This is a genomic window from Aeromonas sp. EERV15 (assembly GCF_900079845.1).
GTDB lineage: Bacteria > Pseudomonadota > Gammaproteobacteria > Enterobacterales > Aeromonadaceae > Aeromonas > Aeromonas sobria.
Window position 1 is genome coordinate 1 of record NZ_FKKY02000023.1, and the last position, 57,671, is coordinate 57,671.

At 58.8% G+C, this 57,671-nt stretch carries 44 protein-coding genes and 2 pseudogenes (1 of these 46 running past the window's edge); 22 read left to right on the forward strand and 24 right to left on the reverse strand.

Annotation, left to right across the window (positions count from 1 at the left end; all coding sequences use genetic code 11):
• A pseudogene (locus BN4575_RS17820) lies at positions 1-614 on the reverse strand (IS630-like element ISAhy2 family transposase); the annotation flags it as partial.
• A 392-nt stretch (positions 615-1,006) separates the two neighbouring features.
• Between BN4575_RS17820 and BN4575_RS17825 the strand changes: the two are divergent.
• Entirely contained in the window at positions 1,007-2,941 is a 1,935-nt protein-coding gene (locus BN4575_RS17825) for an AAA family ATPase (RefSeq protein ID WP_083221074.1), read from the forward strand.
• A gap of 57 nt (positions 2,942-2,998) precedes the next feature.
• On the opposite strand, the gene BN4575_RS17830 is transcribed toward BN4575_RS17825, so the two are convergent.
• On the reverse strand, positions 2,999-3,499 hold the full coding sequence (locus tag BN4575_RS17830) for a methylated-DNA--[protein]-cysteine S-methyltransferase (RefSeq protein WP_068979197.1): 501 nt from the start codon (positions 3,497-3,499) through the stop codon (positions 2,999-3,001).
• Positions 3,496-5,040, reverse strand: coding sequence for an AlkA N-terminal domain-containing protein (locus BN4575_RS17835; protein WP_068979198.1), 1,545 nt, complete (start codon positions 5,038-5,040; stop codon positions 3,496-3,498). The genes BN4575_RS17830 and BN4575_RS17835 overlap by 4 nt, the downstream gene beginning before the upstream one ends.
• A 313-nt stretch (positions 5,041-5,353) precedes the next feature.
• Between BN4575_RS17835 and BN4575_RS17840 the strand changes: the two genes are divergently transcribed.
• From BN4575_RS17840 to BN4575_RS17860, 5 genes are all read left to right on the forward strand, one after another.
• The gene (locus tag BN4575_RS17840; protein ID WP_068979199.1) at positions 5,354-7,546 is read left to right on the forward strand and encodes an AsmA family protein; all 2,193 of its coding nucleotides are present in this window, start codon (positions 5,354-5,356) and stop codon (positions 7,544-7,546) included.
• Positions 7,547-7,714: 168 nt separating this feature from the next.
• A complete protein-coding gene (locus tag BN4575_RS17845; protein WP_068979200.1) occupies positions 7,715-9,097 on the forward strand; it encodes an ATP-binding protein in 1,383 nt (460 codons plus the stop codon).
• Positions 9,094-9,741 (forward strand): response regulator transcription factor, encoded by a 648-nt coding sequence (locus tag BN4575_RS17850; RefSeq protein WP_068979201.1) that lies wholly within the window; start codon positions 9,094-9,096, stop codon positions 9,739-9,741. Before BN4575_RS17845 ends, BN4575_RS17850 begins: the two co-directional genes overlap by 4 nt.
• Positions 9,738-10,556 (forward strand): DUF2861 family protein, encoded by an 819-nt coding sequence (locus tag BN4575_RS17855; RefSeq protein WP_068979202.1) that lies wholly within the window; start codon positions 9,738-9,740, stop codon positions 10,554-10,556. Before BN4575_RS17850 ends, BN4575_RS17855 begins: the two co-directional genes overlap by 4 nt.
• A 107-nt stretch (positions 10,557-10,663) precedes the next feature.
• A complete protein-coding gene (locus tag BN4575_RS17860) occupies positions 10,664-12,865 on the forward strand; it encodes a glycoside hydrolase (protein ID WP_068979203.1) in 2,202 nt (733 codons plus the stop codon).
• A 90-nt stretch (positions 12,866-12,955) separates the two neighbouring features.
• On the opposite strand, the gene glnE is transcribed toward BN4575_RS17860, so the two are convergent.
• The 5 genes from glnE to ettA all read right to left on the reverse strand — a co-directional run bounded on the left by glnE (position 12,956) and on the right by ettA (position 20,352).
• Positions 12,956-15,853 carry a bifunctional [glutamate--ammonia ligase]-adenylyl-L-tyrosine phosphorylase/[glutamate--ammonia-ligase] adenylyltransferase gene (gene glnE, locus BN4575_RS17865; protein WP_068979204.1) on the reverse strand — a complete coding sequence of 966 codons (2,898 nt, stop codon included), beginning with the start codon at positions 15,851-15,853 and terminating at the stop codon, positions 12,956-12,958.
• 159 nt (positions 15,854-16,012) lie between these two features.
• Complete coding sequence (locus BN4575_RS17870; protein ID WP_068979205.1) at positions 16,013-16,459, reverse strand: GNAT family N-acetyltransferase; 447 nt, start codon at positions 16,457-16,459, stop codon at positions 16,013-16,015.
• Positions 16,460-16,620: 161 nt separating this feature from the next.
• Positions 16,621-17,964 (reverse strand): NCS2 family permease, encoded by a 1,344-nt coding sequence (locus BN4575_RS17875; RefSeq protein ID WP_068979206.1) that lies wholly within the window; start codon positions 17,962-17,964, stop codon positions 16,621-16,623.
• Between the two features lie 297 nt (positions 17,965-18,261).
• Positions 18,262-18,591, reverse strand: coding sequence for a hypothetical protein (locus BN4575_RS17880; protein WP_068979207.1), 330 nt, complete (start codon positions 18,589-18,591; stop codon positions 18,262-18,264).
• Between the two features lie 93 nt (positions 18,592-18,684).
• Positions 18,685-20,352: an energy-dependent translational throttle protein EttA gene (gene ettA, locus BN4575_RS17885; RefSeq protein ID WP_068979208.1), complete on the reverse strand. Its 1,668-nt coding sequence runs from the start codon at positions 20,350-20,352 to the stop codon at positions 18,685-18,687.
• A gap of 243 nt (positions 20,353-20,595) precedes the next feature.
• Between ettA and BN4575_RS17890 the strand changes: the two genes are divergently transcribed.
• Positions 20,596-21,171, forward strand: coding sequence for a Crp/Fnr family transcriptional regulator (locus BN4575_RS17890; protein WP_068979209.1), 576 nt, complete (start codon positions 20,596-20,598; stop codon positions 21,169-21,171).
• A 57-nt stretch (positions 21,172-21,228) separates the two neighbouring features.
• Entirely contained in the window at positions 21,229-21,735 is a 507-nt protein-coding gene (locus BN4575_RS17895; protein ID WP_042018105.1) for a YgjV family protein, read from the forward strand.
• 107 nt (positions 21,736-21,842) lie between these two features.
• Here BN4575_RS17895 and mtnN read toward each other — a convergent pair whose 3' ends face one another.
• The 5 genes from mtnN to BN4575_RS17920 form a co-directional block, all read right to left on the reverse strand.
• Positions 21,843-22,679 (reverse strand): 5'-methylthioadenosine/S-adenosylhomocysteine nucleosidase, encoded by an 837-nt coding sequence (mtnN, locus tag BN4575_RS17900; RefSeq protein ID WP_068979210.1) that lies wholly within the window; start codon positions 22,677-22,679, stop codon positions 21,843-21,845.
• 129 nt (positions 22,680-22,808) lie between these two features.
• Positions 22,809-23,660 carry a lytic transglycosylase domain-containing protein gene (locus tag BN4575_RS17905; protein WP_068979211.1) on the reverse strand — a complete coding sequence of 284 codons (852 nt, stop codon included), beginning with the start codon at positions 23,658-23,660 and terminating at the stop codon, positions 22,809-22,811.
• A gap of 155 nt (positions 23,661-23,815) precedes the next feature.
• Positions 23,816-24,016: a hypothetical protein gene (locus tag BN4575_RS17910; RefSeq protein ID WP_042018101.1), complete on the reverse strand. Its 201-nt coding sequence runs from the start codon at positions 24,014-24,016 to the stop codon at positions 23,816-23,818.
• A 167-nt stretch (positions 24,017-24,183) separates the two neighbouring features.
• Entirely contained in the window at positions 24,184-25,197 is a 1,014-nt protein-coding gene (locus tag BN4575_RS17915) for an NAD-dependent epimerase (RefSeq protein ID WP_068979212.1), read from the reverse strand.
• Positions 25,194-26,573, reverse strand: a complete 1,380-nt coding sequence (locus BN4575_RS17920) for a UDP-glucose dehydrogenase family protein (protein WP_068979250.1) — start codon at positions 26,571-26,573, stop codon at positions 25,194-25,196. The genes BN4575_RS17915 and BN4575_RS17920 overlap by 4 nt, the downstream gene beginning before the upstream one ends.
• Before the next feature lie 242 nt (positions 26,574-26,815).
• Here BN4575_RS17920 and BN4575_RS17925 point away from each other — a divergent pair, with 242 nt between their 5' ends.
• Complete coding sequence (locus BN4575_RS17925) at positions 26,816-27,427, forward strand: YitT family protein (protein ID WP_005349421.1); 612 nt, start codon at positions 26,816-26,818, stop codon at positions 27,425-27,427.
• A gap of 101 nt (positions 27,428-27,528) precedes the next feature.
• On the opposite strand, the gene BN4575_RS17930 is transcribed toward BN4575_RS17925, so the two are convergent.
• From BN4575_RS17930 to BN4575_RS17950, 5 genes are all read right to left on the reverse strand, one after another.
• On the reverse strand, positions 27,529-28,575 hold the full coding sequence (locus tag BN4575_RS17930; RefSeq protein ID WP_068979213.1) for an ABC transporter ATP-binding protein: 1,047 nt from the start codon (positions 28,573-28,575) through the stop codon (positions 27,529-27,531).
• Positions 28,572-29,567: an ABC transporter ATP-binding protein gene (locus BN4575_RS17935; RefSeq protein WP_141689861.1), complete on the reverse strand. Its 996-nt coding sequence runs from the start codon at positions 29,565-29,567 to the stop codon at positions 28,572-28,574. The genes BN4575_RS17930 and BN4575_RS17935 overlap by 4 nt, the downstream gene beginning before the upstream one ends.
• 31 nt (positions 29,568-29,598) lie before the next feature.
• Positions 29,599-31,416: an extracellular solute-binding protein gene (locus BN4575_RS17940; protein ID WP_068979215.1), complete on the reverse strand. Its 1,818-nt coding sequence runs from the start codon at positions 31,414-31,416 to the stop codon at positions 29,599-29,601.
• Positions 31,417-31,565: 149 nt separating this feature from the next.
• Positions 31,566-32,609 carry an ABC transporter permease gene (locus tag BN4575_RS17945; RefSeq protein WP_013724081.1) on the reverse strand — a complete coding sequence of 348 codons (1,044 nt, stop codon included), beginning with the start codon at positions 32,607-32,609 and terminating at the stop codon, positions 31,566-31,568.
• A gap of 320 nt (positions 32,610-32,929) precedes the next feature.
• Positions 32,930-33,955: an ABC transporter permease subunit gene (locus tag BN4575_RS17950; protein ID WP_068979216.1), complete on the reverse strand. Its 1,026-nt coding sequence runs from the start codon at positions 33,953-33,955 to the stop codon at positions 32,930-32,932.
• A gap of 739 nt (positions 33,956-34,694) precedes the next feature.
• Between BN4575_RS17950 and BN4575_RS17955 the strand changes: the two genes are divergently transcribed.
• The 8 genes from BN4575_RS17955 to BN4575_RS17990 all read left to right on the forward strand — a co-directional run bounded on the left by BN4575_RS17955 (position 34,695) and on the right by BN4575_RS17990 (position 43,845).
• Positions 34,695-37,250 carry a TonB-dependent receptor gene (locus tag BN4575_RS17955; RefSeq protein WP_068979217.1) on the forward strand — a complete coding sequence of 852 codons (2,556 nt, stop codon included), beginning with the start codon at positions 34,695-34,697 and terminating at the stop codon, positions 37,248-37,250.
• Positions 37,251-37,358: 108 nt separating this feature from the next.
• Positions 37,359-38,123, forward strand: a complete 765-nt coding sequence (locus tag BN4575_RS17960) for a DUF3450 domain-containing protein (RefSeq protein ID WP_068979218.1) — start codon at positions 37,359-37,361, stop codon at positions 38,121-38,123.
• Positions 38,120-39,493: a MotA/TolQ/ExbB proton channel family protein gene (locus BN4575_RS17965; RefSeq protein WP_068979219.1), complete on the forward strand. Its 1,374-nt coding sequence runs from the start codon at positions 38,120-38,122 to the stop codon at positions 39,491-39,493. Before BN4575_RS17960 ends, BN4575_RS17965 begins: the two co-directional genes overlap by 4 nt.
• Positions 39,494-39,503: 10 nt before the next feature.
• On the forward strand, positions 39,504-40,031 hold the full coding sequence (locus tag BN4575_RS17970; RefSeq protein WP_068979220.1) for a MotA/TolQ/ExbB proton channel family protein: 528 nt from the start codon (positions 39,504-39,506) through the stop codon (positions 40,029-40,031).
• Positions 40,032-40,098: 67 nt separating this feature from the next.
• Positions 40,099-40,506 carry an ExbD/TolR family protein gene (locus tag BN4575_RS17975; protein WP_005338933.1) on the forward strand — a complete coding sequence of 136 codons (408 nt, stop codon included), beginning with the start codon at positions 40,099-40,101 and terminating at the stop codon, positions 40,504-40,506.
• A gap of 16 nt (positions 40,507-40,522) precedes the next feature.
• Positions 40,523-41,158, forward strand: a complete 636-nt coding sequence (locus BN4575_RS17980) for an energy transducer TonB (RefSeq protein WP_068979221.1) — start codon at positions 40,523-40,525, stop codon at positions 41,156-41,158.
• A gap of 11 nt (positions 41,159-41,169) precedes the next feature.
• Complete coding sequence (locus BN4575_RS17985) at positions 41,170-42,411, forward strand: tetratricopeptide repeat protein (RefSeq protein ID WP_068979222.1); 1,242 nt, start codon at positions 41,170-41,172, stop codon at positions 42,409-42,411.
• A 513-nt stretch (positions 42,412-42,924) separates the two neighbouring features.
• Positions 42,925-43,845, forward strand: coding sequence for a L,D-transpeptidase family protein (locus BN4575_RS17990; RefSeq protein ID WP_068979223.1), 921 nt, complete (start codon positions 42,925-42,927; stop codon positions 43,843-43,845).
• Positions 43,846-43,951: 106 nt separating this feature from the next.
• Here BN4575_RS17990 and sppA read toward each other — a convergent pair whose 3' ends face one another.
• Positions 43,952-45,796: a signal peptide peptidase SppA gene (gene sppA, locus BN4575_RS17995; RefSeq protein ID WP_068979224.1), complete on the reverse strand. Its 1,845-nt coding sequence runs from the start codon at positions 45,794-45,796 to the stop codon at positions 43,952-43,954.
• Positions 45,797-46,004: 208 nt separating this feature from the next.
• Here sppA and BN4575_RS18000 point away from each other — a divergent pair, with 208 nt between their 5' ends.
• The 3 genes from BN4575_RS18000 (at position 46,005) to BN4575_RS22595 (ending at position 50,346) form a co-directional block, all read left to right on the forward strand.
• Positions 46,005-48,032: an NADPH-dependent 2,4-dienoyl-CoA reductase gene (locus BN4575_RS18000; protein WP_068979225.1), complete on the forward strand. Its 2,028-nt coding sequence runs from the start codon at positions 46,005-46,007 to the stop codon at positions 48,030-48,032.
• A gap of 114 nt (positions 48,033-48,146) precedes the next feature.
• On the forward strand, positions 48,147-48,695 hold the full coding sequence (locus BN4575_RS18005) for an NAD(P)H nitroreductase (RefSeq protein WP_068979226.1): 549 nt from the start codon (positions 48,147-48,149) through the stop codon (positions 48,693-48,695).
• Positions 48,696-49,230: 535 nt separating this feature from the next.
• Entirely contained in the window at positions 49,231-50,346 is a 1,116-nt protein-coding gene (locus BN4575_RS22595; protein ID WP_068979227.1) for a methyl-accepting chemotaxis protein, read from the forward strand.
• A gap of 135 nt (positions 50,347-50,481) precedes the next feature.
• Here the strand turns inward: BN4575_RS22595 and BN4575_RS18015 are convergent, their stop codons facing one another.
• Positions 50,482-50,889: a hypothetical protein gene (locus BN4575_RS18015; protein ID WP_141689862.1), complete on the reverse strand. Its 408-nt coding sequence runs from the start codon at positions 50,887-50,889 to the stop codon at positions 50,482-50,484.
• A gap of 412 nt (positions 50,890-51,301) precedes the next feature.
• Here BN4575_RS18015 and BN4575_RS18025 point away from each other — a divergent pair.
• Positions 51,302-52,506, forward strand: a protein-coding gene (locus BN4575_RS18025) for an IS3 family transposase (protein ID WP_141689863.1) whose coding sequence is annotated in 2 segments (ribosomal slippage) — positions 51,302-51,620 and positions 51,620-52,506 — 1,206 coding nt in all. Because the reading frame shifts where the segments join, the coding sequence is not laid out codon by codon here.
• 451 nt (positions 52,507-52,957) lie between these two features.
• Here BN4575_RS18025 and BN4575_RS18030 read toward each other — a convergent pair.
• The 4 genes and pseudogenes from BN4575_RS18030 to BN4575_RS18045 form a co-directional block, all read right to left on the reverse strand.
• Positions 52,958-53,134, reverse strand: a pseudogene (locus BN4575_RS18030) (sugar O-acetyltransferase); the annotation flags it as partial.
• Between the two features lie 66 nt (positions 53,135-53,200).
• On the reverse strand, positions 53,201-54,178 hold the full coding sequence (locus BN4575_RS18035; protein WP_068979231.1) for a D-2-hydroxyacid dehydrogenase family protein: 978 nt from the start codon (positions 54,176-54,178) through the stop codon (positions 53,201-53,203).
• 201 nt (positions 54,179-54,379) lie between these two features.
• Positions 54,380-55,258 (reverse strand): 50S ribosomal protein L11 methyltransferase, encoded by an 879-nt coding sequence (gene prmA, locus BN4575_RS18040; protein WP_068979232.1) that lies wholly within the window; start codon positions 55,256-55,258, stop codon positions 54,380-54,382.
• Positions 55,259-55,795: 537 nt separating this feature from the next.
• Entirely contained in the window at positions 55,796-56,812 is a 1,017-nt protein-coding gene (locus tag BN4575_RS18045) for a zinc-binding alcohol dehydrogenase family protein (protein ID WP_068979233.1), read from the reverse strand.
• Positions 56,813-56,912: 100 nt separating this feature from the next.
• On the opposite strand from BN4575_RS18045, the gene BN4575_RS18050 reads away from it, so the two are divergent.
• Positions 56,913-57,671 carry the 5' portion of a LysR family transcriptional regulator gene (locus tag BN4575_RS18050; protein WP_068979234.1) on the forward strand. It continues 114 nt past the right edge of the window, so the window shows 759 of its 873 coding nt (coding positions 1-759); its start codon is at positions 56,913-56,915; the stop codon falls past the right edge of the window.

The following is a 57,671-nucleotide window of genomic DNA, read 5'->3' on the forward strand; positions in this document are numbered from 1 at the left end:
ACAACCCGCTTTTGCTGCGCTCTGAACATCCAGTCGGCCCCTAATTTGGGATTGAGGTCTATATCGACTTCATCCTCATAAAACACCGGATTATCGGCATCACAGCGGGCCAGCGCAGCGTCGATATTCGCCATTTTCTCCTGATAAGCCGGGTCTTTTATCCGCAAGGTCGGCACGGGCCTGCGCCAGACAATACCCATACGAGGTAACCATCGACGAAGTGTGGAGGCGGCCACATTGAGCCCTGTTAACCGATTGATTTTGATAGCCAATAGTTCGGTACACCAGCGGCTGCGCTGATAACCAAAATCTTGCGGAGAAAACTGCATGAGCAGCACCAGTAAGGTGACCATCTTGGCGATAGGTAAAACTGGGGCACGGCCTGCCGGTAAGGCTTCTAGCGCATCGATGCCTTCATCTCGATACCACCGAAGCCAACGACCGATGGTCGAGCGCGCAGCGCCGGTAAGGTGATGAACATCGGTGATCGTGCGTCCTTCATGTAGCAGCAAGATGGCCATCAAGCGACGAGCATGTCCTTTATCACGTGTGGCATGGATGATTTTGTGAATACGGCGCCGTTGTGACCGTGGCAGGGGTGGTAGGATAGGCATCAACTCAGTCCTTTGGGTGTGGCTTGTTTTGTTTGGCGACTAATGAGATCGCACAAACTGGACTGAGTTCCCTTCCTCCAGTGATCTACTATTCGGAACAGCTATTTAGTAAATAAGTCCCCATACACTATGCGAGGCGCATAGTGTATGGGGGTGTTCTAAAAAGTTGTCTATTTTTGTCTCTTAATGAAGAAAATCAAGCTAGGTTAGTTTTTCAAGTTTTTTAGTCCAAGGGGTTGTCTGGCTGAGTTTTTGACTTGGCAGAATTGTGACAATAAAGACAGTTATGTAATTATTTCTATGTAAAAACTTGGTTTTATTTCCACGCAAATACATTCATGATACTCTAATTTAATTGTGTAGTAAGCATGTAATGGTTTGTGGAGTATTCAATGGGTGTTTTTAAAGTAAAAAGAATAGAATTGCAAAATGTAAAGTCTTTTGATGGTAAAGTATCGTGTGAGCTCAATGATAGTGCCACAGTAATATCATTTTCTGGGCGAAATGGCTCAGGTAAATCTACTCTATTGAAAGCAGCTTATTTGGTTCAGAAAGGTTTCTTTTCGGTAAGTCTTGGCGAGAATCATAAGCGGATGTTTAATCAAGACGCAGAGCGTTTTTTGAACGCCGATGATTCATTTGTTAAAGTCACTATTGATGTGGCGGGTGAAGATGTTTCCGTTGAAGTAATAAAGAAAGGCGATGAGATATTAGTAGAATGTAGTGATCGAGATGTATTGACTACGCATTGGAATATTTTTGAGCCAAAAAACATATTTTTGTATGTTGATGCAAGTAAGGGTTTTTCAGAAGAAACTTTACTTTTTGACGAGATCGATATTTCAAAAAACAGTAAGCTAGAGTTAACGCTTCTTGCCATATTTAATCCAGAGAGATTATTTTCTGGAATATATCAGCAATTAGTAAAAGATTATGTTAATGATCGACTAATACCAAGTAAACCAGATCGATTACTATATTTTAAAGTTGCCTCTAAAATGTTCACATCACTTATACCTAATGTGGAGATTAAAAATTTTAGTGGAAATCATAAACCTGGAGAATTTGTTCTCTTGGGAAAAGCAAATACGGATAAGAGAAAGCCATTATATGATGTTAGAGAATTCAGCTCTGGCGAGAAAGCGCTTTTAAGCACGTTATCTTTCCTGTGTATTTCAAACTCTGTTAGTTCCATCTTTATAGATGAACCAGAGAACCACTTTCATGAAGGGCTATTGCTTGAGTTTATAGCACTTCTTTATAAACTCTGTGATGAAAATGGAATAATTTCTTGGTTCGATAGTCAATTAGATTCTTCTATAAAACGAGAGTGGCTTGAAAAAGACTATAAGAACTACAAAATCAATCAAGTCGTTTTGTCAACTCATTCAAAGACACTAATATATAAAATCTTTTCTATGGGCGTTAATTACACTGTATCCGATGGTGTAAACGAATTAATATATGAAAGTGCCGAGGATAACTTACGAGGTCTCGGGTTGAGTTCTATTCATAGAAAGGTCATTTTTGTTGAAGGAAAAGACGATCATGAGGCACTTGAATATATATTTAAAGGTGAGAACTTAATTATAAAGCCATTAGGTGGTAGTCAACATGTCATCGAAATGTTTTCAAAGCTTGCTGATATAAATAGTCATATTTATGATATGAAATTTGTGTTTCTTGTTGATTCAGATAATAAGCCAGAGGATTTCTTTGATAATATAAGGTCAAAAAATACAAAGTTTTATGATGCATCATTTATAAAAATGAACTGCCATGAACTTGAAAATTATTTTTTAGATCCAAGATTGTTTCTTGAAAAAATAAATGAATATCTATCTGTATCAGATGTCAATAGGCCAGACATTACGTTTGAAAATATTGATAATAAGATTGTTGAAATTGCTAGAGATACGCAGCATGCAACATATAAAAAAGAAATCTCTCTCCATTTACAGCATGTTGTAGAAAGATACTTTTCTGACCGTATTTGGGGAAGTAGCTCATTTGACTTTTCATCTAAAGAGACTGCATCTGAAGAAATTTCATCGTCAGTTATTTCTGTATCTGGGATGTTAACTCTAAAAGCACAATTGCATGAGGCGATAAGCACATCATTTGGGCAGTATTCTGACATTTCAAACTCTGAGTTAATTCGTCGCTGTGATGGAAAGAAAGTATTTAATATGGCATCAAGCTACTTTGCAAAAGATATTGGGATAGAGCATAAAACATTTAAAAAAGCATTAATTAAAAAAGCGTTATCTAGCAATGTAGGCGATTTGGCATCACTTATAGATGAAATAAAAGAAAAGTTAAAATAGAATTGAAAATAATAAGCCGATGGATGATTTCTTATAGTCACTCGCTTGTTGTGGTTATTATGTGATATTTGCTGGTTCCAATTGGGGTTCTAGTCTTTCGATTAATAATAGCGTTTTTTTAATCTCCAATCCCCCCGCATAGCCTGTCAGGCTGCCGTTTCGGCCGATCACCCGATGGCAGGGGACTATGATCGAGAGCGGATTGCGGCCATTCGCCGCGCCCACTGCCCGTACCGCATCGGGTTTGCCGATGGCGCGGGCAATATCGCTGTAGCTGCGGGTCTCGCCGTATGGGATGTCGCACAATGCTTGCCATACCGCTTGCTGAAAGGCGGTGCCGTGGGCGGCAAGGGGCAGGGAGAAGCGCTGCAAGCGACCGGCAAAATAGGCGTCAAACTCGGCGAGGAAGGGGGCCAACGCCCCATGGTCTTGTTGCCAGCAACTCATATCGGGCAGTGCCCGCAGGCCCGCCACAAAGTCCACGTGTACCAGACCAGATTCATTGATGGCGACCAGCAGATCGCCGCAGCGGGTCGGCAGGATATCGTAGCGGATCATGGGGTTATCTCCTGTGGTTGGTTATCTGGCTGGTTTTCGTTGCCGGTGGCATGGCGCAGCAAATTGGGCGCTTCGCTCATGGCGTGCCACAGCCAGCTGGCCGCATAGCTGCGCCACGGCTGCCACGCTGCACTCTGCGCCAACACCTCCTTCACCGGCAGCTTGATGCCGCCCCCCAGCGCCTTTTGCAGCACCAGATCGGAGGCGGGGAAAGCATCGGGATCCAGAGCGCAGCGCAGCCGCCAGTACGAGACCGTCCAGGGGCCTATGCCCGGTAGCGCCAGCAACTGCTCGTCACTGGCCGTAGTGAGGGTCAGCTCACCGCTGGCCAGTGCTTGTGCCACTCCCCGCAGAGTGCGAATGCGGCTGCCGGGCATGCCGATACCGTCGAGATCGAGTTCGCACAGCTGGGCGGGGGTCGGCAATTGCGTTACCCCGAATTGTGCCTCGGTGCGTGCCACCAGTCGCCCGAGTATGGTGATGGCCCCCTTGACCGAGACCTGCTGGCCGACGATGGCGCGTAGCATCACCTCGTACTCGTCCCAGCCACCCGGTAACCGCACGCCGGGCCAGCGCGCTTGCAAACGGGCGAGCAGCGGATCCTGACCGAGCAGATCACCGATCCGCTCCATGTCGGCATCGAGATCCCACATCCGGCGCACCCGATAGAGCAGATCGGGCAGCGCTGCGAGCGGCAGATCATGGACGGTGAGCAGCAGGCTGTGTCCTTTGCCCAGGGTGATGCGCACCAGCGCGACCTGATCGCCAATCCGGTAGCGCCGCTCATACACCTCACCATCCACCCGCTCCAGCCCGGGGATCGCCCGCAGCCGATAGAACGCCAGCATGGCCGCTACGTCATACGGGGGTCGGTAGGGTAGTTGCAGGGTCAGGGTTGCGCCGCGGGGCTCCGCGCCCATGTGCTCTGGCGCATCATCGTGTGCCTCTTGTTGGCGCAGGGTGCGCGGGGCCAGCCGGTAGGCGTTGAGCCAGGCGTCGTTGAAGCGGCGGATGCTGGCAAAGCCTGCGGCAAACGCTATATCCGTGATGGGCAGTGCGGTTTCGGTCAGCAGCCGTTTCGCCAGCAGCAGCCGGCGCGTCTGCTCCACCTGTTTTGGCGAGGCGCCAAGGTGCTGCTCGAACTGGCGGCGCAGGGTGCGTTCGCTGATCCCGGCCTCAGCGGCCAGTTCGGCGAGGGTGCCGTCGGCCAGTTCGCCGCGATCGATGCGGGCCAGCAGGCGTGCCAGTTCAGCAGGCAGATCGCCACGGGCGGCGGGGGCCAGCTCAGGGCGGCAGCGCAGGCAGGGGCGCAGCCCATACTGCTCGGCGGCAGCGGCGCTTTGGAAGTAGCGAACATTGTGCTCGTGCGGTGGCCGTGCCGGGCAGACCGGTCGGCAGTAGATGCCGGTCGAGAGCACGCCGGTAAAAAAGCGGCCATCGAAGCGCGCATCGCGGGCGAGCCGCGCGGCATGGCACTGTTCGCGGCTGAGGGTGTTGATCACCTCATCCGGTGATGACTCTGGGCTTGGCTTTGCATTCATTGCATGGCGGCTTTGCTTGGGAAGATGGCAAAGAGAGTAAGGGTGCGCGGGGGCTGTGACTAGCCAGAAACGGACAGGGATAGCAAAAATCGGTCGCACCCTTTCCTTTCACCTTGTGTGGCTCGGCAGGGCAATTTAGCAGGGCAGCTCGGTAGGTCATGTGCAACGCATCTATCGAGTTGGTCGGCTACAGCCACTGCGACAGCATTGCCACCGCGCATCCCCACTGAGGAGTACCGCCTTCATCGCCGCGCTCATCAGTGTGCTCCGGATGATATAGTCACTGTCAGGATCCGCATTCAAGGAGCTTGTTGTGAAGAAGATCATCTACATAGTGTTGGGAGTGGCAGTCGCCGCCGTGGTTGCTATTGCTGCCCTGGTCAGCCTGATCGACCCGAATCAATTCAAACCCCAGCTGGCAGAGCAGGTGCGCAACAGCACGGGCCGCGAGCTGGTGATCAAGGGAGAGATTGACTGGCGTTTCTGGCCGAGCCTCGGCCTCTCGCTGGAGCAGGTCGCCCTGCGCAATCCGGACGGTTTTGCCGAGCCGGATCTCGTCCGCTTCGAGCAGGGTGAGGCATCGGTGGCCCTGTTACCACTGCTCTCCCATCGGTTGGAGATCGGCAAGGTGACCTTGAGTGGCGCCCATCTCTTTATCCAGACCAAAGCTGATGGCAGCTCCAATCTGAGCGGCCTGATCAAAGACGCTGCTGCCTCAACAGCGACAGCAACGAGCGAGCCAGCTCAGCCTGCTGCCGCACCGGCTGCGGCTAGCGAGAGTCAGCCCTGGCAGATCAGCTTGCAGGGTGTCGCGCTCTCCCAGGCCAGTGCATTGGTGCAGGACGATCGCCGTGGTACTTCACTGCGGCTAGCGCGTCTCGATCTCGATATCGGGCAGCTGATTACGGGGCAGTGGGTTCCCGTGAACCTGGCCGCCAAGGGGAGTGCCGACAAGCTCGCTTTTGACGTGAAAGGGCAGACCCAAATCAAGCTGGCGCATGAGGTGATGGCCAGTGAACTGAAAGATCTGGATCTCGGCGGTAGCCTCAGTGCACCAGCCTTGCGGCTCGATAACTTCTCCATCAAGGGAGATCGGCTGGCTTTGGGTGAGTGGAGCAACCTCACTCTGGCGTTCAAAGGGGCCAAAGGCGAGGGCACACAGTCTGCGCTGGCTGGCTCGCTTGAGGGTACCCTCAAGGGGCGGCTCGACAAGGAGCTGAAGCTGGCAGAACTCTCCGATGTGCTGCTGACCGCCGCGCTGGAGGGGGATGCGCTGCCGCGCCCGCAGATGAAGTTGAAACTGGCCGGTTTTGCCCGCGCAGAACTCGACAAGCAGCTGATCACCCTGAGCAAGCTGGTGATGAGTGCCGATGAGGCGCTGCTGAGCGGCGATGGCGCCGTGCAGCTTGGTGCCACTCCGGCAATCACCTTCGATCTCAAGGGGGAGAAGCTGGTTCTCGACAGCTGGCTCGCCAAGCCGACACCGACAACTGCCGCACAGGCGAAAGAGGTCAAACCGGCGGCCAGTGCCTCCAACGCCGCGGCAAGTGGCACTAAAGCGGTAACCGGTAATGTGGTAACCGGAAATAGTGAAGCCCTGTCCGCAGTCGAACCTGATCTGAGTGCGCTCAAAGGTGTGGATCTGGATGGTCGCTTGCAGCTCGGTAGCCTGCGTTTGAAGGGGCTGGATCTGGGAGCCGTTGACCTGCAGGTGGCGCTGGCGAAAGGGTTGCTTACGCTCAAGCAGTTCAACGCGACCGTGGCGGGTGGTCAGGTGACGGCGAACGGGGTACTCGATGCACGGCAGCAGCCAGTCAGTTACAAGGTGCATAAGCAGGTGGCCGGGGTGAACATTCGTCCCTTGCTGCAGACCCTGGCTCACAGCGATCTGCTGGAGGGCAAGGGCGATCTCGATGTGCAGGTGCAGGGGCGTGGTCTCTCCGCGCTGGCGCTGCGCAACCGGATGCAGGGCAAAGTCACATTGAAGCTGAGCGATGGTGCCCTGCACGGCATCAACCTACCGGAGATGATCCGCGAGGCGCGGGCTACCCTCACCGGCAAGGGGGCCGAGCGGGTGAAGGAGGCGCGCAAGACCGACTTCAGCGCCCTGACCACCAGCTTCCAGATTGCCGATGGCATCGCGCGCAGCAAGGATATCCAGCTTTTTGCACCCGCCTTGCGGGTCAAGGGCGAAGGGCAGACGGCGCTGGTGCCACAGACCCTCGACTTCCTGTTCCTCACCTCCATCGTCGAGAGCAGCAAGGGGCAGGGGGGCAAGGATCTGGATGAACTGCAAGAGATCACCATTCCGGTGCGGATTGGTGGCCATTGGCAGGCGCCTAGCTATCAGCTCGATGTGAAGGCACTGCTCAGCAACAACAAGCTGCTGGAGGAGAAGGCGCGCAAGGAGGCCGAGCGCGGTCTCAAGAAGTTGCTCGGCGACAAGGCCGATAATGATGCCGTCAAAGGGGTGGCCGATCAGCTGCTCAAGGGACTGTTCAAATAGGTGACGGTTCACATGGGCCGGCGGGAGCGGCGCCAATGCCGTTAGCGGTTGACCGGATGTCAGTGCCATTGAAGAATGGCGCTGACATTTTTTCTTGGGGCGAGTCGTTTTTTGTGTTGCCGCCTTCTATTGCACCTCTCCTATCCGGAGCCATGCCGAGTTGAACCCATGCGCCTGATCCTGCTGCTCTGCTCCCTGATCTGCTATGGCATGGCCTATCCCGTGCTGGCCGGGCCGCTGGCGGATCGCCTGGCAGGTGAGTTGGCCAGACAGACTCCCGAACAGGCGCTGCCTCTTGACGAGGTGCAGCGGCTCGACCGTCGCCTGATTGCTCCCGACTCCCTTCAGCCCGGCTGGCAACACTACCCGCTGCGCCAGTTGCAGGCCATCTATCGCTATCAGCAGGAGTGCGGGACAGATAATGCGTTGCCCGCCGAGTGGCTGCCGCTGCTGCGGGCGCTTTGCCAAGAGGGGCCTATGCCCTCCGCCAGCTGGTTTGCAGCTCATCCCATCTATCCGCTGGGGGGAAGCAGCGCCGCCCGCTGGCTGGCTCGCCATCCGGCGGCCGGTCTCGACGCTCTGCTCCATGTGCGGGAGCGGCGCGACCGGTTGGGGCAGCTTGGCGAGCTTGATGATGACAACCTCGACGCCCTGCTGCGGGGGGAGCGCTGGCTGCTGCAATCCGGCCAGATCTGGCTGCTTGTCGATGGGCAGTGGCGTCGCTATGACGCCGAGCAGTGGCAACCGCTGGCCGAGCGGCTTGGGGTGACGCTGGATAGCCGGGTCGATGGCTCCTGTCAGGAGCGGGTCGGGGGGCTCTGCATCAATGAGCGCCCCACGCTGCATTGGCAGTGGCTGGCACTGGCCAGCTCCCTTGGTTTCATCCTGCTGCTGGGGTGGGCCAGCTGGCAGCGCTGGTGTCTGCTGCGGGAGCGGCGCGTCGCGTTGCAGATGCTGACTCACGAGCTGCGCACCCCCATCATGGCGCTCTCCGGCATCAGCGAGGAGCTGCGCCACGATTTCGACCGGCTGCCCCCTTCCGCCCAGCAGAGCGTGGGTCAGCTGCTGGGCAGTGTCGCCCGCCTGCATCAGCTGGCGCAGGCCAGCCGCCACTATCTGGCGGCAGAGACCTTCGAGGATGAGCGGGTGGCGGTCAGTCTGGCCGAGTGGCTCACGCTGGCCTGCGAGCGGTATGGCGCCACCTTCTGCCTTGAGCGGGAGATGACTCTGGCGCTCCCCTTCTACTGGCTGGATCTTGCCCTCGACAATCTGCTGCGCAACGCCAGCCAGCATGGCCGTGCGCCGGTTCGGATCTGTGCCAGCTGGCAGGCGGGGCGCTTGATTCTCGCCGTTAGTGATGGCGGCGAGTTGCCGAGTTACCGGCTCGCCACCCTGCTGCGCCGTGGTGCCCGTGCCGATGGTCTGGGGTTGGGGCTTGCCATCGTGCGCCATCTGCTGCGCCGTCTTGGCGGGCGCCTCGCCCTTTCCGGCCCGCCCACAACCTTCACCCTGACGCTGCCCTGCCAACTCTGGAGCGACCCCGAATCATGAAGACCATCCTGCTTGTCGAAGACGAGGCGCTGCTGGCGGAGAACCTGCAACGCTATCTGACCCGCGAGGGGTATCGCTGCCTCTGGTGTGACACTCTGGCTGCGGCGGAGTTGCAGTGGCTGGCGGCGGATCTGGTGCTGCTGGATCGCACCATGCCGGAGGGGGATGCCCTCGACTGGCTGCCCCAGTGGCTGGCCCGCAAGGCGCTGCCGGTGATCGTACTCACCGCCCGGGTGGAGGTGAGCGATCGGGTGGCCGGACTCGATGCGGGGGCGCGCGACTACCTGACCAAGCCTTTCTCCCACGACGAGCTGCTGGCGCGGATCCGTGCTCAACTGCGCCAGCTGGGGGATGGCACTCAGGTGGTGGGAGGTTTGCAGCTTCATCCTGCCCGGATGCAGGCGAGCTGGCAGGATGCGGAGGTGAGCTTCACCCCCACCGAGTTTGCCCTGCTCACACTGCTGGTACGGATGGCGGGGCGGGTGCTGAGCCGGGAGGAGATCCTCAATCGGGTGTGGGGCTATCAGGCGTTCCCCTCCACCCGCACGGTTGATACCCATATTCTGCAACTGCGCCAGAAGCTGCCCGGGCTGGCCATCGAGACGGTGCGTGGCATCGGCTACCGGCTGGAGGTGACAACGTGAAGCGCGCAACGCTGGTTGGGCTGCTGTTGGTTCTAAGCGCTGGCAGCGTGATGGCAACGGAGAATAGTGCGATAACAGCGCACGTCGATCCGCTGCAACCGGCCACCCTGGCGCTGTTGCAGGGGGATAACCGGCACGCCTGGCAATCTTTGCAGCAGGCGTGGCTCGCACTCAACAGCGATGCCGAACGCCGTAGCTGGCAGGGGATGCTGGCTGCGCTGAGTGCCCAACACTGCGGCAAGGATTCCCCGCTGACTTTGCCTGATGGGGTGAGCGAATTGACGCTTGAGCTGATCCAGCGCGATGCGCCGCTGCTGCGGGACTATCGGGTGCAGCTGACCGGGGAGGGGGCCATCAGCGCTGCTGAACTCATCGATCCCGCTGGCCACAACCGGCTGGCAGGTGCCCAGTGGGAGGCGGAAGAGAACACTGGAGTCAGGGTTGTCGGGGCCGATCTACCGACGCCTTTGCCAGCCGGGCTCTATCAGCTGCGGCTGGCGGTGGCGGGCAAGGAGTGGCAGGTGGCGTTGCCACTGCCTGCGGTGCAGGATCTGGACTGGCTCTCCCGCTCGCCGCAGGCGGTGGCCAATTTCCCCGTCAATCCCGCTGCCTGTACGCCGCTCTGGCTCGATCAGGCGGTGCTGGCTCGTCCGCAATACTCCCTGCTCTGGTGGCACCGCATTGCGCCCGATGAGCCGGTGAACTGGCCTGCCGCCACGCCCAACAGCTGGCGCACCTTTTCGCTGGTGCAGACCAGCCAGCGTGGCCAGCTGGTGTTGCAGTTGAGCCACAGTCAGGCAGGGCCAGTGGACTAATGGACGTCGTGATGGTCAGGTCACCGCAATCCTGACATTGGCCTGACAATCGCAGGCTGCCGATCTGCTGAAATGCGATTCCCGTGTGTTATCAGGAATCACCGACCATGACTTTTCCCCCTGAATTAGCGAGCCGGATCCGCCCGCTGCTGCTGTTGGCGCCGCTGTTCTCCCTGCTCTCACTGCCTGCGGAGGCGCTGACTCTGGCCAACGATCAGTGGCGCATCGAGCTGGATCCCGCCACCCTGGCGGCCGAGGCTGTGCTGCCATCGGGCAAGCACTTGGCCATCTCTTCCCCCGGCCCGCGCCAGCCGGTCACTGCCCTGCAGCAGGAGGGTGAACGTGCCAGCTGGCTGACCCATGCCGATGGCGAGGTACGGGCTTTGGCCCGCCTTGAGGGCAACCGTCTGATCCTTACCCTGAGCCGCGCAACTGCCGGCGAGCTGGTGTGGCCGCGGGTGCCAGCAGGGGCGCAGGCGCTGATGCTGCCGATCCACGAGGGCTTTCGCATTCCGGCTACTCACATTGCGTGGCGCAAGGCGCTGGTTGAGGAGTATCAAGGGAGCAACACCACGGATAATCTGACCCTGCCGGTGGTTGGGCTGGATCATGGGGATCAACAGTTGGCGATCCTCTTTGCCAACCCTTTCAACAACCGGCTCACCTTCACGCCAAGGCAAGATGGCATTGCCTTCACGGCGACCCACAGCGTCAACCGCCTCAATCTGGCTGACCCCTATGAGGTGGCGGTGTCGCTGCAACCGGGCAATGACTGGCTGGCGGCGGCCAAGGCCTATCGCAGCTGGTTGCAGGCACGGGGCGAGCTGGTCTCGCTCGAGAGCAAGCTGGCGGCGGTACCGGATGGCAAGCGGCTGATCGGCGCCTCTCACCTCTATCTCTGGGGCGAGCGACTGCTGGTGCCACAGGATGTGAAAAGCTGGCCCGCGCTGCGCCGCCTGATCCCTGCCGACTGGCTCAAGGGGGAGAGCAAAACGGCGCTGCAAGCGCCCGATCTGGCCCGCAACCGCTACCTGCAAAATCTGGTGCTGTCCGGCGTGGAACAGGCGCTTGCGCTGCGCCATCCGGGTCAGCAACCGGCTGATTTCGCTGCCCGGCGCGCACTGGCGGCCAGGCAACTGGGGGCTGCGCTCAACGAGCCGCAAAGCTGGGGCGATGGCAGCTCGGCCAAGATGATCGATGCCCTCAAACAGGCAGATCTTCCCAGACTTTGGCTGGGGCTGCCCCAGTGGACCGCCGGTTTTGCTGCGCCAGAGGGGATTGAACTTGCCAAACAGGCGGGCTATCTCATCGCCCCTTACGACTCCTACGATACTGCGCTGCCGGAGGGAAATCGCCAGCAGAGCTGGCTCACTGCCCAGATGGGGCAAGATAGCTATCTGCGTTGCGGCATCATGCAGGAGAACGGGCGGCGCAAGAGCGGCTTTCAAAACAGCGGCGTCTACACCAATCAGGCCTGCGTGCGCCTGGTAATGGAGCAGCGAGTGCCCAAATTGCAGCAGGCGAGCCACTACAACAGCTGGTTCCTCGATGTGGCGGCGACCGGTATGGTGTTTGACGATTTCGACCCGGCCAAGCCGACCACTCAGGCGCAGGATGCGCAAAACCGCATGGCGGGGATGGCGTGGATTGCCAAGAGTCAGGGTGTGCTGGTGGGCTCCGAGGAGGGCGGGGCGGTAGCCAACCGCACCGCGGCCTTTGCCCACGGCCCCCAGACCAGCGGCTTTGGCTGGCAGGATCCCGATATGCGCCGCAACAAGCGCTCTCCCTATTATCTGGGTGCCTGGTATCCGGAGCATCAGCCCGATTACTTCTTTCGCCAGAGCCAACTCAAGCCTGAGTATCAGGGGCTCTACTTCGATCCGGCGCTGCGGCTGCCGCTGTTCCAGAGCGTCTTTCACGACAGCATAGTGACCACCCACCACTGGACAATGGACAGCCTCAAATTCAAGGAGAGCCGTCAGGTCACCGAACTGTTGCAGCAGCTCTACAATGTGCCGCCCCTGCTCAACCTCAGTCTGGATAGTGCCAGTGCGCGCATTCCCTACCTCAAGGGACTCGATGCCTTCTTCCGCCCGCTACACCAACGGCTCTACAACCAGCCCCTCACCGGTTTTCGCTGGCTCGACAAGCGAGGAGAGGTGCAGCAGAGCGAGTTTGCCGATGGCACCCGACTGATAGCCAACTTCGGCCCGGCCACCGAGTTGGCAGGGATAAAGCTGGCAGCTCAAAGCGTACTGGCGCTGCTACCCGATGGCAGCCAGCAGCAGTTTGTTTCGCAAGCTGATTAAGTAGCCGTGCTCTAATCAGAGGTATCAGAGACGACAGGGGCCCACCTGAAGTGATTCAGGCGGGCCCATTTTCATTGCCGTGGACGGGAATTATTCCCCCAGCAGCTTTTGCCAGACCGCCAGCACGTGGCTGCGCTCGTTTTGCAGCTGATCGTCGCTCACCTTGCGGGAGATCTCCGAGAGGTTGAGGCGATGACCGAGGTTACGGATCTCCAGATAGGCGTGCTTGAGCCCCTCAGCCTGCTCCAGCGTCAGTACCCCCGCCATCACGCACTCATCGAAGATGCGCACGTTATCGGACCAGCGGGTAAGGGCATCCGGTTCGCTAGCTGCGTAGGCCAGCACCAGATACTGGGCGATAAACTCGATATCCACCATGCCACCGGCGGATTGCTTGAGGTCGAACTCCCCTGCGCCCGCTTTGAGCAGGTGATCCCGCATCTTGTGGCGCATCTCGCGCACCTCGCGAGCCAAAGTCGGCAGCTCCCGCTCCTTGGCCAGCACATCGCGGCGGATGCGGGCAAACTCGGCAACGATTGCATCGTCGCCATAGATGGGGCGGGCCCGTACCAGCGCCTGATGCTCCCAGGTCCACGCCTCGTTTTGCTGATACTGCTCATAGGCCGAGAGGGAGGAGACCAGCAGGCCGGAGTCGCCGGAGGGGCGCAGTCGCATATCGATCTCGTAGAGGATCCCGGAAGGAGTGCGGGTGCTGAACAGGTGCAGGATCCGTTGGGCGAGACGCAGGTAAAACTGGCGGCTGTCGATGGGTTTGCGCCCGTCGGTGTAGCTGTTGGGGTCACCGCCGTGCAGGAACACCAGATCGAGATCCGAGCCGTAGCCGAGCTCGATGCCGCCCAGCTTGCCGTAGGCCACCACCGCAAAGCCGCGCTGGCCGCTCACTGCCACTTCGGGTGGCACCCCGTAGCGCTCGCTCATCTGGGCCCACGCCTGATTGACCACCTCTTCGGTGATCGCCTCTGCCAGCCAGGTGAGGTGGTCACTCACCTTCATCAGCGGCAGGGCGCCGGCGATGTCGGCCGCCACGATGCGCAGCAGTTGCACCTGCTTGAACTGGCGCAACGCCTCCATCTGCTGTTCCACGTCCTCCTCCGGGATGCGCAGCAGGAACTGGCGCAGCTGGGGCTTGTACTGATCAAGCGGGGTGGGGTGGTAGAGGTGCTGGGGATCGAGCAGCTCGTCCAGCAGGATGGGGTAGCGGGCCAGCTGCTCGCTCACCAGATGGCTGGCATCGCACAGCCGCACCAGCTGGCGCAATGCAGCCGGGTTTTCCGCCAGCAGCTGCAGATAGGCGCTGCGGGTGAAGATGCGGGTTAGCAGTTCGCACACCCGCTCGAACAGGCGGGCGGGTTGCTCACTGGCCACCACCAGCCGCAGCAGCTCCGGCATCAACCAGTCCAGCGCGATGCGCCCCTGCGGCCCCACCTGACGGCGCTTGTACTCCTCCTTGAAGCGCAGCAGTGCAGCGCAGAGCGGGGCGGGCTCGGCCACCCCCTGCGCGGTCAGCAGTTTTTCCAGCTCGGCGGCGTCGAGCTCGGTGCGCCAGAGATCGAGCCAGAGCTGCTCCAGATGGGCGGGAGCCTCTTTCTCTTCCCCTACCACGGCGGCGAACTCCTGATGGACGGCGGCCATCTCTTCATCCAGATGAGCCATAAAGGCGCCCCAGTCAGCAAAACCCAGAGCAGCGATCAGCCGCTGGCGATCCCGCTCTTCGGTAGGCAGGGTCTGGGTCTGCTGATCGCCAATCTCCTGCAGGATGTTTTCGACCCGGCGCAGGAAGCGATAGGCCGTCAGCAAGCGGTCGCAATGGGCGGATTCGAGGGCGCCACATTGGGCGATGGCGGCCAGCGCCTCCGGCAGGTGACGCACCCGCAGCGCCGGTTCGCGTCCACCGCGGATCAGTTGCAGCGCCTGGGCGATAAACTCCACCTCGCGAATGCCGCCAGCCCCCAGCTTGATGTTGCCCTCCAGCCCCTTGCGGCGCACCTCGGCGGCGATCATCGCCTTCATCTGGCGCAGGCCGTCGATAACGCCAAAGTCGATATAGCGGCGAAACACGAAGGGGCGCAGCATCTCGGCCAACTCAACTGCGTGCTCGCACTGGGGCCCCAGCACCCGTGCCTTGACCATGGCGTAGCGCTCCCAGTTGCGGCCGTGGTGCTGGTAGTAATCCTCCATGGCGGCAAAGGAGATGGCCAGCGGCCCCGCATCGCCAAAGGGGCGTAAGCGCATGTCGACCCGGAACACCTGACCATCCTGGGTAGGCTGGTGGAGGGCGTTGATGATGCGCTGCCCCAGCTTGATAAAGAAGGGCTGGTTGGCGAGCTCACGCCGTCCGCCGACCGTGTAGCCGTTCTCGGGGAAGGTGAAGATAAGGTCGATATCCGAGGAGAAGTTCAGCTCGCCCCCCCCCAGTTTGCCCATACCGAGGATGAGCAGCGGCTGCGGATTGCCGTCGCCGTCCATCGGGGTGCCCAGCTCGCTGCACTGTTTGGCGTAGAGCCAGTCGCGGGCAGAGCAGATGAGGGCATCCGCCAGCTTGGTGAGGTGGATAAAGCTCTCTTCCACCGCGGAATGGCCCAGCAGCTCGCGCCAGGCGATCACCAGCATGCGGCTGCGGCGGAACTGGCGCAGGATGCGCTTGAGCGCCTCTTCATCACTCACCTCGGCGAGCAGGGCGGTCAGATCGCGCTGGTAGGCGGGCCAGCGTTCGGCCCGATCCAGATCCCCGGAGGCGAGCAGTTGTGTCAGCAACTCCGGCTGTTTGAAGAGGGAATCGGCGACAAAATCGGAGAGGCCAAGCAGGGTCAGCAGGGTGTGGCGAACCGGCTCGGGCAGGTCGCCATAGTCGGGGGCCAGCTCGACCAGCCGCTGCCACTGGCGCTCGGCCTGTTCTTGCAGCAAGGGCGGGAAAGCGGTGATAGATGGGGAGATTGATGCTGGGAGAGAAGCAAAATGCTGGGCCACGGTTGCCGTCCTTGTGGTTCACGACAGGTGGTTAACGACACGGGGTTAACGAAACTGCCGGTTCAAAATGGTGGCTGCCAATCTAGCACTGTCAGGCCCCCGCGTCACAGCGCAGGGGCGAGAAGCATGATCCGGCGGGAATTATTGGCTGCCAGCCATTCAGGTGCGCTGGTAGATGGCGGGGTGGTAGATCTCCATCAGGCTGCCCGGGTTGGCGAGCGGCGCAAAGCCAAAACCGGCATAGAGGCCGTGGGCATCGGAGGTGGCGAGGGCGAGACGCCGCAATCCCTGCAGCTCGGGATGGTCGACGATGACCGCCATCAGCGCCTTGCTGTAGCCGCGGCCGCGATACTCTGGCAACACAAACACATCGGCCAGATAGCCGAAGGTGGCTTTGTCGGTGATGACCCGGGCGAAGGCGACCTGCTGACCGTCGACATAGCCGCCAACGCAGAGGGAGTGGTTGATGGCCCGCACCACAGTGCTGTGGGGAATGCCCCGGCACCAGTAGGCCTCTTCCGATAAAAAGCGGTGGATTAGTGGCACATCGAGCCGCCCCTTGTCGTCACTGATCTCGAATTGAAACTGCTCTTCTCTGTTCTGCATCCTGGCTCCTTGCTGGATGGTGATGGACATTTTCTGGCTATCGACAGCCATGTTAACAGTTTTGCCTGACGGGGTGAGCGTTGCGCTGCCACCCTTTTTAACCCCGGTTATAAAAATGGGCCCCCGATATCGGAGGCCCATTTTATTGGTGGAACAGCAGCTTAGTGGCTGTCGACCCAGACGAACTTGAGCACGAACAGCAGGGCGACCACCAGCACGCAGGGGTTGATCTCGCGCCAGCGGCCGGTGCCAGCCTTCATCACGCAGTAGGAGATAAAGCCGATGGCGATCCCCTCGGTGATGGAGAAGCTGAACGGCATCATCACGGCGGTCATGAAGGCCGGTACCGCTTCGGTCAGATCTTCCCACTTGACCCGGGTCAGCTCGGAGCACATCAGCACGCCCACGTAGATGAGGGCGCCAGCGGCGGCATAGGCCGGCACCATGGCGGCAACCGGGGAGAAGAAGATCGCCAGCAGGAACAGGACGCCAGCCACGATAGCAGTGAGGCCGGTGCGACCGCCGACGGCAACGCCGGAGCTGCTCTCGATAAAGGCGGTGACCGAGGAGGTGCCCATGAAAGCGCCGCCGACGGAGCTGACGCTATCCACCATCAATGCCTGTTTCATGCGCGGGAAGTGGCCGCGATCATCGGCCAGCTTGGCGCGGTTGGTGACGCCAATCAGAGTGCCGGAGGAGTCGAACAGGTTGACCAGCATAAAGGAGAAGATGATCCCGGCGAGGCTGATATCCAGCGATCCCATCAGATCCAGCTGGCCGAACACCGGCTCTATGCTGGGGGGCATGGAGACGAAGCCCTTGAAGGTAACATCGCCAAACAGCCAGCCCAGACCCGTGGTGACCACAATGGCGATCAACACGGCGGAGTGGACGCCACGGGCGGAGAAGATACAGATGATAAAGAAGCCAAGCAGCCCCAGCAGGCAGGGCAGGGAGGTAAGGTTGCCCACGGTCACCATAGTTGCGGGGCTGGCGACCACGATCCCGGCGTTGTGCAGGCCCAGCAGGGCGATGAGCAGACCGATACCGGCGGTGATGCCAACCCGCAGGGTGAGCGGGATGTTGCCGATCAGCCAGTAGCGCACCCGCAGCAGGGTGAGGATCAACAGACCGATGGCGCCCCAGAAGATGGTGCCCATGCCCACTTGCCAGGAGTAACCCATACCTGCGACCACCACGAAGGCGAAGAAGGCGTTGAGTCCCATGGCGGGGGCCAGGGCGATGGGCAGGTTGGCCAACAGGCCCATCAGGATGCTGCCGATACCGGCGATCAGGCAGGTGGTGACGAACACCGCCTGGGTGTCCATGCCCGCAGCAGAGAGGATCTGCGGGTTGACGAACACTATGTAGACCATGGTCAGAAAGGTGGTGATGCCGGCGATCACTTCGGTGCGGGCATTGGTGCCATGGCCTTGCAGGGCAAACAGGCGCTCAAGCAATCCTTGCCCGGCGGCCTGGTTGGCAGCTTGGTGTTGTTGGTTCATGTTGGATTCCAATAGGTGACGTGAAATAAGCAGCAGGGGACCGGGCTATTCCATCCATGCGGGGTAAATTGCCCTGATCTTGGTGGTTAAGTAACCAAACTCGTCCTGATACCGTGACAGTGCGCACATTTTTACACAGGCGGTGCCGTTTACAAACCCTGGATCTGCGAGGTAGATCAATGAATAGGGTAAAAATTAAAACGTTTGCTTTTTGAACAGCAAAAAAGGTTCTCACCAGAGAACCTTTTATCGACAACTTGCTATCGAGAATGTTTTATCGGAAGCCAAGGCCGGGAATTAGAGGGTTTTGAAGTAACGCTCCACCAGTTGGGCCAGCACCGAGTCGAGTCGGTCTTGTACCTCACCGAGTTCGCGGCCGAAGCGGCGCAGAAACAGGCTAGCCTGCTCTTCGGTCAGCTTGCGTCCCTCGATGAAGAACTCCTGTTCCGGCAACTGCTTGTCGTAGCGGGGGATCAGCACCCAGCTCACCAGCTCGGGATCCACGGCGGCAAAAATCTTGGCGGCAGCGGCACAGAAGGTCTCTATGTGCTCCTTGCCATCCGGCCCGAGGCAACCCGGTTCAACCCGGATCTGGATGGTCAGTTTTTTCTCTATTGGGGTCGTCATCTTGCTACATCCATGCAAAGGCATCCGTCTTGGATTGTAAGCTAAAAGGAAATAGAAAGGGGAGCCGAAGCTCCCCTCAACACGCAGTCAGCCTTATTTGGTGATGCGCTTGTACTTGGCTCGATGGGGCTGGATCGCCTCGGCGCCGTAGGTCTTCTTCTTCCACTCTTCGTATTCGGTAAAGTTACCTTCGAAGAAGGCAATATTGCCCTCGTCCTGATAATCCAGAATGTGAGTGGCAATACGGTCGAGGAACCAGCGGTCGTGGGAGATGACCATGGCGCAACCCGGGAACTCCAGCAGGGCGTTCTCGAGGGCGCGCAGGGTTTCGATATCCAGATCGTTGGTCGGTTCATCCAGCAGCAGCACGTTGCCGCCGGTCTGCAGCAGCTTGGCCAGATGCAGACGACCACGCTCACCACCGGAGAGTTCGCCAACCCGCTTCTGCTGGTCGGAACCCTTGAAGTTGAAGCGGCCGATATAGGCACGGCTCGGGAACTCGTAGGTGCCGATGCGCAGGATATCCTGACCGTCGGCGACCTCTTCGAATACCGTCTTCTTGTCATCCATGCTGTCGCGGAACTGATCCACGGAAGCCAGCACCACGGTTTCACCCAGGGTGATGGCGCCGGAATCCGGCTGCTCCTGACCTGACATCATGCGGAACAGGGTCGATTTACCGGCACCGTTAGGACCGATAATGCCGACGATGGCACCCTTCGGAATGGCAAACGACAGATCGTCGATCAACACCCGATCACCGTAGGATTTGCGCAGGTTGGCCACTTCCAGCACCTTGTCGCCGAGGCGCGGTCCGGGCGGAATGAACAGCTCGTTGGTCTCGTTGCGCTTCTGGTAGTCGTTGGTGTTGAGCTCTTCGAAGCGAGCCATACGGGCCTTGGACTTGGCCTGACGGCCTTTCGGGTTTTGACGCACCCACTCCAGCTCTTTCTCGATGGACTTGCGACGGGCCGCTTCGGAACTTGCTTCCTGCGCCAGACGGGCGTCCTTCTGTTCCAGCCAGGAGGAGTAGTTGCCTTCCCACGGGATACCCTCGCCGCGGTCCAGCTCCAGGATCCAGCCCGCTACGTTGTCGAGGAAGTAACGGTCGTGGGTGATGGCTACCACAGTGCCTTCGTAGTCGTGCAGGAAGCGCTCCAGCCAGGCTACGGATTCCGCATCCAGGTGGTTGGTCGGTTCGTCCAGCAGCAGCATGTCCGGCTTTTCCAGCAGCAGACGGCACAGTGCCACACGGCGGCGCTCACCACCGGAGAGGTGCTGGATCTTGGCGTCCCAGGCTGGCAGGCGCAGGGCATCGGCCGCACGCTCCAGCTGGTTTTCCATGTTATGGCCGCCCTGAGCCTGGATGATGGCTTCCAGCTCGCCCTGTTCGCGGGCCAGCTTGTCAAAATCCGCATCCGGATCGGCGTAGGCCGCATAGACCTCGTCGAGACGGGCCATGGCGCGCTTCACCTCGCCGATCGCCTCTTCGACCGCTTCGCGCACGGTCTGCTCCGGATCCAGCTTGGGCTCCTGGGGCAGGTAGCCGATCTTGATGCCGGGTTGCGGACGGGCTTCCCCTTCAATATCGGTGTCGATGCCAGCCATGATGCGCAGTAGGGTGGACTTACCGGCACCGTTGAGACCCAAGACGCCGATCTTGGCGCCCGGGAAGAAGCTCAAGGAGATGTTCTTGAGGATATGACGCTTGGGCGGCACAACCTTGCCAACCCTGTTCATGGTGTAAATAAATTGAGCCATTGGCTAATTCTCTTCCTTTTCAGCAGGTTAATGTCTTGGCACTAACAGACTGATGTCGTGGTGGGGCCAGGTCGACACGCCGTCAACCCGGTTCCAAAAAACCCGTCGATTGTAAACCAATGGACAGGGGTGGGCAAAGGCGGCGCCCGGTTGGCGCTCCCCTTTGCCGCCGTGGTCACGTCTTGCTGCATCAGCCGGACAATCTTGGCATGATGTGGCCCTCTGTTTTGTCCTGGAGCCATCATGACCCCATCCCCTCAGGCACCCACTCTGGCCGCCTTTCTCAGTGCCATGGGATTGGATGCCGCCCTGAGCGCATCCCTCTGCCAGCGCTTGCCACGGCTGACGTTGCGCGCCGGTCAGGCGCTGTTGGCGCAAGGGGCGGAGCAGGATTCGGCGTTTTATATCGAAGCGGGCATCGCCCGTGCCTGCCACTACACCCGGGATGGCCAGGAGCGCTGCAAGGAGTTCTACTTCGAAGGGGAGCTTTGCCTGCTCTACGACAGCTGGCTCACGGGGTCGCCAGCTCGCTATCAGCTGGAGGCGCTGACGGAACTGCAAGTGGTGCGGGTGCCGCTCGCCCTGCTGGATGAGCTCGCCTGGCAGCCAGTCTGCATGGCCCTGTTGCGCCAGCAGCTCGGTTACAAGGAGCGCAAGGAGGCTTTTTTGTTGCTGCACTCCCCCGAGGAGCGCTATCGGGAGCTCTGCCACACCTTCCCTCACTGGCCAGCGCGGCTCACTCAGGTGCAGCTCGCCAACTACATCGGTATCAGCCCGGTCACCCTGTCGCGGATCCGCCGCCGCATTAACACGGGTTAATGCCGTCTGCTGGTTGCCACTTCATGCTGCGCCATCCAAACGAAGGATGAGGTGTGGATGATGTCGCTGTTTCTGTGGTCGCAACTGGTGGTGAGTGTGGCGCTGCTGCTTGACCTGGCCTCTTTTCAATTGCGGGATCGTCGGGGGATATTGGCCTGTCTGGCCCTCTCCTGCGTGCTCAATGCCGGTCACTTTGCCCTGCTCGGGCAGTGGTCAGCCGCCAGCCTGTTGCTGCTGGCCAGCGTGCGCTTTCTGGTCAGCATCTGGTTGGTTCGCAGCATCTTGATGTGGTTTTTCATGGGGTTGGCCTGTGCGGCCGTGCTGGCGACCTATCAGGGGCCGCTGGCGCTGCTTGGCCTGTTGGGCAGTCTGCTACAAACCCGGGCGGCCTTCTGCCAGGATGATCGCCTGCTGCGGCGCTGGATGCTGCTCGGCACCCTCTGCTGGTTGGCCAACAACTTGCTGGTGGGCTCACCGGTGGCAGCGCTGATGGAGGGGCTGTTTCTGGTCAGCAATCTGGTGGGGTATTACCGCCACTACGGGCGCAAGGTGGCTGTCTGTTGATGATGGTTGCTGACTGACTTGAGAGGCGTATGGAGGATGGCGGTCTGGTTGAGGCTGGGGGGGGGCAAGAGAGAGAGGCCGCCATTGCGGCGGCCTCTCTGGCACTATCAAGCCTTGTTAAAGCTGTTGATCAGGGCGTTGGTGTAGTCGATGACGAATTGCTGGCAGTGGATAGCCGTTTTCGGATCGAACTCCTCACCATGGAGATCGGTGTTGGAGAGCACCCGGATCCCGACAAAGGGGACCTTGTAGGCTTCGGCGACCAGTGCGGCAGCAGAGGTTTCCATCTCCTCTGTGGCGGTGTTGTAGGTCTGGTGCAGCCAGTTGATTCGCGCCACCTGGCGGTTCCACTCATCTGCAGTGCCGATGATACCTGCCACCACGCGACCGTGCTGATAACGGTCAGCCATACCCAGGGCGCGGCCAACCAGCTCGGGGTCGCCAGCAAACGAGGTGTGTTCTACCAGTTTGCCGTTGTCGCGCAGCCGCATGGTCACATCGAAGTTGTGCCATTTACGCGAGTCAATCCCTTGATCTGCCGGGGTAAAGTCACTGCGATAGGCCCCCATGTTGAAGCTCTTGGTACCGATGACGATGTCGCCGCGATGGAGCGCCGGGTCATGACCGCCTGAGGTGCCCTGATTGATGATGAGGCGCGGCTTGAAGCGTTCTATGGCCAGCGTAGTGGCTGCCGCTGCATTGGCCAGACCCACTTCGGTGCGGGAGATAACCACCGGATAGCCCGCCAGCGTGCCCTGCCAGAATGTCCATGCGCCGACAGTCAGCTCCTGCTTCTCTTGCAGGGCGGCGATCATGGTGTCCACTTCCACCTCCATGGCCCCCTGGATCAGGATGGGCGCGGTAGGGGTGTTTGGCGTATTGGCGGCAAATAGCGGTGCGCTCACCAGAGCGATCAGACACGCCAAGGATTTAAAGAAATTCATGTTTTACCTGTCAGGGCTGCGGGAAAGCGCCGGATTCTACTTGCAGGAAAACGATTGCGCAAATTTATTAATCATTTTGTGATTAGAGCGATTTATCTGGCTCCCCCGGTGGCGATAACTGCATCAGGGTTACTTGTGGCCGGCAAAATAGAGCACCCGTTTCACATACTGCCGGGTTTCGTCATAAGGCGGGATCCCGCCATAGCGCTCCACCGCTTTTTCCCCTGCGTTGTAGGCCGCCGAGATCAGCACCCAGTCGCCATCGAAGCGGCGATCCAGCCACTTGAGATAGGTGACGCCGCCCTTGATGTTCTGGGCCGGATCGAATGGCCGGGTTACCCCGAATCGCTGCTGGGTTTCGGGGATGAGCTGCATCAGCCCCTGGGCATTCTTTGGTGAAACGGCGCGGCTGTTGAGATTGGATTCGGCGATGGCAATCGCCAGTACCAGCCGGGCATCCACTTTGTGGTGCTTTGCGGCGTGACGCAGCATGGAGACCAGTTTCTGTTTGGCGGGTGGCTGGCGGGCAACCCAGGAGTCGACATTGAAGGGGGTGGAGGGGATCTGTGCCAGATAGCCACCCTGACCGCCACGGATCCCGATGCCGCACTGATCCCCCATCGGCGCATTGCCGATGCGGGCGTTGTAGTAGCGGGCAGCCTGTTGGTTGCCCAGGCGCATCGCCATGGCGAGATAGCTGTTGGCCAGTTTGGCACTGCGCACCGAGGCGGGGCCGGTAGCGAGCAGGCGACCGATCCGGAAATACCCTTCAGGGTTGCCGGTGCTGGCGGCGACACAGTAGAGGGCGATGGCCTTTTGCAGGTTGCCGCTGTGTTGGGCGTTCTGGCCCTGCTTGAGCGCCGTCAGCGCCTTGGGGGCCTGTCTGAAATCCCTGCCTTGTGCCATCGCCCGCGGCGTACCTGCCAGTAACAACGACAAAAAAAGCAGCAAAAACAGTCCGTTTTCGCTGATGTCCCGCATGGGTTATCTCCTGTTTGAGTACAGAAGATATAGAGGAACATGGCTGTTATCGCCACAAACCCAGTGGATCCTGTTGTTATAGCCCGGGGATTTCAGAGAGCAAAATGGTATGGAACTAACGGCATCTCGATAGTTTCACACCCTTTTTCATCCGGTTAGAAGTCGTGGTGATACTCCTGCTCATCGGCGTTGGCATCTGTGTTGGCATCGGGGAGGTCACGGTAGAATTGGCCAACTTCGCTCACGACCCAGAGCGAGAGCAGGGCCAGCAGGCTGAGCAGGGGCAGCAGAGAGTGGCTCTGTTGCAGGGCATAGGCCGCGATGGCGGCACCGGTCAAAAGCAGGGTTCGGATCATGGGTGGCTCCTTGTGGTCATGGGGGGCGTGGCTGCGAATCGCTTGCCTGGGGTCGGGCGTCGCTCCCAGGTGGCACGAGGCGAGTATATCGCGCGGCGCCGCTGCCGAGCCGTGGTGTCATCACGCTTGTCGTCGTCATTTCGGTTCTTTGGGCGGCTCCGATCTCGTCAGGAGGCTGGCCGGTAGTAGTCGAGATACCAGCGGACAAACGCGGCAACCCCTTCCCTGAGGGAGGTGGCGGGGCGCAGGCCGGTGAGGGTGTGCAGCGGTTCGCTATCGGCCCAGGTGGCGTGCATGTCGCCTGCCTGCATCGGCAGCATCCGCTTGATGGCGGGTTTACCGATGGCCTCTTCCAGCGCCTCGATAAAATCGAGCAGCCGTACCGGCTGGCCGTTTCCGATATTGAGGATGCGGTAGGGGGCGGCGCTCTCGGCCGCGCTCTGCTCGCTGGCGTGCCAATCGGGATTGGGGCGGGGCGGCTGGTCGGCCACGGTGAGGATCCCCGCGACGATATCGTCTATGTAGGTGAAGTCGCGGCTGAGATCGCCGTGGTTATAGACGTCGATAGGCTCTCCCGCGAGGATGGCGCGTGTGAACTTGATGATGGCCATGTCGGGGCGGCCCCAGGGGCCGTAGACGGTAAAGAAGCGCAGCCCTGTAGTGGGCAGGCCATAGAGCGTGGAATAGGCGTGAGCCATCAGCTCGCAGCTCTTCTTGGTGGCGGCGTAGAGGGATACCGGGTGATCCACCTGCTGCGCGGTGGAGTAGGGCATCTGATCCCCCATGCCATAAACCGAGCTGGAGGAGGCGTAGATGAGGTGCTGGATCCCGTGGTGGCGACACCCCTCCAGCACCGTCAGCATGCCGGTGAGGTTGCTGTCGGCGTAGGCGAACGGATTGTCGATGGAGTAGCGCACCCCCGCCTGTGCCCCCAGATGGATCACCCGCTCGAAACCGTGGCTGGCAAATAGGGTCGCCATCGCTTCGCGATCCGCCAGATCCAGCCGCTTGAAGTGAAAACGGGGGAGGGCTTTGAGCTGTGCCAGCCGCGCCTCTTTGAGGCTCACCTCGTAGTAGTCATTGAGGTTGTCGATCCCCACCACCTGATGGCCTGCGGCGCACAGCTGGCTGGCTACGTGAAAGCCGATAAAACCGGCGACGCCGGTGACCAGATAGATCATGGTTGAGTCTCCGGGTTGCAACTGGTGTTGGCAGGCTGCGTTTTGGCGGGAAGATGCGGCCGCCCGATGGCGTGATAGTCAAACCCGAGCTCGCTGAGCTGGCGCGGATCATAGAGGTTGCGGCCATCGATGATGACGGGCTGGTTGAGCAGGGCCTTTAGCTGCTGGAAATCGGGGGCGCGAAACGCCTGCCACTCGGTGCAGATCAGCAGGGCATCGGCCCCTTCCAGTGCAGATTCCTGAGTCGGGCAGAGCAGCAGATCCGGCCGCTGGCCGTAAAGCTCATGGGCACGCTCCATCGCCTTGGGATCAAAGGCCTGTACCCGGCCACCGGCAGCCCAGATGGCGGCCAGCAGCGGGCGGCTCGGCGCATCGCGCATATCGTCGGTACCGGGTTTGAACGCCAGTCCCCACAAGGCGAAGGTGCGGCCGCGCAGATCCGGCCCGAAGCGGGTCAGCAGGGTTTGCGCCATCTTCTGTTGCTGGCGCAGGTTGACCTGCTCGACCGCCGCCAGCAGCGGGGCATCGTAGCCGACACTCGCCGCGGTATGGCGCAACGACTTGATATCTTTGGGGAAGCAGGAGCCGCCGTAGCCGCAGCCCGGGTAGATAAAGTGGTAGCCGATGCGAGGATCGGCCCCCATCCCTTGCCGCACAGCCTCGATATCGGCCCCCAGCTGCTCGGCGAGTGCTGCCATCTCGTTCATAAAGGAGATCTTGGTGGCCAGCATGGCGTTGGCGGCGTATTTGGTGAGCTCGGCGCTGCGCAGATCCATCACCACGATCCGGTCGTGATTGCGATTGAAGGGGGCGTAGAGGGCGCGCAACGGCTCAAGCGCCCGCTCGCTGTCACAACCGATGATGATGCGATCCGGTCGCATGCAGTCGTTGACTGCCGCTCCCTCCTTGAGAAACTCGGGGTTGGCCGCCACTTCGCAGGCGAGGGGCAGCCCACGGGCGGCCAACTGCAGCTCAATGTGTTCTCTTACTTGCTGCGCCGTGCCGACCGGCACAGTGCTCTTGGTCACCACCAGCTTGGGGCGGCTCATCAGTCGGCCTATGGTGTCGGCCACCGCCAGCACATGTTGCAGATCGGCTGAACCATCCTCGTCAGCCGGGGTGCCCACGGCGATCAGCAGCAGGTCGGCGTGTGCCACGCCAATGGCGGGATCGACCGTAAAGTTCAGGCGGCCGCTGGCCTGATGGCTCTCGACCAGCGGGGCCAGCCCCGGCTCATAGAAGGGGATCTGCCCCAGCCTGAGGGCGGCGATCCGCTCGCCATCCACATCCACGCAGCAGACCTGATGGCCCACCTCGGCCAGAACGGCGGCCTGCACCAGCCCGACATAGCCTGTGCCAAAAATGGTGACCTTCATGAAAAGTGCCTCGTGCTGTGAATGGGGGATGGCGCGCTTAAACCGCGGCATGCTGCATCTTGGTGCAGCGAGTGTCAATGCCAGATGACAGGCACCAGAATGGGGCGTTCAGCCTGACTGTTGTGATCCTTTTCACAAAAAATAGACTGGACCCCATAACGAAGCCCTGTGGACAGGGCTCGCAGCCCGCCCGCAACGGCAGGCGACAGACACTCTCTCTTTACTTCGCTTGGATACAGGTTATGGACAACACCTCGATTCGCACTGCCCATCCTATTTATGAGGATGTGCTGGCCCTGCTGACGGCGGCCGGCTTTGTTTCCCTCGGCATCTTTCTGTTTCATCAGGTTGGCCTGCTCACTGGCGGCACCGCCGGGCTGGCGCTGCTGCTGCAAAAGGTGACCGGCATCAGCTTTGGCTTGCTGTTTTTCGGCATCAACCTGCCCTTCTATGCGCTGGCGTGGCTGCGGATGGGGCCCCGTTTTACCTTCAACACCTTCGTTTCGGTGGCGGCGGTCTCCTACATGACCGATCACCTCAACGGGGTGTTGCAGATCGGCAAGATAGAGCCCCTATATGCGGCGCTGATCGGCGGTACCCTGATTGGTATGGGGCTGCTCATTATGTTTCGCCACAAGTCGAGTCTGGGGGGCTTCAACATACTGGCGCTCTTTATTCAGGATCGCTTTGGCATCCGGGCGGGCAAGCTGCAGATGGGGCTCGATTGCGCCATTGTTGTTGCCTCGTTTTTCGTGGTGCAGCCCTGGATCCTGGCGCTCTCCATCGTGGCGGCGGTTATCTGTAATCTGGTGTTGACACTCAACCACAAGCCGGGCCGTTACCAGATTGCCTGACAAGCGGCAGCCGTGGCTCGATAAGACAAGAGTGACCCGATAGCACGAGGCGGCCTGATGGCCGCCTCGTCTGTTTCTACCCTGGGGTTTGTTCGCTGCGCCTAGCTCGCCTGCTCCAGCCTGCTGTCGCCGCTCATGGCGTTGCCACTGATGGCGCTGCCGCTGATGGCGTGACCACTGACGGCGAGCGGGGTGTGACAGGCCACCTGATGATGGGATTCATCACACGCCTCAAGCTTGGGCGCCTTGTTTTTGCACAGCTCGGTCGCATGGGGGCAGCGCTGGTGGAAGTGGCAGCCGCTTGGCGGCGAGATGGGGGAGGGCACATCGCCGGTCAGCAGAATGCGCTGGCTGCGCCTGCGCGGGTCCGGCACCGGAATGGCGGAGATCAGTGCCTGGGTATAGGGGTGACGTGGCGCCAGATAGAGCGACTGGGCATCCGCCAGCTCGACGATCCGTCCCAGATACATCACTGCAATCCGATCCGAGATGTGTTTGACCACCGACAGATCGTGGGCGATGAAAATGATGGAGAGGTTCATCTCCCGCTGCAGGCTGAGCAGCAGGTTGACGATCTGCGACTGCACCGAGACATCGAGGGCCGAGACTGCCTCGTCGCACACCAGCAGTTTGGGCTTGAGGGCGATGGCGCGGGCGATGCCGATCCGCTGGCGCTGACCGCCGGAAAACTCGTGGGGGTAGCGATCCACCGCGCTGCCCGGCAGGCCCACTTTTGCCAGCAACTCCTGCACCCAGCCGCGGCGCTGCTCAGTGTTGCCTTTACCGTGGATGATAAAGGGCTCCTCCAAAATCTGGCCCACGGTGTGGCGGCTGTTGAGGGATTCTGCAGGATCCTGAAACACCATCTGCATCTCCTGACGCAGGGAGCGCATCTCCTTCGGGCTGAGGGCGGTGATATCGCGCCCCTCGAAGGTGATGGTGCCCGCGGTCGGCTCGAACAGCTTGAGCAGGCTGCGTCCGAGGGTGGACTTGCCGCAGCCCGACTCACCCACCAGCCCCAGCGTCTCCCCCTGTTTCAGGTCGAAGCTGATGCCATCCACCGCATGAACCGTATATTGCTTGCGCAGGAACCCGCCTCCCAGCCGGAAGTGCTGTTTCAGATCCCTGACCGATAACAGAGTGCTCATACGGTCAACTCCTTCCAGTAGTGACAGGCGACATGGTGGCGCGGATTGAGTTGTTCCACCGCCGGAATGGCGCTGATACAGAGATCGGTCGCGTGGGGGCAGCGGTTGGAGAAGCGGCAGCCAGCGGGCATCTCGTGCAGGGCCGGTACCTGTCCCTTGATGGTCTTGAGCAGGCTCTTGGGCTCATCCTCAAGGCGCGGGATCGAGCTCATCAAGCCGTGGGTATAGGGGTGACGGGGGTGGTCAAACAGCTCGAACACGTCGGCCTGCTCTACCGCCCGCCCGGCGTACATCACCACCACTTCGTCGCACAGCTCTGCAACCACCCCCAGATCGTGGGTGATAAAGATGATGGCCATCCCGGTCTGGGCCTGCAGCTCTTTCATTAGTTCGAGGATCTGGGCCTGAATGGTGACATCCAGCGCCGTGGTCGGTTCATCGCAGATGAGCAGGTCCGGCTCGCAGGAGAGCGCCATGGCGATCATCACCCGCTGGCGCATACCGCCGGAGAGGTTGTGGGGATAGACCGCAAAGCGCTGGGCCGGTTCCGGGATCCCCACCTTCTGCAGCATGGCGATAGCCGCGGCTTTGCGCTGGGCCTTGTCATACTCGGGGCGATGGAGGCGAAACACCTCCATCAGCTGTTCTCCCACCGTCTGCACCGGGTTGAGGGCCGTCATCGGCTCCTGAAAGATCATCGAGATGCGGTTGCCGCGCACCTTGTACATCTGATCTGGTGCCAGAGTGAGCAGCTCCTCCCCCTGAAAGCGGATGGAGCCGGCTACCACCTGACCATGGGGTTTGGGCAGCAGCCCCATGATGGCAAGCGAGGTGACGCTTTTGCCGCAGCCGGACTCGCCGACGATCCCCAGAGTTTGACCCGGGGCCACCTTGAAGCTGACCCCGTCGAGCACCTTGATCTTGCCGTCATCGACGGTGAACTCCACCTCGAGATCGCGCACTTCGAGGATTGGGGCCTGGGTGTTGGGCATAACAGCTGCTCCCTTCGCAATGGCCTGAATATCAATGACGTGCATAGGTCTTGTCGAGCAGGTTGATGGGCGCCAGCGCCTCCCCTGCCTCCTTGGCGTTGCGGGTCTCTTCCTTCACCTTGGGATCGAGCCAGAGCAGACCGCCACTACTGTGAGGATAACCGTCCATCGGCCAGTAGAGCAGATCCGGCGTGTTCTTGGTGGCGGGCACTTCCGGCAGCATCACATAACGCCAGCTGCTGGCCCGCACATAGTTGAGCTGCACCCCGGGCACGAAGATGGCGAGATCATAGATGCGCTGCTGGATCTGCTGGGAGAGCTTGGCCCGTTTGGCCATGTCGAATTCGACGCGGTAGGCATCGATCAGCGCGTCCAGCTCCTTGTCAGCCACGTTGAACAGGTTGTTGGTCTGCGGTTTGTTGGCGTTGGCGGAGTGGAAAAACTCCCAATATTGCGGATAGAGACCGCCGCCGCCCCAACCGAGCCAGGCAGCCTCGTGTTTCTTCTCCAGCATCACCTTGAAGCCGGTGGCGCCATCCACCAGATTGAGCTCCAAATCCAGACCCGCCTTCTTGGCCTCCTCTTTCAGCACGGTCAGTCGCTTGGAGTGCTCCTGACTGGTGTAGGTGAGCGCCAGCGTCAGCCGCTCACCCTTCTCATTTTGCAGGATGCCGTCCGGCCCCGGCTTGTTGTAGCCGCCCTTGGCAAAGTACTCCCGCGCCTTGCCGATGTCATAAGCCCGCTCCGGCAGGGTGATGTCAGTGAACTCGCCAAAGCCCGAGTCAAAGGTGGTGGCTCTGTCATAGTCGCCGCGCAGCACGGTCTCGATCATCTTGTCGATGTTGAAGGCGTGCTGGATGCCGAGGCGCACGTTTACGTCCGCCAGCTTGGGGTTGGCCACATTGAGGTGCACCCCCTGACCGCCCTGTTTGGTGTCGGTCATGGCCATCACCTTCTGCACGTAGCCTTTTTTGTACTCCGGGGTGACCGCTTTTTCATGCCACCAGTTGGGCAGGATCATCTCGAAGGTATCGATCTCCCCTTTCAGGAAGTGGCGGAAGGCGATGTTGTGGTCGCGGATCACCTGTACCTTGATGGTGTCGATGTTAAATCTGTGCTGGTTATAGCGATCGTCTTTTGCCCACCAATCCTTCTGCTTGCTGAAGGTGACCGACTTGCCCTTCTTGACGTCGCTGATCACGTAGGGACCTGTGGTGGGCACCACGGCCCAGTTGTACTGCTTCACCCAGTTGGGGGTCAGCTTGTAGTAGTGCTTGGGCTGGGGCCACAGCTCGGTGGTGTTGAGCAGGTCCATCTTGGCCTTGCGGTTGCCCGCTTTGACCATAATGGTGTGATCATCGATCTTCTCTACCGCTACCACTTCAGTGATGTAGTAGTTGTTGAACCAGGGCCCCTTGATGTGTTTGGAGCGCATCATCTCGTAGCCGAAGGTGTAGTCATCGGCATTGACCGGCTTGCCATCCGACCATTTGGCGCGGGGATCCAGCTTGAAGTAGACGGTCTGGCTGTCTGGCGCGATGGCCCAGTGGGTCGCGAGCGAGGGGATGGGGTTGCCGGTATTGGGGTGAAAGCTGATGAGTCGCAACTGGTTATCGAGAATAAAGGAGCGGAACGAACCGTTGGAGTCAGGCCCTACGGTGCGGAACGTCAGCGGAAAGCTCTCCACAAACATATTGAGGTTGCCACCCGGCAGCGCCTTGGGGGAGGCGAACACAGGATCCGTGTCGTTGGTCTCCCATTTGAGATCCGCGGGCAGGCTGGCCGCCCAGACCCAGGATCCGTTTACCAGCACAAAGAGAGCACCTATCCATTTGATTTTATTTTTCATGTTTGACTTCCAGGTCTGGCCCCTGCACTGGGGGTCTTGATTGATAACGGGATTATCCCTTGCTCCCGGGACCGCCGATGGCGGCGGCCCGTCCTTCATTAATCACTGTTCGTTACCCGGCGCCTGCCGATGCGCTGGCATCGGCTGGCTTATTGGTAACGGGTAAATTTGCGCGGGTCGAACGCCTCGCGGATCGCCTCGCCGATAAAGGAGACCATGATCAGCACCAGACTCACCGCAGCCACCACCGAGCTGACGATCCAGATGGCATCCAGATTGTTGATGCCCTGGGAGAGCAGCTCCCCCCAGCTCGGGGTCGGCGGCGCAAGGCCAAAGCCCAGATAGTCGAGTGCCGTCAGGGTGGAGATATTGCCCACCACGGCGAATGGCGCCAGGGTGACGATCATCATCAGGGTATTGGGCAGGATGTGGTTGAAGATGATCCGCCCGGTGGTCGCCCCTTGCGCTCGCGCCGCCATCACATAGTCCCGCGCCCGCTCCTTGTAGGTGAGGGTGCGCATATACCAGGTGATCCCCATCCAGCCGAACAGCACGTTGATGGCGACAAACAGGCCGAAGTTGGGCTTGGCCAGCGACACCAGGATCATGATGACGTAGAGAAACGGCACCTGGGACCAGATCTCGATAAAGCGTTGCAGGATGAGATCGAAGCGGCCGCCGAGAAAGCCCATCAGACAGCCGATGGTGACTCCGATGGCGTAACTGGCCGCCAGCGCGATAAAGGCAAAGCCGATGGCGATGCGAAAGCCGTAAACCAGTCGCGCCAGCACGTCGCGGCCGCTGGTGTCGGTGCCGAGGAAGTGGCGCTCAGCCGCGCTGGGGGCGTAGGGCGGGTAGGCATCCTCCTTGAAATCCTGCTCGTAGGGGTTCCAGGGCACCGGCGGCAGCAGCACCCAGTCGCCCTGGCCCTCTGCGGCAAATTTGGCCTTGAGCTGGCGGTAGTTGGTTTCGTACTCGTAATCGAGCCCGAACTGCTGACCGGGGATCACATCGCCATAGGTGGGGAAATGCAGCTGGCCCTGATAGCTCACCATCAGTGCCCGGCTGTTGACCAGCAGCTCCGCCAGCAGGGAGAGCAGCACCAGGGTGGTGAAGATGATGAAGGAGTAGTAACCGCGCTTGATCGACTTGAAGCGCTTGAGTTTTTTCAAGGTAACCGGATTGAGCTTCATGGTCAGTCTCCAAACCGCACGCGGGGATCAACGAGGGCAACGCAGATATCGGAGACGATATGGCGTGATATCAGCATCGGCATGGCAAAAAGGGTCTGGTTCATGGTTAGTCTCCAAACCGCACGCGCGGATCAACAGGAGGTGCAACGCAGATATCGGAGACGATATGGCGTGATATCAGCATCGGCATGGCAAGAGGGGTCTGGTTCATGCTCACTCTCCAAACCGCACGCGGGGGTCAACAGAGGGTGCCACGCAGGTATCGGAGACGATATGGCGTGATATCAGCATCGGCATGGCAAGAGGGGTCTGGTTCATGGTCACTCTCCAAACCGTACGCGTGGGTCAACAAGGGCAACACAGATATCGGAGACGATATTACCTATCAGCATCAGCATCGAGGTGATGGCCAAAATGCCCATGACGGTGGGGTAGTCCCGCTCGACGATCGCCTCGTAACCGAGCAGGCCGATGCCGTCGATGTTGAAGATGGTCTCGATGAGGAAGGAACCGCTAAAGAAAACGGTGAGCACAGATCCCAGGTGGCTGGCGATGGGGATCAGGCTGTTGCGCATGGCATGGTCGGTGACCGCCTTGCGAAACGGCAGTCCCTTGGCCACGGCGGTACGCACATAATCGGCCGACAGGTTCTCCATCAGGCTGTTTTTCATGGTCATGGTGAGGATGGCGAAATCGCCGATGGCGTAGGCGATAAGCGGCAGCAGGGCGTGGGCAAAGACAGTGCGGATCTGATCCCAGCTGCTCTCCATGTGCTCAAAGTCGTCTCCCGGAAAACCGCCCATCGGCAGCCACTCCAGATGGAAGGCGAAGACTGTGATGAGGAAGATCCCCACCACGTAGGCGGGCAGGGCATAGGCCATGTAGATAAGCATGGAGCTTAACGAGTCGAAGCGGCTGTTGTGCCTGAGCGCCTTCGCCACCCCGAGCGGAATGGAGACCGCATAGCTCAGCAGAAAGGTCGCCAGCCCGAAGAAGGCGGTAACGGGGAGCCGCTCCTTGATGAGATCCCACACCGGTTCGTAGTAGCGGGTCGATTCGCCCAGATCCAGCACCGCCAGCTTCTGCAGCCACTCCCAATAGGCGACCAGCATCGGCTTGTCGAGACCATAGAAGGCCTTGAGCTCCTCGATCTGTTCATCGGAGAGGGCCTGCGCCCCCTTGCTGCCGTTGGATCGGCCAGATTCATTCTGGGAAACCTGGGCCTGTAGCAGCATGCGTTCGACCGGGCCGCCCGGCACGAAACGGGTGATGGTGAAGACGAGCAGGGTGATACCGAGAAACGTCGGGATGATCAAAAACATCCGGCGTAGGAAATACGACAGCATGGTGGAACCTCGTCCTTGTTGTTCTTTTTTGCGACCAGTCAAATCCGGTGACGGGCCTATCCTTCCTGGCATTACGCGCTGGATTGGTTGCCAAACAGCAGACAATCAGCTTGGCCACTGTAAAAGCTCTGCAACAAAAATCAAGTACAAGGAAATGGAAAACTGGGACAAATGACCCGCTGAGACCAAAAGCACCGAAAAATGATGTTTTTTATCTGAAAAGTGAAAATCAAAACAAAACGCTACTGCTCAACATTATTTTAAAAAATATAAACAGCTGTTTGTTTGAGTTTTTAGTGCTTTTAACTTGTTGATTTTTAATGTTTTTGTTTGTGGTGTGAAATTGATGGAAAACGATGTCATCTCGACGATTTTATCTGTTATCCCCATGAGAATGGTCAGGTGCAACCCTCATGAAGTTGGTGTTTTATTCTTATTAATGCCAATAAATCAAAATAAGATATAAACGGACAGCACGTTAACTAATAAGTTCATCAAATTTTAATTCAGCGCCATTTATGACATTTAACAATATTTTTACATTGTACGGGTTGTTTTTGGTAGAATTATTCACTAATTATGCCGGTCAAAATTAATACACTCCGCTTATTCTACGCCCATCCTCGCCACACCCCTACTCCATTGACGCCGCCAGTCAAAGATTGATAAGCCTTACACATCGCTCCAAAGAGGGCGGTATCAGGAAGCAAACAATAAACAACCAGGAAGGATATAAGCGATGCTTAGGAAGAGCAGAATCTCTGCTGCGATTGCGTTCGCCTTGGCGAGCCTTGCGGCGGCACCATTCGTATCTGCCGAAGAAGGGCAGAGCGTCGAAAAATTGCAGAAAATCAAAGTCACTGGCTCCCGTATCTCCCGTGTTGATGTTGAGGGGGCGACTCCGGTTGTCTCTGTCAGCAAGGCCCAAATTGAACAGTCTGGTCAGCAGACTGTGGCCGATTATCTGAAACAGGCCTCCTACAACTCCTTTGGTGGTTACTCCCCTTCCTCCGGTGACTCCTATCAATCTCAGGGAACCGTTGGTCTGCGTGGTCTGGGCTCTACCCGTACTCTGGTACTGCTCAATGGCAAGCGGATCGCCGGTTCACCGACCATGGGTGGTACTTCCATCAACCTAAACACCATCCCCATGGCAGCCGTTGAGCGTGTGGAAGTGAACCTGGATGGCGGCTCCGCCCTCTATGGTTCTGATGCCATCGGCGGCGTCATCAACGTGATCCTCAAAGAGGGTTTTGAAGGCTTGACCTTCCAGGGGCGCGTCGGTTCACCGACCGAGGAGGGTGGTGACGAGCAGAGTGGTTCCATCGTCAGTGGCATCTCGGGTGAGAAAGGCTCCCTGATGATGGTTTATGAGCACGATGTGAAGGACGAGATCTACTACAAGGATCGCGACTATCTGGCGAAAGAGGGGGCCACGGCGCCGAGTCTCTATGGCCGCAATATCAAAGGGGTGGATGCCACCACCGGTAAGACAGTTACCCGTACCCTGAATGGGGTTGACTGTGAAAGTACCGGAACCGGCTTCGTCACCAAGGGCACGGCTTGCCGCTTCGACTTTGCCAAGGTCGCCGCCAAGACTGCCTCTCGTACTCGCGATACCGTCTATGTGAATGGTCGTTACCACATCAATGACAATGTGGATTTCGTACCGCAGTTGATTGGTTCCCGCGTCACCAGTTTTGGCCGCTTCGCGCCAGCTGCCGGTGCCTTCACCGTGGATGGTTCCACCCCTGAAAGCGCAGCAGTCCTGTCTGCCAACAACTTCAGCACCGCTAAGGCTGCGACCGTTTACTACCGCTTCAACAACGTCGGTCCCCGTGATAACGATGTGACTGACTTGACCGGTAACATGAACCTTGGTTTTGAAGGGACTGTGCCGACCGAAGCGGTGGGCGATCTGGAGTGGAACGCCGGTTACATGTATTCCAAAACAGATAACCGCAGCAATGGTTCCGGCTACGTTCTGGAGCCCGCAGTACAGACTCAGGTCAATAGCGGCAAATTCGTTAATGGCAGCTTCTCTGATGCGGCCACTAAGGACCTTTCATACGATACCAGTCGTGCCTCCAAAATGGACTTCTTCCAGTGGTACGGAGGTCTGGGCTGGGAGATGGGTGAACTGCCTGCTGGCCCCGTCAGCTGGTATCTGGGAGCCGAGTATAACGATTGGGTTTACTCCGATACCTATGACAGTCAGTCCGAAGCGGGTAACGTACTGGGTTCATCTGGCAACTCCGGTAGCGGTGTGCGCGATGTGTTTGCCACCTACATCGAGAGCCTGATCCCCATCACCGAGCAGATCGAGTTGAACCTAGCGGGCCGTTACGACAAGTACAGCGACTTTGGCAGCGCCTTCTCGCCCAAAGCGAGTCTGCGTTATCAGCCGCTCGACCAGTTGATGTTCCGCACCTCCTGGTCCCAGTCGTTCCGCGCACCGGGTCTGGATGATCTCTATGCTGCAGACTCCTTCTCTGCCGACTTTGCCAAGGACTATGTAGGTTGCCAGGCCAATGGCGTTGCCAACTGTTCCGAAGCGCAGTACGACACAACGCGTAAAGCCAACAAGAACCTGAAGGAAGAGACCGCCAATACCTTCACCATAGGGGCTGCTTACAACCCGTTGGACAACCTGAACCTGTCGCTCGATTACTACTACATCAAGATTGATGACGTGATCCAGCTGGCTACCACTCAGACCCAGTTCTATCAGGAGCTCAACACCGGCAGCAACCCGAACGTCATTCGTGACGCCAACGGCGATGTCGAGATGGTTTACGCCGGCATGGTCAACCTGGGGCAACTCAAGACCAGTGGTATCGACTTCAAGGCTGACTACAAGTACGACTTCAACTTCTTCACGATGCGCTATGACTTCGGTGGTACTTACATCCTGAAGTATGAAGAAGGTCTGTTTGCCGGTGGCCCAATGATCGACAAGAAGGGTTGGAATGCGTTGCCAGACCTTCGCTTCAACTCCGGGGTCGGTGCCAATTTCCCGCAGTGGTGGAATCTGGATGCTTATCTGAGCGCCAACTATATCGACTCCCAGAGTCAGGATTACGTGAATGGACAGGAAGAGGGTCATATCGCTTCCAACACCATCTGGAACCTGAACGTAGCGGTCGATACCAGCTGGAATGCCAAGATCCAGACCGGCGTGAAGAACATGTTTAACCGCGGACCTTCCCTGTCGAGCGATGGCTTCACCTATGAAGAAGACCTCTACGGCATCGACGGTCGTGTCTACTACATCGACTACACCCAGAAGTTCTAATCAACCCCGTTGATATACAACCTCAGCCGGCCCGGTCGGGTCGGCTGTGCCCAACGTCCAAGGAAGTTACGGAGATAGGGTAATCCTATGAAGACAAGGACCATTACAATGAAGAAAGCGCTTCTTGGCAGCCTGGTTTCGGCCGCCTTGTTGACCAGCTTCAATCTGAGTGCTGCCACTGCCGGTCAGGCCGTGGACGCTCAAGCCGCCACCAATAATGCATCCAAAGTTTCCCAGCAGAAGATCGACAGCTATGCCGACTCTGCCGAATCTGCGTTGGCCCAGTACAAGGCTGCCCTGCGTCAGGTCGACAGTCTGCGCACCTACAACGAGCAGGTGGGCAAGATGGTCGAGTCCCAGACCACCGAGCTGGCGTCGATGCAAAAGCAGATCGCCCAGATTGATCAGACCAGCACCGAAGTGGTGCCCTTGATGCTCAAGATGATCGACTCCCTCGAGCAGTTTGTGTCACTGGATCTGCCGTTCCAGAAGGTCGAGCGCGAAGATCGGGTTGCCGCGCTGACCGACCTGATGAACAGCGCCGATGTCACCATCTCCGAGAAGTACCGCAAGATCCTGGAGGCCTACCAGATCGAGGAGGGCTTCAGCCGCACCATCGAGTCCTACAAGGCGAGCCTGGACAAGGATGGCAGCGAGAAGACCTACGAGTTCCTGCGCGTTGGCCGCATCGCGCTGCTCTATCAGTCCCCGGATGGCAATGAGACCGGCATATGGAACAAGAAGACCCGTCAGTGGGAAGAGTTGCCCCAGGAGTATCGCAGTGCGGTTGAACAGGGCCTTCGCATTGCCAAGAAGCAGGCGCCTCCTGCGCTGATCAAGCTGCCGGTTCAAACTGCGGAGAAAGCATCATGAAAGGAATCAAACTTGCTATTGCCTCCCTGATTGCGGGAGCAACCCTGGTCACCCTGCCGGTGACCGCCGCCGAGAAACCGGTGGATCTCAATGCGCTGCTCAATCAGGTCAAGGCCTCCAGCCTGAGCGAATCCCAACTCAATAAGGAGCGGGAAGCCCGCTTCCTGGCTGACAAGAACGAGCAAGGGGCGTTACTGGCGAAAGCCAAGGCCGAGTTGGCTGCCGAAACCGCCAAGGGCGAACAGCTCAAGGCGACCTTCGATGCCAACGACAAGCAACTGACCGAACTGACTGAAACCCTGCGCCAGCGTTCCGGCAACATGGGTGAGATGTTCGGGGTGCTGCGTCAGTTCGCCGGTGAGTTCAAGGGGATCTTCAACGCCTCCGCCCGCCGGGTCGAGCATCCGGAGCAATCCGCCCTGCTGACCCGTTTGGCCGAGAGTAAAGAACTCCCCTCCAGCGACGATCTGGAAGCGTTCTGGACTACCACCCTCGGCCGCATGGTGGACGGTGGCAAAGTGAGCCAGATCCCGGCGACCGTGGTTTATGGTGAGGGCAACCAGGTCGAGAAGACCGTCACCCAGATCGGTGAGTTCAACACCGTCTCCGAAGGCAAGTACCTCACTTTCGTGCCGGAGACCGGCAAGTTCGAGCAGCTCTCTCGTCAACCGGACAAGGGGGTGCTGGAGCCGATCGCCGAGTTTGAACAGGGTGGTGACGGGGTCAAACCCATCTTCATCGACCCGTCTCGCGGCGTGATCCTCTCCCTGCTGGTGCAGTCTCCGACCTTCAAGGAGCGGGTCGATCAGGGTGGTGAAGTCGGTTACGTCATCATGGTGCTCGGTGTGCTCGGTACCCTGCTGGCCATCTTCTGCGGTATCCGCCTGTCGCTGATCGGCTCGTCCATGCGCAAGCAGCTGAAATCCGATCAGATCATCAAGGGCAACCCCATTGGTGACATGCTGGGGGCCTACCAGAACCATCGCGGTGACAATATCGAGGATCTGGAGTCCAAGCTCGACGAGATCATCCTGCGCAACGTGCCCAAGTTCGAGAAGGGCATCAGTCTCATCAAGCTGATCGCCTCCGTCGCGCCGCTGCTGGGCCTGCTCGGTACCGTAGTGGGGATGATTGCCACCTTCCAGGCTATCACCCTGTTCGGTACCGGCGATCCCAAGCTGATGGCGGGCGGTATCTCCGAGGCGCTGGTGACCACAATGCAGGGTCTGGTTGTCGCGGTCCCCATGCTGTTCCTCTACACCATTGTGCAGACCCAGAGCCGTCGTCTGATCCAGGTGCTGGAAGAGCAGAGCGCTGGTTTCGTCGCCCGTTATCAGGAACGTCTGCACGCCTCCAAAGCCGCAGCGTAAGGAGTCACCCATGTGGTTCTGGTTGATTGAAGAAGTCGAGTCGGTCCGCCGGTTTTTGGGATTGGGGGGCGATGTACTGGTCGCCCTGTTCTTCCTGACCCTGATGATGTGGGCCCTGTTGCTGGAACGCTGGTTCTACTTCATGGCGGTTTACCCCAAGCAGGTGAAGCAGACCAAGGCCACCTGGCTGGCCCGCAGCGATCATCTCTCCTGGTCTGCCAAGCAGATCCGCCGCGAGCTGGTCTCTCGGGTTGCCATGGCGGTGGACAAGGGGATGCCGGTCATCAAGGTGCTGATCGCTCTCTGCCCGTTGATGGGGCTGCTCGGAACCGTGGTGGGGATGGTGCAGGTGTTTGACACTTTGGCCATCACCGGCACCGGTTCGCCGCGGGCGATGGCATCGGGGATCTCCAAGGCAACGGTACCGACCATGGCGGGCATGATCGCCGCCCTTTCCGGCCTGTTTTTTGTCAACCAGCTCGATCACAAGGCCAAACTGGCGGTGCAAAAGCTGGAAGACAACCTGAAACACGGTTGATGCAGGATGCATACCCCCGGCGAGGCATGGCCTGCCGGGGGCACAGAACAAGCAAGGAGTTTCTGCTATGAGAAAACGTTACAGCGACAGCGGTGCTGACGAGGCGGCTATCGATTTGACCCCCATGCTGGACATAGTGTTCATCATGCTGATCTTCTTCATCGTCACCACCTCCTTCGTCAAGGAGTCCGGTGTCGAGATTAACCGTCCCAGTGCCAGCACGGCCGAGACGGTGAAGAAGGGCAATATCATGGTCGCGGTGCGCGAAAACGGTCAGGTCTGGGTCGACAAGCGGGTGGTCGAGGTCGGGGCGGTACGCGCCAACATCGAGCGGCTGCGGGCCGAAAACCCGGAGAGCGCCGTGGTGATCCAGGCCGATAACGAATCCCGTTCCGGTCTGGTGGTGCAGGTCATGGATCAGATCCGCATGGCCGGTGTCCAGAACATCTCCATCGCGGCAGACAAGAGCAGCTGATGCCGGAGAGAGACCTATGAGATACCTGATATCGTTGGCGGTCTCCTGTGTGGTGGTGTTCTTTCTGTTTCTGGGAATGAACAAGCTGATCACACCGGATCACCGGGAGCTGGTGGAGAAGGATGACGTCACCATGACCGATTTCATTCGTATCAAGCCCCAGGAGACCCTGCAAGAGAAGCAACGGGAGCTGCCCAAACCGCCGCCGCCGAACCGTCCTCCACCCCCTCCAGAGATGGAGGTGGCCAGCACGGATCGGCCGCAGATGGAGAGCTCTCCCATGGACATGCCCAAGCTCGACATCCCGGTCAACATCGGTGGTGGCAACGCCCTCGGTGCCTACAGCACCGGCGGTGGTGGTGGCGGAGTGGGTGGCAACAACGGCGCCATTCCGCTGGCAACCTTCGAGCCCATGATGCCCCGCAAGGCGGCTCTGGCGGGTCTTGCCTCCGGCAAGGTGCTGGTGGAGTTCACCGTCACCGAGCGTGGTACCGTCAGCAACGTGCGGATCGTCAAGGAAGAGCCGCGCAGCTATGACCTCGGCAAAGAGGCGCGCAAAACTATCGCCAAGTGGACATTCAAGCCGTCCATGGTGGATGGCAAGCCGCAAGCGAGCCGGATGCAGCAAGAAATCGAGTTTGCGGTCAACTAAGGAAGGTGGCGATGAACAAGTTACACAAGATGATCCTCGCCCCGGTCGCCATGGCGGTGCTGCTCAGCACCGCCAGTTGGGCCGCCGAGCAGCCGGCCCTGTCGGATCGGGCCTATCGGGCGGTCAACAAGGCGCAGGCGCTGATCACCGAGAAGAAATACGGCGAGGCCAATGCCAAGTTGCAAGATGCACTCTCCGGTGCGGGCGATCGGGTCTACGACAAGGGGGTCATATTGCAGACTCTCGGTTTTGTGGCCGCCCAGCAGGAGCAATACGGTCAGGCGACCAGGTACTTTGCCGATGCCATCGCGACCGGCGGCTTGCCGCCACCGGTGGCGCAGCAGGTGCGCTACAACCTGGCCCAGCTCTATATGGCGGAGGGCAACTTCCAGGGCTCGATAAAGACCATGAAGGAGTGGTTTGCCAATCAGGGCAAGGATGACAAGCCCAACTCCCATGCCTATATCACCCTGGCCAACGCCCACGTACAGCTCAAGCAGTACCGTGACGCGATCCCTGCGGTGGATCAGGCGATCAAGCTCTCGGCAGGTAAAGCGCCGGAGTCCTGGTATCTGCTGAAGATGGGGGCTCACTACGAGCTGAAACAGTACAAACCGGCGACCGAGGTGTTGACCACCCTGGTCAATATGTTCCCGGAGAAGAAGAAATACTGGACCCAGCTGTCGGCCATGCATATGCAGGCGGGTAACGATGGCAAGGCGCTGGCAGCGCTGGAGTCGGCCTATAACCTCGGCATGTTGACCGAGGCCGCCGAGCTGCAGCGGCTGGCCAATTACCTCGCCTTCACCGGCATTCCCCATCGCGCGGCACGGGTGATGGAGAAGGGGATGAAGGATGGGGTGATTGAGCAGAGCGCCAGCAACTACAAGACCCTCGCCAACTACTGGCATCAGGCCAAAGAGTTGGATCCGGCCATCGACACGTTGGCCAAATCCTATCTGCTGGCTCCGAACGCCGAATTGCAGCTGAAAATGGCGCGCATGATGATTCAGAGCAAGCGCTATCAGGATCTGGTGGCGCTAGCCACCAAACCGGCGGCCAATGCCAATGGTGAACAGCGGGCGGATCTCAAGTTCCTGACCGGTGTCGCCTATTTTGAGCAACAGAAGCCGAAGGAGGCCCTCAACGCCTTCACCCAGGCGGCTCAGAATGGCAACGTCAGTGGTCGGGCATCCCCCTGGATCAGCTTCCTCAAGGAGCAGAGTGGCGCAGGGGAGGCGACCGTCCAGTAATTCCAATGACAACACCTGTAGTCCCTTTTATGGTTGCCTGGTGGCTCCATTAACCGCTCTTCGGAGCGGTTTTTTTATGTCGATGGCAGCAAGCACCAGCTGGTGGCTGATGTGCTGTTTTACCCCTTTTCATACCAATAAAGTGCCACTGTCGACATTGGCTTATCTACTTGGGTGTGACAACCCTTCTGGGCTCTGCTTCCACCGTGACACAAGGTGGCGCAGCGCTGTGGTTGATGGGGGCGCGGGTGGCCCGTTGGCAGTAGATTGGTGCTGTTCATCTTTCTCTCAGCAGCGACTTGCTAGGGTAGCTTTTGCTCTGTTGATAAGAGGCACACCGCAAACGGCCACTTTTAACAAGAAAAGCAACATATCGAAGTTGAAATTTTGGCCGACTCAGGAAAGAATGCGCGCTCGGTTATTGGCGCCGTGGTGCAGGTTTACCCGCCACCGGCAGACCGAGGATGAGACGGCCCACGGCCCATTTGGTACAGGAAACCACACAGGAATTTTATGAATCCCCTTCGCACTACCGCTTCGGCCCTTTTATGCACATTTGCGCTGGTCAGCCAGCAGGCTGCCGCCGTCGAGTACCACCTGCCTGCGGCCAATAGCCGCCTGATCGGTGAAAACCAGCAATACGTGGTGCCTGCGGACAACCGTCCGCTGGAGCAGATCGCTGCTGACTTCCAGCTGGGTCTGACCAACATCATGGAAGCCAACCCGGGCGTTGATCCCTATCTGCCGAAGGCGGGTAGCACCCTGATCATCCCCCACCAGCTGATCCTGCCCAACGCACCCCGCGAAGGGATCGTCATCAACGTTGCCGAGATGCGTCTCTACTACTATCCGAAAGGGAAAAATGTGGTGGAAGTGCTGCCCATCGGCATCGGGCAGCTGGGGGTAAACACCCCGGAGAACTGGATCACCAAGGTAGAGCGCAAGCGCGCCAACCCGACCTGGACCCCGACCGAGAACATCCGTCGCCGCTATGCCGCTCAGGGCAAGACCCTGCCAGCAGTATGGCCAGCTGGCCCGGATAACCCCATGGGTCTGCACGCCCTCTACATCGGCAACCTTTACGCAATCCACGGCACCAACGCCACCTTCGGCATTGGCCTGCGAGTGAGCAGCGGTTGCGTCCGTCTGCGTGCCGACGACATCAAGTATCTGTTCGACAACGTGCCGGTCGGTACTCGTGTCCAGTTCGTCAACCAGCCGGTCAAGACCTCGGTCGAGCCGGATGGCGGTCGCTACATGGAAGTACACGAGCCGCTGTCGCGCAACGAGGAGGAGTTCAACTCCACTGCCTCTGTGCCGCTTCCGATGACCCAGGCTACTACCCGCTTTATCGCCCATGTCGAGTCTGACTCCAACGTGGTCAAGCAGGTGCTGGAACAGCGTACCGGTATGCCGACCCGCCTCAATCCCTGATTGAGCTAGTTGGCAGTGCCGCGTGCACTGGCAGGATAAAGAAAACGGCGACCATCTGGTCGCCGTTTTTTTTTGGGGCTCGATTCAGCCCTTTATCAGGACTGCGTTACTGCACACAGACCGGACAGAAAGCGTAAGTGCCTTGCGGATCGTTGAAACGAGTCAGCGGGTCGAGGCTGCGATTCATCTCCAGCAGAGCCTTGCCAAGCCCGGCAGGTAGCCAGCTTTGCAACTGCGGAGCCAGCACCCGGGCGCTGCTGTCGAACAGCTGACGCAGGAACCTGTCTCTGGTGGACTCCTCCTGCTCGATGGGGGTCACCTGCCACTCTTTGAGGTTGGCCAGTTCGGCTGCTGCCTTGATGGCGTCATCCAGATTGCCGAACTCGTCCACCAGACCGAGGTTCTTGGCATCTTCACCGGTCCAGACCCGACCTTCGGCCGCTTTCTCGGCCTCTTGCGGGCTCAGGCCGCGGCCCTTGCCGACCAGACCGATGAAGCGCTGGTAGGTATCTTCCACGCTCAGCTGGATAGCCTGACCGACGTGATCCGGCAGGGCGCGGGTCGGGCCGACGCCAACGTAATCGGTAGTGCCGACCCCGTCGGTGTGCACACCGAACTGGGCCAGCGCCTTGTCGATGGTGGCGAACATGCCGAACACCCCGATGGAGCCGGTGAGGGTGGTCGGGGAGGCGAAGATCTTGTCCGCATCGGCGGAGATCCAGTAGCCACCGGAAGCCGCATAGCTGCCCATGGAAATTACCACCGGTTTGCCTGCCTGTTTCAGGGCCAGCAGCTCGGCGCGGATCTGCTCGGCGGCGAAGGCGCTGCCGCCGGGGCTGTCGACGCGCAGCACCACGGCTTTGATCTTGTCATCACGACGGGCATCGGCCAGCAGGTCGGAGAGGCTATCACCGCCGATGGTGCCGGCAGGCTGCACGCCATCCATGATGGCGCCGCTGGCGACCACCAGACCTACCTCATCCTTGCCGCTCTGGGGATACTGCTCGGACGCGGCGGCCAGGTACTCTTTCAGTCCGACCCCTTTCCAGCCGTGATCGTCCGCCTCACCGACCTCTTTAATGACCGCCTGGGTCATCTCGTCGCGGGTGGCCAGCTGATCCACCAGACCGTTGTCGAGGGCGTAGTTGGCGGCATTGCCACCGGCCTTGCGCAGCAGCTCAAGGAAGCGCTCCTTGCCCGGCGCCACTGCATCGGGTTCGATCTCCCGCTGCTCGGCCACATCGGCCACATAGGATTGCCACAGCTGATCCAGCCAGCGCTGGTTCGCCTCCTTGCTCTCGGGGGACATCTCGTCACGGGTATAGGGCTCGACGAAGGATTTGTAAGTGCCGACCTTGAACACGTGCGGGGTGATGTTGAGTTTTTCCAGCGCCGACTTGAAGTAGGTCTGGTAGACGCCGAGCCCTTCGATCACCACGGCGCCGCTCTGGTTGAGCAGCACGTGATCGGCGTGTGCCGCCAGCAGGTAGGGGCCCTGCGCGTAGAAGTCCGCCATGGCGATCACCGGTTTGCCGCTCTCCTTGAACTGGTCGATGGCGTTCGCCACCTCCTGCAGTTTGGACAAGCTGGCGCCCTGCAATCCTTGCGGCTTGATCACCAGCGCCTTGATGCGCTCGTCATCCTTGGCGCTCTTGATGGCCCACAGCAGGTCGGAGAGGACGATCTCGCTCGGCTGCTCGTCGCTGCTGTCCATCTGGCGCAGCAGCTGTACTGTGGGATCGGTCTGGGAGCGTTGCTCCACCAGCACGCCGTTAAGATTGAGGGTCAGCGCCCCTTCGATGGGGGCCTGAGGTGCCTCTTTCTGGCTGACGCTGAAGACGATGGCCAGCACTACGATGAGAAACAGCAGATTGACCAGCATCAGCCGGGTGAAATTGAGTAGGCGCCACAGGCTGCGGAACAACCAACCCAGACCTTTGAAAATAGACATAGTCGCGTTATCGCCCTGTTAATGGGTAGAGAAGGGTCATTATTAACCAGTTGCGGGCGAAATTGCCATTTCCGACTGGCGGATCCCGGCTATCTTCGTTCAGGGCACGGCTGTTCGCTGAAAAATTGTCCAAACATTTGTTTGAAAAAGGATTTTCGATTCTTTACTCTAGCTTCAGTTTGATAACAAAAAATTAACTGGAGGCCTCGTGAGTCTTTACCCTACTTTGCTGACCCCCCTTGACCTCGGTTTTACCCAGCTGCGCAACCGGGTGTTGATGGGCTCCATGCACACCGGTCTCGAAGAGGAGAAGGGCGGTTTTGACAAGCTGGCCGCCTTCTACGCCGAGCGGGCCCGCGGTGGCGTTGGCCTGATCGTCACCGGCGGCATTGCCCCCAACCTGCGCGGGCGGCTGGTGCCTCACGGCTCGCAGCTGAGCTTTCCCTGGCAGGTGAGCAAGCACAAGAAGGTGACCAGCGCCGTGCATCAGGAGGGGGGCAAGATAGCGCTGCAGATCCTCCATGCCGGTCGTTATGCCTACCATCCGTTCAGCCTGGCACCGAGCGCCCTCAAGGCCCCCATCTCCCCGTTCAAGCCGCGCGCCATGAGTGAGCGGCAGATCCGCGGCACCATTCGCGACTTCGCCGCTACCGCAGCGCTGGCCAAGGCGGCCGGGTATGACGGCGTCGAGGTGATGGGCTCGGAAGGCTATCTCATCAACCAGTTCATCTGTGAGCGCACCAACAAGCGCACCGATGGCTGGGGCGGCAGCAACGAAAACCGCATGCGCTTCCCGGTGGAGATAGTGCGCGCCATCCGCGAGCGGGTCGGCACCGACTTCATCATCATCTTCCGCCTCTCTATGCTGGATCTGGTGGAACAGGGCTCTACCCTGGAAGAGGTGATTGCCCTTGGCAAAGCGCTGGAAGCGGTGGGGGTGACCCTGATCAACACCGGCATCGGCTGGCACGAGGCGCGCATTCCCACCATCGCCACCAGCGTGCCGCGCGGTGCCTTCAGTTGGGTGACCGCCGAGCTGAAAAAGCACCTCAAGGTGCCGCTTATCACTACTAACCGGATCAACACTCCGGAGGTGGCCGAGCGCATTCTGGCGGGCGGCGAGGCTGACATGGTCTCCATGGCGCGCCCCTTCCTGGCTGACCCGGAGTTTGTCATCAAGGCGGCCGAAAATCGGGCGGACGAGATCAACACCTGCATCGCCTGCAACCAGGCTTGCCTCGACCATGTGTTCAAGCAGAAGCGTGCCTCCTGTCTGGTCAATCCCCGCGCCTGTTTCGAGACCGAGCTGACGTTCGGTCGGGTGCCCCAACCCAAGAAGCTGGCGGTGGTGGGAGCGGGCCCGGCCGGGCTGGCGTTTGCCTGCTACGCCGCCGAGCGCGGCCATCAGGTGAGCCTGTTCGATCAGGCGAGCGAGATTGGCGGCCAGTTCAACTTCGCCAAGCAGATCCCGGGCAAGGAGGAGTTTCACGAAACCCTGCGCTATTTCGCCAAACGGCTGGAGAAGTGCGGTGTCGAGCTTTACCTTGGCCAGCGCCAGAGTGCCGAGAGCCTGCTCGGCGGCGGTTTTGACGAGGTGATCCTCGCCACCGGCATCCGCCCGCGCTCTCCAAATATTCCGGGGATTGAGCATCCCAAGGTGATGAACTACCTCGATGTATTGCGGGATCACAAACCGGTTGGCCAGAAGGTGGCGGTGATCGGCGCCGGTGGCATCGGTTTCGATGTGGCCGAATACCTGGTGGAGAAAAGGGTTGAGACAGATGCCGGGAGCCACCGTGATCACTGGCTCAAAGAGTGGGGCATCGACAAGCAGCTCGGCGAGCGTGGCGGCCTCACGACTCCTGAAATCGACGCCCCCGAGCGCCAGATCTGGCTGCTCCAGCGCAAGGAGAGCAAGGTAGGTGACGGCCTTGGCAAGACCACCGGCTGGATCCACCGTACCGTGCTGAAAAACCGCAAGGTGCAGATGCTCTCCGGGGTGCAATATCTGGGGATCGATGACGAGGGCTTGCATATTCAGGTGGGCGAGACCAAACAGTGTCTGCCGGTGGATCAGGTGATCATCTGCGCAGGGCAAGAGCCCCTCAAGGAGCTGCAGGCCGGTCTGCAGGCGGCAGGCAAGCCGGTGCATATCATCGGCGGCGCCGACGTGGCGGCCGAGCTGGATGCCAAGCGCGCCATCCGGCAAGGGGCCGAGCTGGCTGCCGTTATCTAGCCAGCCATACCCTCTAACCCTCTATCGTGCGATAAACCCCTGAGCCTCAGGGGTTTTCTTCATTCGGTGCTGTGCTAAGGTAGCGCCATCATTGCCCCAGAGAAGGAATTGCCCATGGATGCCCTCACCCTGTTGCTCAACCGCCACTCCTGTGGCCGTCTCGCCGATCCCGCCCCGAGCGGTGAGGTGCTCGACAATATCCTCAAGGCGGGTCTGCGCGCGCCGGATCACGGCACCCTGACTCCCTGGCAGTTCATTCTGTTTGAAGGGGAGGGTCGTGAGCGGTTGGGTAACCTGCTGGCCGAGGCGGCTCGCGCCCGTGGCGAGGATGACGATAGCGTCAAGAAGTGCAGTGAAGCGCCGCTGCGCGCCCCCTTGGTGGTAGCGGTGGCAACCCGTTATCAGGATCACCCCAAGGTGCCGAAGCTGGAGCAGGAGCTCTCTGCCGGTTGCGCCCTGATGGCAATGCAGATGGCGGCGCAGGCGCAGGGCTTCAACGGTATCTGGCGATCCGGCTGGTTTATCTTCGATGAGCAGATCAACAAGGGATTGGGATTAGCGGCAGAGGATCAGCTGGTGGGCTTCCTCTACCTCGGCACCCCCATGCTGGAAGCACGCAAACTGCGCGAACTGCCGCTCGATGAGTTTGTCCGCCGTTTCTGACTCGTCGGTCACGTTTGGTTGAGAAAAGCAAAGCCTCGAGAAATCGGGGCTTTGCTGTTTAACCCTGAATAGTAACCAGAGTGGTTGGGGAAAATAAATGGGTCAAACGGGCTTCGCGCAGCGTAGCAGGTAATTATTTAAATAGTGCGATACGCCTCGCAATCCTGTTGTTTTTCACTGTGTAAAACGTTTGCCTCTCGCTAATATTCTTTTGCCAGTTTAGAAGGACATTCCTTCTAATTTTTCTGCGATGAGAGTCGCAATTCCGTAGCACCTTTTAACGGCCCAACGTCCTCGTGACATTGGGCTTTATTTTTTATGTTATTTTCAGCGCCGTATTGTTTCTCATGCTGTCGGTTTTTTGGGATCAGCTTCAAATCACGAAACAGCCTCCATTGACTCAGGTGCAGGGGGGGGCTCACTGTGGAGGATCAGGCTTGTCTGTTCTGCAGGACGTCGTGTCACAAATAAATATGGGAAATTGCGAGAGTTAGCGAACGAATTAATCGCGTCTCTTTTCGCAAGTGGAGGTTATATGTGGTTTGACAGCAAATTGAAACACGAGAATCAGCAATTCAAAGAGGCGCTGAGAATCAATGGGTTAGAGCATCAGCAGGAGCTTGCTGAGCTCAGGGAAATCATTGCTGAGCATGAACGCATGGTCAGCTTTCAAAATGAAAGTTGTGACAACTTCAATCAGGTCATTGCATGCCAGAACCAGGGGGGGCTGATGCTACAGACGGTGCGTGAGGCTTTGGCTGGTTGCGCTGAGCACCTGATGTTAGAAAAAAGTGCCTTATCTGAACTGGATCAGCTGTTTACTGAAACCCATGATGCAGTGAATGCTCTGGCCACTCGTTCGGTCGATATAACAAAAGAGGCCGAATCTAGCCTCCAGGCCGTCAATGAACTTGGTGTAACGACGGTCGCTATCAATCAGTTTGTGTCAGCGATCCAGGGGATTTCAGAACAGACCAATATGCTGGCGCTTAATGCCGCAATTGAGGCTGCTCGTGCGGGGGAGGCTGGTCGAGGTTTTGCTGTTGTTGCCGATGAGGTTCGCCAATTGGCTCGCAATGCTCACGAAGCCAGTCGTCAAATCGACGGGTTGGTCAGACAGATTATTCATCAGTCGCAGGAGATTAAACAGATCATCGAGCGTAGTCGGGCGGATGCTGTTGATGTGGCCACCTCTTCAAGCCAAATTGGTTCTGTTGTGAAACGCGTGATTGTCCAGTCTGATCGTATGCATAACGTGATTCAGCATTCAGCGCTTACCTCTTTTCTCAACACAACCAAGCTTGATCATGCGGTGTGGAAGAACAATATCTACCGTCTGATTGAGCAGCGACATTTTCATGAGCCAGTCAATGCGCATACCGAGTGTCGATTGGGGAAGTGGTATTTTGAAGGACAGGGTGCGGCCCTATTTTCCAAAATGGAGGGATTCAGCGAGCTGGATAAGCCACACAAGTTGGTTCATGAGAGTGGCAAGGCTGCCTTGCTTGCATGTCAACAGGGGGATCTAAAGCTGATGGTTAAACATCTTGGCATGATGGAGGATGCCAGCATACAGGTGGTGCAATGTATCGATCGATTGACCGAGTCTTATAACAAGTCGAGTACACCACTGAATAGAACTCGGCGCTAATCCGGGTCTGTGAAGAGTTTTTGCAGTCAACTCAGTGTGGCAAGCGTGGGATAAGAGCAAAGAGAGTCGAGGGTGGCGTGATGCCGGGCGCTGTTCCATAACCGTATTGGTGGCAAAAGTTATACTTGTTTCAGGTTATTTGAGTAAGAAACTTGTCATGGATAACCATCTATTTTTCTCACTAGTGCGGTTTTTTTCCAACTCGACCCTATCCAACTGGATCGCGCTCAGGAACACCTTCGTCACCATTTGCAACGTGATCGACTCCATCAGGCATTGGCCGAACATGGTGAGACCGCGGCTGTATCTCCTTGTGGCGATTCCCACCATGTCATTCATTGAGGTCGCGCCCATGACCAACAGCGTTACCGTGGTAAAGCTTGTGGAAAAACGTTCAATCAACGGGATGGCTATGCACTGGCAGAGCTTCATCACAAGCAAAAATGGGCGGTCTGTGCAGACTGCCTCAGCCGAGGGCTGTCGCTGCGAGCCGCAGCCAGAGAGTGTGCCATTAACCTGAAAACAGCTCTTCGTTGGCAGCATCGTTTTATGCGCTATGCGGTTACGACCCGAGCCAAGAAACTGTCCGGGATCGTCGAAGCCGATGAGGTGTAGTGCTTACCTGGAAAACTACCTGGCTTGGTTTCGAGTGGTAAGCGAGGAACCAAATAGAGTCTGTGGATGGTTGTTTGGTGGGGTCATTCGGGTTTCCTGCACGTAGAGGGAACAGCGCCTGATGCCGCCTCTTTTATTGAATGCCAGCTAATGCATGGGAAAAGTTGAATATCCAATCATTAAGTTGTCATATACATTCTGTTTTTTGAATGGCTTGTCGAAAAGTGTTTCACTGACTGGCGAGACGTATAGATTGGCCCCTGGAAGATCCAGACACTTCGCCCCTCTTAACTTAAGAGGTAGTCTTGAAACTATGTTCAGTACTAGTCGCAACGAGAAGATGGTCGAAGTGTTAACAGGGGCTGAGCGCCGTCGACGCCGGACTCCGCAGGAAAAGATCTCCATCGTGCAGCAGACCTTTGAGCCCGGAATGACCGTCTCTCATGTCGCTCGCTTGCACGACGTCAACGCCAACCAGCTTTTCAAATGGCGTAAGCAATTCCAGGAAGGCTCTCTCACGGCGATCACCGCCGGTGAGGATGTTGTTCCTGCCTCCGAGTTGGCTGCTGCCATCAAGCAGATCCGAGAGCTCCAGCGTCTGCTCGGGAAGAAGACCATGGAGAACGAGATCCTCAAAGAAGCCGTGGAGGTTAGCCGAGCAAAAAAATGGATTGCGCATGCGCCCTTGTTGCCGGGGGACGACGATTAAGTGCTGTGAGCCAGGCCCTTAATGTATCGCGTGCGCAGCTATCCGTTCGTGTTCATCGAAAACCAGGTTGGCAAGATGGTCGTCATCATCGCCAGCATGATGATGCTGCCTTACTTGGCCGGATCATGGAGGCGATGGCTGAGCTTCCCTCCTATGGCTATCGCCGAGTCTGGGCGCTGTTACGGCGTCAGTCAGAGGCAACACGACAGCCTGTGGTAAACGCCAAACGGATATATCGCGTCATGCGCGATCATGGACTGCTGCTGGAAAGAAAACCGGCTGCACCATTGACCCCGCGGGCACATAAGGGGCGTGTTGCCGTCAAAGAGAGCAATCGACGTTGGTGCTCAGATGGCTTCGAGTTTCGCTGTGATAACGGTGAAAAACTACGAGTCACGTTCGCCATGGACTGCTGTGACAGGGAAACCTTGGATTGGGCTGCCAGTACCGGGGGTTACGACAGTGACACGGTGCAAGATGTCATGCTGAGGTCTGTCGAACGTCGCTTCGGGGATTCGTTGCCGGCATCACCGGTGGAGTGGCTGACTGATAATGGCTCGGCGTATCGAGCCCATGAGACCCGCGCGTTTGCACGAGAAATCGGGTTGGAGCCCAGAACGACAGCGGTGAGAAGCCCACAGAGCAACGGTATAGCGGAGAGCTTCGTCAAGACGATGAAGCGAGACTATATCGAGATGATGCCGAAACCAGATAGCCGAACAGCGGTAGGCAATTTGGCCATCGCGTTTGAGCATTATAACGAGCACCACCCGCACAGCGCCTTGGGATACCGTTCACCCCGGGAATTTCTGCGCAGTCAGGTATCACAACCCTAAGCGGGAAAAAGTGTCTGGATCTATGGGGTCAAATCCAACGTATGCAGGATGGTTTTCCTGTTTGACCGCGAATAGTAACCAGAGTGGTTGGCGAAAATAAATGGGTGAAACGGGCTTCGCGCACCATCACAGGTAATTCTTTAAATAGTGCGATGCACCTCGCAATCCTGTTGTATTTCACCACGTAAAACGTTTGCGTCTTCGCTGGTATCTCTCTGCCAGTTTAGAAGGGCACTCCTTCTAATTTTTCTGCGATGAGAGTCGCAATTCCGTAGCACCTTTTAGCAGCCCAACGTCTTCGTGACATTGGGCTTTATTTTTTATGGGGTGTCGGGGCAGCAGGTTAGCTGATGGTCGTATCTGCATGCCCGCCTGGCTGGGCACTTTATGATGTCCTGTTTTTGGCTGGCTGGCAGGATCCGGGCCGGGTTGCCCCCATATTGATGTAGCAACCATAGGTACAGTAGAGGGGGGGGCAGATAAAGGCATTTTCTGCCAGTTCGCCAACCAGATCCGCCAGCAGTGCCCGCTGCTCAGCGTCATCCTCCGCCTCCCGACGCAACAGCGCCAGCTCGGGTGCCATGCAGTTGTAAGGTTGGCTGCTGATCATCTTCTGGTATTCAGTCATGGAGGTTCCTTTCCTTTATCGGCCAAGGGATTGGATATTGGCGCCAATGCGGAAGGAGTAACGTGATCATCCACCCGATACGGGCAGAACCAGATTGGCAGGTCTGCCTTCGGCAAAGGCCAGCACATTCTCGAACGCCACGCGAAAGTAGAGTTCGTAGCTGTTTTGCTCCACATAGCCCAGATGGGGTGTCGCCAATACGTTGGGCAGGTGCAGCAGGGGCTCGTTTTGTGGCGTTGCCGGTTCGATGTCAAACACATCGAGCGCGGCCCGTTTCCCTGGATGGGTGCTTAGCTCGGCATAGAGGGCGCCCGGCTCGATAAGCTCGGCCCGGCTGGTATTGACCAGCAGGGAGTCCGCTTTCATCTGTGCGAGATCTGTGCAAGTCACGCAGCCACGGGTTGCCTCGCTCAGGCGCAGATGTAGCGTGAGGATATCGGCTTGACTGAAGAACACCTCCTTGCTGGAGGCGCTGGCATAGCCATCCAGTTCGGCCTGCCTGCACGAAGCGTCACTGCCCCATATCAGCACCGACATGCCAAATGCCTTGCCGTAGCGGGCGATCCGCTGGCCTATCTTGCCGTAGCCCCAGATGCCGAGTGTCCGCCCATGCAGCGTGCGCCCCAAACCGAGGGGGCCTGATTGCTGCCATTGGCCTTGGCTCAAAGCCTGGCTGTAAGCAGGAATGTGACGGGAGGCCGCCATGATGAGCGCCCAGCAGAGCTCGGCGGGAGCAATGGGGCTGCCGATCCCTTCTACCACGGCAACGCCGTACCGCTGGCACAGTGCCGGGTCGATATGTTGGCTGACTTTGCCGGTCTGGCTGATGAGTTTAAGGGTGGGAAGCCGCATTAGCAGTTGTTCGTCGATGCGGGTACGCTCGCGGATCAGTACCACTGCTTCTATCCCTTCCAGCATGGCGGCGAGGCGTTCAGGGTCGCTCTCGCTCTGGTTGAGCACCACGACCTCATGCCCTGCCAGCAGGGCAAAGCAGGGGAGGTGACACACCTGATCCTGATAGTCATCCAGAATGGCAATCCGCATAAGAAGTCCCTCTCGGTTGCGTTGGCTCGGACCGCTATCTTACCGGAATAAAGATGTCTGTTGTTTTCAAATGAACACAGTCAGAAGGGAGGGCGATCAAGCCCATGTCCACGGACGGGGAAGGGCCCGGCAGGCCAAAATAGTCAGGGCCCCCAAACGGGAGCCCTGATGGCATGAGGCTGGCGTCAATGCTGACCGCGCTTAGCCGTGCTTGCGGCCGGAGAGGCGGCACCACTCCTCCTTGACGGCGGTCGGATCCATCTCGAACCACTGGCCGTAGATGGTTTCCAGCTCTGGCGCCTGGCTCTCCAGCACGCCGGAGAGGGCCATCAGGCTGCCCGCTTTGCCGTGGCCGGCGATAAGCGGTGCCAGTTCGCGCAGCGGGCCGGCCAGGATGTTGGCGACCACCACATCCGCTTCGACATCTTGCGGCTGGTCGGCAGGCAGGTAGAGTTCAATCTGGCCTGCAACGCCGTTACGCTCGGCGTTGTCGCGGCTGGCCTGGATAGCTTGCGGGTCGATGTCGATACCGATGACGCGGGCTGCCCCCAGTTTCAGGGCGGCGATGCCGAGAATGCCGGAGCCGCAACCAAAGTCGACCACGGTTTTACCGCTCAGATCCAGCCCGTCCAGCCACTGCAGGCAGAGGGCTGTGGTGGGGTGGGTACCGGTACCGAAGGCCAGACCCGGATCCAGCATGACGTTGACCGCATCGGGGTTCGGCACATCGCGCCAGCTCGGGCAGATCCAGAGCCGTTCGCCAAACTGCATCGGGTGGAAGTGATCCATCCACTCGCGTACCCAGTCCTTGTCTTCCAGCTGTTCGACCTTGTAGCCGACGTTTTCGCCGAAGATCTGCTGGAAGAAGGCGATGGTGGGGGCCGGATCGGTTTCGGCATCGAACAGGCCCATCACTTCGGTCTCGCCCCAGAGCGGGGTTTCACCGGGCATGGGTTCATAGACGGGCACATCCTTGGCATCCATAAAGGTCACAGCCTGGGCTCCACGCCCCAGCAGCATGTTGCTCACCTTGTCTGCGGTCTTGGCAGTGGCGTTGATTCGAATTTGTATCCAGGGCATGGCGTCGACTCTTCATAAATGTGAAACCGCGAGATTCTACCATCATGGGGCAGTGCTGTCGTGGTTTGCCCATGACGTGGGAGGACATGGGGGCTTTTGCCGGATTGGCACGGTTCCTGTATTGCTCTATGCAGGCGAAGACGACCGGTTTTCGCTGAACGCTTTGCTCAAGTTCCGTCATCTTTCACTGCCACCCTCGGGTGGCATTTTTTTATCTGCACTTGTTTGCCTGGTAAAAAGTCTGTCAGACAAAAAAAGAGCAAGGTCGACACCTTGCTTAAGGACGGGCTGGCGTCGACTTGGCGCATTCATGCTGCTGTTGGCACGCCAGATGCAAAGACTAGATTGTCCTGCATAAGGATATGTGTGTGATTGTTACCCCAATGTTCAGGTATTCAGGCCATTTCTCGCGAAATGGCCTCTTTTTTGGCTTATTGTCGGACGTTGGCCTGCCACTGGCGGGCATGAGTGCCGATTGCTGTGCCCGTTTGGGGCATCTCCTTGGTGAACTTATCCCATCATGGTGCGTTTGAGGGCTTAGTTGGCAAAGCCGCTCATGTCGATCACCAGCTTGCCTACCATGCGGCCCGCTTCCACCTCGGCATGGGCCTGAGCCAGCGTGACCGGGGTCAGCGAGGGGATGGTTCTGGTCAGGGTGGTCTGCAATACCCCTTCATCGACCAGTGCCGCCACCCGGCCGAGCAGGCGGTGCTGTTCGATCATGTCCGGGGTTTGGAACAGGGAGCGGGTGAACATGAACTCCTGGCTGAAGGTGACGCTCTTGCTCTTGAGCAGGGAGAGATCCCACGGTTCGCTCGATTCGGCGATGGTACAGATATGGCCGAACGGACGGATCAGCCCCGCCATGGTGGCCCAGTGCTCGGCAGTGGCGTTGGTGCAGAAGATGGCATCGACCTGAGTGATGCCAAGAGCGGTCAGCTCCTCCTGCAACTTGTGGTGGTTCACTACCTGATGGGCGCCCATTTCGAGGCACCACTCGCGGCTCTCGGGGCGGGAGGCGGTAGCAATCACCTCCATGTCGGTGAGCTGGCGGGCCAGCTGGATGGCGATGGAGCCCACGCCACCGGCGCCGCCGATGATCAGCAGCTTGCCACGGCTTTCGCGGGTGAGGGCGAAGCGATCGAACAGGGTCTCCCAGGCGGTGATGGCGGTGAGCGGCAGGGCGGCGGCCTCCACATCGCTCAAGCTGGTGGGGGCGATGGCGGCGATGCGCTCATCCACCAGTTGCAGGGCGCTGTTGCTGCCCGGACGGCTGATATCGCCGGCATACCAGACCCGGTCGCCCGCCTTGAACAGGGTGACTTCGCTGCCGGTGGCGATCACTTCCCCCACCGCATCCCAGCCTAGTACCCGGGGCGAGCTTTCAATTTTGGCCTTGGGGGAACGCACCTTGGTATCCACCGGATTGACGGAGGTGGCGGTGACCCGCACCAGCAGATCCCGCGGACCCGTAACCGGATCGGGCAGGTTTGCGGCGATGAAGCAGTCGGGGTGGTCGCTTGGCAGATAGTGAGTCAGGGCAATGGCTTTCATGGTTATTCCTTTCAAATCGCTGTGTTCGGGATTGCCACTCACTCTAGTCTGGTTAATTATCAAGATTAAGATGGGTAATCGGTAAAGACTGTTTGAATATATGAACAATGTCGATCTGGAGTTGATGGGACTGTTCGCCACCGTGGTGGAGCAGGGGAGCTTTACCCGGGCCGCCGAGCTGCTCGGCATGCCCAAGTCGTCGGTGAGCCAGAAGATCTCGCGGCTCGAATCCCAGCTCGGGGTGCGGTTGTTGCAGCGCACCACCCGCAGGTTGAGCCTGACCCCGCAAGGGGAGCTCTATGTGGAGCACTGTCAGGGACTGCTGGCACTGGCCCGCAGCGCCAATCTGGCGATGGCGCGGCTGCGCTCGGCCCCGGCGGGGCGGGTGCGGATTACTGCCCCCGAGGCGACCGGCACCCTGCTGCTTGGCAAGATCCTCGCCGAGTTTCGCGCCCTCTATCCCGAGGTGGTGCTGGAGCTGACCCTGAGCGATGAGCAGGAGGATCTGGTGGGGGAGGGTTACGATCTGGCGCTGCGGGCGGCACCGCTAAAAGACTCCAGCCTCATCTGTCGGCGCATCGGTCAGGTGGCGCGCCATCTGGTGGCAGCGCCCGCCTATCTGGCGGCCCACGGTATGCCACAACAGCTGAGCGAGCTGGGCCGTTATGCCTGTCTGGTGCACTCAGCCATGCCGGTGTGGCCATTGCAGGAGGGGGGCTGGCGGCCGCAGGGGGCCTGTGTTAGCAACAGCTTGCTGGCATTGCGGGAGATGGCGCTCCATGAAGGGGGAATTGCCCTGTTGCCCCACCATGTCTGTGAAGGGGATTTGGCGGCAGGGCGGCTGCAGAAGGTGTTGCCG

Bases quoted from the DNA above. Each gene is read 5' to 3' on its own strand.
- BN4575_RS17875 (WP_068979206.1), bottom strand. From the start codon at position 17,964: ATGAACCAACAACACCAAGCTGCCAACCAGGCCGCCGGGCAAGGATTG.
- BN4575_RS17870 (WP_068979205.1), bottom strand. From the start codon at position 16,459: ATGCAGAACAGAGAAGAGCAGTTTCAATTCGAGATCAGTGACGACAAG.
- mtnN (WP_068979210.1), bottom strand. From the start codon at position 22,679: ATGAATTTCTTTAAATCCTTGGCGTGTCTGATCGCTCTGGTGAGCGCA.
- BN4575_RS18005 (WP_068979226.1), top strand. From the start codon at position 48,147: ATGGATGCCCTCACCCTGTTGCTCAACCGCCACTCCTGTGGCCGTCTC.
- BN4575_RS17920 (WP_068979250.1), bottom strand. From the start codon at position 26,573: ATGAAGGTCACCATTTTTGGCACAGGCTATGTCGGGCTGGTGCAGGCC.
- BN4575_RS17910 (WP_042018101.1), bottom strand. From the start codon at position 24,016: ATGATCCGAACCCTGCTTTTGACCGGTGCCGCCATCGCGGCCTATGCC.
- BN4575_RS17960 (WP_068979218.1), top strand. From the start codon at position 37,359: ATGAAGAAAGCGCTTCTTGGCAGCCTGGTTTCGGCCGCCTTGTTGACC.
- BN4575_RS17955 (WP_068979217.1), top strand. From the start codon at position 34,695: ATGCTTAGGAAGAGCAGAATCTCTGCTGCGATTGCGTTCGCCTTGGCG.
- BN4575_RS17985 (WP_068979222.1), top strand. From the start codon at position 41,170: ATGAACAAGTTACACAAGATGATCCTCGCCCCGGTCGCCATGGCGGTG.
- BN4575_RS17835 (WP_068979198.1), bottom strand. From the start codon at position 5,040: ATGAATGCAAAGCCAAGCCCAGAGTCATCACCGGATGAGGTGATCAAC.
- BN4575_RS22595 (WP_068979227.1), top strand. From the start codon at position 49,231: ATGTGGTTTGACAGCAAATTGAAACACGAGAATCAGCAATTCAAAGAG.
- BN4575_RS17970 (WP_068979220.1), top strand. From the start codon at position 39,504: ATGTGGTTCTGGTTGATTGAAGAAGTCGAGTCGGTCCGCCGGTTTTTG.
- BN4575_RS17930 (WP_068979213.1), bottom strand. From the start codon at position 28,575: ATGAGCACTCTGTTATCGGTCAGGGATCTGAAACAGCACTTCCGGCTG.
- BN4575_RS17895 (WP_042018105.1), top strand. From the start codon at position 21,229: ATGATGTCGCTGTTTCTGTGGTCGCAACTGGTGGTGAGTGTGGCGCTG.
- BN4575_RS17825 (WP_083221074.1), top strand. From the start codon at position 1,007: ATGGGTGTTTTTAAAGTAAAAAGAATAGAATTGCAAAATGTAAAGTCT.
- BN4575_RS17990 (WP_068979223.1), top strand. From the start codon at position 42,925: ATGAATCCCCTTCGCACTACCGCTTCGGCCCTTTTATGCACATTTGCG.
- BN4575_RS18045 (WP_068979233.1), bottom strand. From the start codon at position 56,812: ATGAAAGCCATTGCCCTGACTCACTATCTGCCAAGCGACCACCCCGAC.
- BN4575_RS17935 (WP_141689861.1), bottom strand. From the start codon at position 29,567: ATGCCCAACACCCAGGCCCCAATCCTCGAAGTGCGCGATCTCGAGGTG.
- BN4575_RS17965 (WP_068979219.1), top strand. From the start codon at position 38,120: ATGAAAGGAATCAAACTTGCTATTGCCTCCCTGATTGCGGGAGCAACC.
- BN4575_RS17925 (WP_005349421.1), top strand. From the start codon at position 26,816: ATGGACAACACCTCGATTCGCACTGCCCATCCTATTTATGAGGATGTG.
- sppA (WP_068979224.1), bottom strand. From the start codon at position 45,796: ATGTCTATTTTCAAAGGTCTGGGTTGGTTGTTCCGCAGCCTGTGGCGC.
- BN4575_RS17905 (WP_068979211.1), bottom strand. From the start codon at position 23,660: ATGCGGGACATCAGCGAAAACGGACTGTTTTTGCTGCTTTTTTTGTCG.
- BN4575_RS17850 (WP_068979201.1), top strand. From the start codon at position 9,094: ATGAAGACCATCCTGCTTGTCGAAGACGAGGCGCTGCTGGCGGAGAAC.
- BN4575_RS17940 (WP_068979215.1), bottom strand. From the start codon at position 31,416: ATGAAAAATAAAATCAAATGGATAGGTGCTCTCTTTGTGCTGGTAAAC.
- BN4575_RS17915 (WP_068979212.1), bottom strand. From the start codon at position 25,197: ATGATCTATCTGGTCACCGGCGTCGCCGGTTTTATCGGCTTTCACGTA.
- BN4575_RS17980 (WP_068979221.1), top strand. From the start codon at position 40,523: ATGAGATACCTGATATCGTTGGCGGTCTCCTGTGTGGTGGTGTTCTTT.
- BN4575_RS17845 (WP_068979200.1), top strand. From the start codon at position 7,715: ATGCGCCTGATCCTGCTGCTCTGCTCCCTGATCTGCTATGGCATGGCC.
- BN4575_RS17860 (WP_068979203.1), top strand. From the start codon at position 10,664: ATGACTTTTCCCCCTGAATTAGCGAGCCGGATCCGCCCGCTGCTGCTG.
- BN4575_RS17890 (WP_068979209.1), top strand. From the start codon at position 20,596: ATGACCCCATCCCCTCAGGCACCCACTCTGGCCGCCTTTCTCAGTGCC.
- BN4575_RS17880 (WP_068979207.1), bottom strand. From the start codon at position 18,591: ATGACGACCCCAATAGAGAAAAAACTGACCATCCAGATCCGGGTTGAA.
- ettA (WP_068979208.1), bottom strand. From the start codon at position 20,352: ATGGCTCAATTTATTTACACCATGAACAGGGTTGGCAAGGTTGTGCCG.
- BN4575_RS17945 (WP_013724081.1), bottom strand. From the start codon at position 32,609: ATGAAGCTCAATCCGGTTACCTTGAAAAAACTCAAGCGCTTCAAGTCG.
- BN4575_RS17950 (WP_068979216.1), bottom strand. From the start codon at position 33,955: ATGCTGTCGTATTTCCTACGCCGGATGTTTTTGATCATCCCGACGTTT.
- BN4575_RS18035 (WP_068979231.1), bottom strand. From the start codon at position 54,178: ATGCGGATTGCCATTCTGGATGACTATCAGGATCAGGTGTGTCACCTC.
- BN4575_RS17830 (WP_068979197.1), bottom strand. From the start codon at position 3,499: ATGATCCGCTACGATATCCTGCCGACCCGCTGCGGCGATCTGCTGGTC.
- BN4575_RS17975 (WP_005338933.1), top strand. From the start codon at position 40,099: ATGAGAAAACGTTACAGCGACAGCGGTGCTGACGAGGCGGCTATCGAT.
- BN4575_RS18015 (WP_141689862.1), bottom strand. From the start codon at position 50,889: ATGCTGCCAACGAAGAGCTGTTTTCAGGTTAATGGCACACTCTCTGGC.
- prmA (WP_068979232.1), bottom strand. From the start codon at position 55,258: ATGCCCTGGATACAAATTCGAATCAACGCCACTGCCAAGACCGCAGAC.